Source organism: Marinomonas alcarazii (assembly GCF_003208215.1).
Classification (GTDB): domain Bacteria; phylum Pseudomonadota; class Gammaproteobacteria; order Pseudomonadales; family Marinomonadaceae; genus Marinomonas; species Marinomonas alcarazii.
In genome coordinates, this window is sequence record NZ_QKLW01000001.1 from 576,234 (window position 1) to 633,904 (window position 57,671).

The 57,671-nt window shown below is 46.9% G+C and carries 28 protein-coding genes and 4 tRNA genes (1 of these 32 only partly in view); 24 read left to right on the plus strand and 8 right to left on the minus strand.

The features are described 5' to 3' along the window. Window positions 1-18 precede the first annotated feature (18 nt). The 8 genes from DFP75_RS02610 to DFP75_RS02645 all read left to right on the plus strand — a co-directional run bounded on the left by DFP75_RS02610 (window position 19) and on the right by DFP75_RS02645 (window position 4,190). Window positions 19-95, plus strand: a tRNA-Asp gene (locus DFP75_RS02610). A gap of 54 nt (window positions 96-149) precedes the next feature. Beyond that, window positions 150-225: transfer RNA gene (locus DFP75_RS02615), tRNA-Val, on the plus strand. Window positions 226-280: 55 nt separating this feature from the next. After that, a tRNA-Asp gene (locus tag DFP75_RS02620) sits at window positions 281-357 on the plus strand. 59 nt (window positions 358-416) lie between these two features. Beyond that, window positions 417-492: transfer RNA gene (locus DFP75_RS02625), tRNA-Val, on the plus strand. A 472-nt stretch (window positions 493-964) separates the two neighbouring features. Beyond that, entirely contained in the window at window positions 965-1,156 is a 192-nt protein-coding gene (locus tag DFP75_RS18295) for a hypothetical protein (RefSeq protein ID WP_137169579.1), read from the plus strand. 831 nt (window positions 1,157-1,987) lie between these two features. Next, window positions 1,988-2,122 carry a hypothetical protein gene (locus DFP75_RS18650; protein WP_281270035.1) on the plus strand — a complete coding sequence of 45 codons (135 nt, stop codon included), beginning with the start codon at window positions 1,988-1,990 and terminating at the stop codon, window positions 2,120-2,122. Between the two features lie 193 nt (window positions 2,123-2,315). Continuing rightward, window positions 2,316-2,585: a WYL domain-containing protein gene (locus tag DFP75_RS18815; protein WP_484170952.1), complete on the plus strand. Its 270-nt coding sequence runs from the start codon at window positions 2,316-2,318 to the stop codon at window positions 2,583-2,585. An 807-nt stretch (window positions 2,586-3,392) separates the two neighbouring features. Beyond that, complete coding sequence (locus DFP75_RS02645; protein WP_110571945.1) at window positions 3,393-4,190, plus strand: IucA/IucC family C-terminal-domain containing protein; 798 nt, start codon at window positions 3,393-3,395, stop codon at window positions 4,188-4,190. 686 nt (window positions 4,191-4,876) lie between these two features. Here DFP75_RS02645 and DFP75_RS02650 read toward each other — a convergent pair. Together DFP75_RS02650 and DFP75_RS02655 are read right to left on the minus strand one after the other, a co-directional pair. Continuing rightward, complete coding sequence (locus DFP75_RS02650) at window positions 4,877-6,301, minus strand: diaminobutyrate--2-oxoglutarate transaminase family protein (RefSeq protein ID WP_110571947.1); 1,425 nt, start codon at window positions 6,299-6,301, stop codon at window positions 4,877-4,879. A 27-nt stretch (window positions 6,302-6,328) separates the two neighbouring features. Then, complete coding sequence (locus DFP75_RS02655) at window positions 6,329-6,562, minus strand: MbtH family protein (RefSeq protein WP_110571949.1); 234 nt, start codon at window positions 6,560-6,562, stop codon at window positions 6,329-6,331. Between the two features lie 183 nt (window positions 6,563-6,745). Between DFP75_RS02655 and DFP75_RS02660 the strand changes: the two genes are divergently transcribed. The 15 genes from DFP75_RS02660 (at window position 6,746) to DFP75_RS02730 (ending at window position 48,322) form a co-directional block, all read left to right on the plus strand. Beyond that, entirely contained in the window at window positions 6,746-7,744 is a 999-nt protein-coding gene (locus DFP75_RS02660) for a TauD/TfdA family dioxygenase (RefSeq protein WP_110571951.1), read from the plus strand. Window positions 7,745-7,755: 11 nt separating this feature from the next. Then, entirely contained in the window at window positions 7,756-9,771 is a 2,016-nt protein-coding gene (locus DFP75_RS02665) for an AMP-binding protein (RefSeq protein ID WP_110571953.1), read from the plus strand. After that, window positions 9,771-14,705 carry a non-ribosomal peptide synthetase gene (locus DFP75_RS02670; protein WP_110571955.1) on the plus strand — a complete coding sequence of 1,645 codons (4,935 nt, stop codon included), beginning with the start codon at window positions 9,771-9,773 and terminating at the stop codon, window positions 14,703-14,705. The genes DFP75_RS02665 and DFP75_RS02670 overlap by 1 nt, the downstream gene beginning before the upstream one ends. Window positions 14,706-14,716: 11 nt before the next feature. Beyond that, window positions 14,717-24,382 carry a non-ribosomal peptide synthetase gene (locus DFP75_RS02675; protein ID WP_110571957.1) on the plus strand — a complete coding sequence of 3,222 codons (9,666 nt, stop codon included), beginning with the start codon at window positions 14,717-14,719 and terminating at the stop codon, window positions 24,380-24,382. 9 nt (window positions 24,383-24,391) lie between these two features. After that, window positions 24,392-33,646, plus strand: coding sequence for a non-ribosomal peptide synthetase (locus DFP75_RS02680; RefSeq protein ID WP_110571959.1), 9,255 nt, complete (start codon window positions 24,392-24,394; stop codon window positions 33,644-33,646). Further along, window positions 33,646-37,401, plus strand: coding sequence for a non-ribosomal peptide synthetase (locus DFP75_RS02685; protein ID WP_110571961.1), 3,756 nt, complete (start codon window positions 33,646-33,648; stop codon window positions 37,399-37,401). The genes DFP75_RS02680 and DFP75_RS02685 overlap by 1 nt, the downstream gene beginning before the upstream one ends. A gap of 9 nt (window positions 37,402-37,410) precedes the next feature. Further along, window positions 37,411-39,090 carry a cyclic peptide export ABC transporter gene (locus tag DFP75_RS02690; protein ID WP_110571963.1) on the plus strand — a complete coding sequence of 560 codons (1,680 nt, stop codon included), beginning with the start codon at window positions 37,411-37,413 and terminating at the stop codon, window positions 39,088-39,090. Window positions 39,091-39,214: 124 nt separating this feature from the next. Continuing rightward, the gene (locus tag DFP75_RS02695) at window positions 39,215-41,548 is read left to right on the plus strand and encodes a TonB-dependent siderophore receptor (RefSeq protein ID WP_110571965.1); all 2,334 of its coding nucleotides are present in this window, start codon (window positions 39,215-39,217) and stop codon (window positions 41,546-41,548) included. 99 nt (window positions 41,549-41,647) lie between these two features. Beyond that, complete coding sequence (locus DFP75_RS02700; protein WP_110571967.1) at window positions 41,648-42,469, plus strand: ABC transporter ATP-binding protein; 822 nt, start codon at window positions 41,648-41,650, stop codon at window positions 42,467-42,469. Between the two features lie 2 nt (window positions 42,470-42,471). Further along, window positions 42,472-43,494, plus strand: coding sequence for a FecCD family ABC transporter permease (locus DFP75_RS02705; protein ID WP_110571969.1), 1,023 nt, complete (start codon window positions 42,472-42,474; stop codon window positions 43,492-43,494). Continuing rightward, window positions 43,494-44,546 (plus strand): FecCD family ABC transporter permease, encoded by a 1,053-nt coding sequence (locus DFP75_RS02710; RefSeq protein ID WP_110571971.1) that lies wholly within the window; start codon window positions 43,494-43,496, stop codon window positions 44,544-44,546. Before DFP75_RS02705 ends, DFP75_RS02710 begins: the two co-directional genes overlap by 1 nt. A gap of 50 nt (window positions 44,547-44,596) precedes the next feature. Further along, window positions 44,597-45,526 carry an ABC transporter substrate-binding protein gene (locus tag DFP75_RS02715; protein ID WP_245926933.1) on the plus strand — a complete coding sequence of 310 codons (930 nt, stop codon included), beginning with the start codon at window positions 44,597-44,599 and terminating at the stop codon, window positions 45,524-45,526. Beyond that, window positions 45,526-46,248 (plus strand): 4'-phosphopantetheinyl transferase family protein, encoded by a 723-nt coding sequence (locus DFP75_RS02720; protein ID WP_110571975.1) that lies wholly within the window; start codon window positions 45,526-45,528, stop codon window positions 46,246-46,248. The genes DFP75_RS02715 and DFP75_RS02720 overlap by 1 nt, the downstream gene beginning before the upstream one ends. 225 nt (window positions 46,249-46,473) lie before the next feature. Further along, a complete protein-coding gene (locus tag DFP75_RS18760; RefSeq protein ID WP_110571977.1) occupies window positions 46,474-46,758 on the plus strand; it encodes a 4'-phosphopantetheinyl transferase superfamily protein in 285 nt (94 codons plus the stop codon). A gap of 223 nt (window positions 46,759-46,981) precedes the next feature. Continuing rightward, entirely contained in the window at window positions 46,982-48,322 is a 1,341-nt protein-coding gene (locus tag DFP75_RS02730; protein WP_110571978.1) for an OmpP1/FadL family transporter, read from the plus strand. Window positions 48,323-48,433: 111 nt separating this feature from the next. Here DFP75_RS02730 and DFP75_RS02735 read toward each other — a convergent pair whose 3' ends face one another. The 6 genes from DFP75_RS02735 to DFP75_RS02760 form a co-directional block, all read right to left on the minus strand. After that, window positions 48,434-50,284 (minus strand): GGDEF domain-containing phosphodiesterase, encoded by a 1,851-nt coding sequence (locus DFP75_RS02735; RefSeq protein ID WP_245926935.1) that lies wholly within the window; start codon window positions 50,282-50,284, stop codon window positions 48,434-48,436. A gap of 511 nt (window positions 50,285-50,795) precedes the next feature. Then, window positions 50,796-51,914, minus strand: coding sequence for a DUF1513 domain-containing protein (locus tag DFP75_RS02740; protein ID WP_110571982.1), 1,119 nt, complete (start codon window positions 51,912-51,914; stop codon window positions 50,796-50,798). A 6-nt stretch (window positions 51,915-51,920) separates the two neighbouring features. Next, window positions 51,921-52,985 carry an imelysin family protein gene (locus tag DFP75_RS02745; RefSeq protein WP_110571984.1) on the minus strand — a complete coding sequence of 355 codons (1,065 nt, stop codon included), beginning with the start codon at window positions 52,983-52,985 and terminating at the stop codon, window positions 51,921-51,923. Next, the gene (locus DFP75_RS02750; protein WP_110571986.1) at window positions 52,985-54,364 is read right to left on the minus strand and encodes a di-heme oxidoreductase family protein; all 1,380 of its coding nucleotides are present in this window, start codon (window positions 54,362-54,364) and stop codon (window positions 52,985-52,987) included. Before DFP75_RS02750 ends, DFP75_RS02745 begins: the two co-directional genes overlap by 1 nt. Before the next feature lie 67 nt (window positions 54,365-54,431). Further along, window positions 54,432-55,727, minus strand: coding sequence for an imelysin family protein (locus DFP75_RS02755; RefSeq protein ID WP_110571988.1), 1,296 nt, complete (start codon window positions 55,725-55,727; stop codon window positions 54,432-54,434). Between the two features lie 98 nt (window positions 55,728-55,825). Further along, on the minus strand, window positions 55,826-56,410 hold the full coding sequence (locus tag DFP75_RS02760) for a hypothetical protein (RefSeq protein ID WP_110571990.1): 585 nt from the start codon (window positions 56,408-56,410) through the stop codon (window positions 55,826-55,828). A gap of 394 nt (window positions 56,411-56,804) precedes the next feature. Between DFP75_RS02760 and DFP75_RS02765 the strand changes: the two genes are divergently transcribed. Next, window positions 56,805-57,671, plus strand: partial view of a BaiN/RdsA family NAD(P)/FAD-dependent oxidoreductase gene (locus DFP75_RS02765; RefSeq protein WP_425451215.1) — the 5' portion only. 264 nt of this gene lie beyond the right edge of the window; only the first 867 of its 1,131 coding nucleotides appear in the window; its start codon is at window positions 56,805-56,807; its stop codon lies beyond the right edge, outside the window.

The following is a 57,671-nucleotide window of genomic DNA, read 5'->3' on the forward strand; positions in this document are numbered from 1 at the left end:
AAAGTACTAGATCGTGTTGGAGTGGTAGTTCAGTTGGTTAGAATACCTGCCTGTCACGCAGGGGGTCGCGGGTTCGAGTCCCGTCCATTCCGCCATTACTTATATTAAGTTTGGCAAAGAGTTTGATAATGTAAAAGTTATCTCAAAGCGGGTGTGTAGCTCAGTTGGGAGAGCGTCGCCCTTACAAGGCGAATGTCGGGAGTTCGAACCTCTCCACACCCACCACTAACTAGACAGTGGGCTTTTTACTTAGGTAGAAGCAAAAGTACTAGATCGTGTTGGAGTGGTAGTTCAGTTGGTTAGAATACCTGCCTGTCACGCAGGGGGTCGCGGGTTCGAGTCCCGTCCATTCCGCCATTACTTGCTCAGTCAAGTAATGCAAAATGTTTCTTATAGTTTTATCGCTATGTATGAACGGGTGTGTAGCTCAGTTGGGAGAGCGTCGCCCTTACAAGGCGAATGTCGGGAGTTCGAACCTCTCCACACCCACCATTTGTTAATAATAAATTTCCTCATAATTATCTGATCTTAAAAAGCTTCTACTTTCCTCAAGTCATATAATATTTGTGATCAAAATTTTTCTTGATTTTTGATGTCACTAAAGTGTGACCGACTCGTGTCTTATTTTGCAGTTCGTACCAATAAGTCACACATTCCCTAGTTTCTCTTTTTTAATACCTTGTTTGACTTTATTGGCTTTCTCTTCCTTTCAGTTAATTTAAAGCTTGAATTGCTTTATGCTCTCGCCAGATCTTGTATGAGTAGATTTCTATAAAAAAACGTTGTGACCTGAGTTTATTTCGATCAATGCTCTTAGTGACGCTAAGGTCGGTCTGCGCGTGAAGGTAGGTCATGAGTAAGAGCTAACTGAACGAAACGCTATAAGCGTGTTAGTATTTTATTAACGTGTGATCAAAAGGGGGCGAGTATCTCCAACAAGTCATTGGAGAGTAGCCAAGGTAGATTGAAGACCACTATTGATCTTCAGAATATGGTGGCAGAACTGCTTAATTGCCCATCTTCTATCAATTACGAGTATCAAGAGCTACTAGATGTTATAGGGTCGTATGAAACATATCCTGATCAGCATGACTCTACTGTAAATGGTCAGGTTGAGGTGTTGAAGGTTTATGTTGTTCAAGCTGTCCAAGTCTAAGAATCACTTGAACGAGCTCAGGAGTGGATGCACTCGGAAATTCCTGTTTTAGGTAAGTTTGTGCCAGTCACATTGATGAATAATCAGAGTAGCCGTAAAGATGTTTTGCAGGTGTTACGCACAATGGAGTTTGGAGAGTATGTTTAAAGGTTTTGATAGCAAGAAATATCCTGCTTGTCTTTAAGAAATATCAGCCTTGGCTGAAAGCGCGTTTGACAATAAGGAAAAACTCAAAAATAGCTAAGTACACCGAGCGAGGTATTCAATGACTTGAGCCTATAGGAGTGGGGAGGGGGGAAATCTTGTTCGCGATTCTTTGTGGTGTATTAATGAGGGGGCGCTTAAAGCGATATATAGCGAACAATCAAAGTACTCCCTAGGGTAGAATTCACTACAAATAAAGTAATGGGTGTAGAGATGGATTCTGTCATTCGATATATCAGTATACTGGAGCTTCTACCGATTGCGCCTAAGCCAAGTATCTCAACAAAGACATACTCGAAAAGTTAGAGCGTAAAGGCTTTTCAGTAACTTTTCGTAGCTTGCAACGCGATCTTGTTGCATTAGCTAAAAACTATCCAATCATCTGCAATGACAAAGTTCGTCCGCATAGGTGGTGCTTTTCTGAAGACTATCAGGGAAGTTTTGCTGCATTCTGCAGTGAGTACAATTCTCGTAAACGAATATTTGCTAGGCATAATGCCGACTCCGCTTTTATTTCAGTTATCCCCGCAATTGAATCGTGCAAAGAGCTTTCTTAAATCTCATTCTGACAGACCTTATGTAAATTGATTGGAAAAAGTCAAAATAGTTTCAGATGGTAAGGTGCTAATGCCCGCACAGATTGAGCTAGATATTTGGGCAACAGTGTGCGAAACGATCATGTCAAATAAGGCATTAGATATGACGTACTACAGTCGTTCTAAAGACAAAGTTCATTCAGGCGCTCTTCACTCTCATGAATAATGATTTGAAAAAGTGACACATACGTTCTGGGTCTTGTAACGATTATGATAATGTAAGGCATTATGCTCTGCATCGTTTCAGAAGTGCGAAGTTATCTTCGTCTGACTTCCGCCCTAATCCAAGTTTTTCGCTTCAGTGTTACATAGACGATGGCGAGCCTGGGTTTAAGTATTCTGACGAATCACTCCATCTTGTGGCCTTGATTGACAAAGGACTAGCGAAAAGACTTGAGGAAACAAAATTGAGTGATACCCAGACTATACTGGAAACTGATTCTGAGGAGTGGTTCCTGCTTCGAGCTGTAATTCCTGATGATAGAGATACGCGCGCTTGGTTGCTTAGCCAAGGAGCCAGCTTAATTGTGCGTGAACCTGTATCTCTTAGAGATGAGCTGCTTGAAGAGGTAGCTGCGATTCAGACATTGTCTGTCAGTTTGGATGGACTATTTATCAAAAACAAATAAGAATATTGGTTTTTGTAAAAATTGTTACAATATGTAAATAGGCGGCATTTTATGGTAATTAAGTTTTGCTTATCTACTAAAGCTGTGTAAATTCTAATCAATATCAATTAGTTGCCGCGGGCGTCGGTTTTGATAATGTTTGGAGGGTGAATGGTAGAGACTGTATGCAGGATTAACGTAAAACTGAAAGATGTCACGTTTGATAAAAAGCTCAACGCGATTGTATTTAGTAATATCAGCAGGAGTGGGAACAAATCAGTAGACCTGATAGGTAATCTCGTAACTTTACTTGCGAAAGTTGCTAACAGTAAAGGCTCACCTATAGAAGAGCGTAAGAAGAAAGTTGGCTTCAAGCTTGATGCAAGAAAGACTGCCTTAACTGAGCTCAGGTTTCTTCTCCACCTGTACGAGTAGTGACTCTCTTTCAAGGAGCAACAGATTCTTATGGTGCCTATGGGAATGATACTTATTGGTGCTGTGGACTCATGGACTTAGCAGGCAATCTACCTTGATCAACCCCATCGAATTGAAACTCTAGATTTTCTGATTGAACTTAATCAAAAGCTAGGAGCAACCACTTAATAGTATTATATGATCTTAACTTAGCGTACCGTTATGCACATCAGATGTTTACAATGAAGGGCGGGAGTATATTTCTCTAAAAAAAGCCGGAAAACATTCCTGATTTTGACATGATGAAAGCTTTATTTGGCATGCATTTCCATATTTCTCAAGACCCATTATTTGACACTACTAAGTGCACTCCATTTGGAAAAGTGCGTAATTTGACAACACAGGGAGTAACCAATGGATGCCTATCTAAGTAGCTTTACAGAAGAACAGTGGCAATCTTTGTCGAGCTTTGGACTAACACCATTCATGCAAAGTGAAGTACTTGCCATACCATCGTCAATGTTTCTTGATGATCAGCAGTGCCTTATGATTTTGGAAAAAATTATGCCAGTTATTAAGGCGCCTAATATCAAAGTTACAGTGTCTTTGATTCTTAAACGAGTAGCATTTTTAACGCTTGCCCCAGTGTTGTTCGCCATGTCTCGTTATGATAAAGGATTGAATGTGAAGGAAGGGAATAGTGTGTTTCACTTTGCTCAAGAAGATGATCATTGGCGGTCAAGCGTGGCTTTAAAGAAGTTATCGGTGAGCCAGCCTGATGGTAATCGAGTTGCATGGCGGGAAAAGTTGCTGCATAACGCTTTTGCTGGGCACCTGACACTTCTTGTTGAGCAATTTCATCGCCTGACTCGCACGCCAAAGAATATTCTCTGGGAAAACATTGCAATTCGAGTTTTTAGTATCTATGAAAGCCGTATTTTACTAGGGGTTCCAGAGGAGCGAAAAACTGTTGCTCAGGAAGATTTTTCGTTGTTACTGGATCCGAACACGACTGAATTATTTGGCTTACCTAAAAATCCCATCGCAGATTTTTACTTCGAAATGTCTCAAGTCCCATACATAGAGGAGCCTGTTCGAATACGACAAACTTGCTGTTATTACTATCAAACCACTGATCCAGCAGATTATTGCGGTGCATGCCCATTACCATTGAGATTACTGCGACGTAAAAAAACTCAAGGCTTGCCCTAAAGCGTATTCAGCATAAATGTATAGTGAGGCATGATAGTAGAGTTATCTTGTTATGAAGTTAGCTTTAACTTAAGGAGCTATTAAAAAGCTCATTAGGATACAAACGCGCTCAACTAGAACACCCAATCGCACTCTGTGCGATGATATCCTGATCTTATGTAGTTGCAGAGTTTGTGTAGGAAAAATGCGAGTACGGGTAGCGATTACCTTGTAATGAGAGCTCAAGCTTAAAGTGAACGAGTTCAAGACACATATCGCGCACAGCATTGAAGGTGTTAAGTTTCTTGGGGTGGAAATCGGAAGTTGATATACCTGAATCCGAGTCAAGAAGCTGTATATGTTCAATCAAAAGCTCAAGCCGATGATTTCACGAAATGGCGTCAAACCGTTAAACCAAATGATCAAGTAGCTGACTTCATAATTAGAGTATTGAATCAATGCACCATGATTGATAATGCAAGTGGTGAATTTTGATGAAGAGAAAAAATGGGATGTGTTGTTAAGTGCGTATCCTGAATATAAGTTTACATGAGAGATGTATACGAGGCCTGTATGTACGGTCTTGTTATATGGGGGGAGGCGACAAGGACTCACCCCACATAACACTAATATTTTAATCTATATTGAAATTTTGTAGAGTTGCATCAAGATCTGATCCTTTGGCTACTTGAGCTAGTATAAATGGCTTAATTCGGTGTGCTGCGATTGATGGCCTCTGCAAAAATAGCGATTACGGTATGGACTTCAGCTCTACTGATAATAAGCGGTGGAAGGAAGCGAACAGTCGATCCATATCTTCCTCCTACTTCAGTAATGAGTCCTAGTTTGAGAGCTTCTTTTTGCACTAGTAAAGCTCTCGCTCCATCTAGAGCGTAGTTCCCCATATGGTCTTTTTCTGACATGGGGTTGACGATCTCAACACCTTGCATCAGTCCAATGCCTCGAATTTCTCCAATGATCGGGCTGTTTATCCCTTTAAGACCATTTTGGAGAACATTCCCCATTTCTTTCACGTGATGATGTAATGAGTGTTCTTGAAGCTGTTTCATGACCACTTGACCAGTGGCAAGAGCGAGTTGGTTGCCACGGAAAGTACCAGCATGGGCGCCGGGTTTCCATTGGTCGAAGTCTTCGTGATACACCACGACCGCCAGCGGTAAACCGCCACCAACGGCTTTGGATAGCACCATAATATCTGGCTCTATACCGGAATGCTGAAAGGCAAAGATTTCTCCTGTCCTACCCATGCCTGCTTGAACTTCATCGAGAATCAAAGCGATGCAATGGCGACGAGTGATATCACGTAAGCCTCTTAACCACTCCTGGTTAGCGGGTATTGCTCCTGCCTCACCCTGTACGGCTTCTACAATGATTGCGGCCGGTTTCAGTACACCAGACTCTGGGTCACTGAGCATGGACTCTAATTGTCGAAGGCTGATTTGTACGCCATTTTCTCCGGCACCATAAGGGCAGCGGTGCGCATGAGGGAAGGGCAGGAATTGAACATCCGGCACGGTGGGGCCAATGAGGGATTTTGGCCCTAGGTTGCCCATTAAGCTGAGTGTACCTTGCGTCATACCATGGTAAGCGCCGGAAAAAGACAGCACGGTACGCCGTCCAGTTGCGGTTTTGGCGAGTTTGATCGCCGCTTCAACAGCATCTGCACCGGACGGACTGCAAAATTGAATGCGACTGGTGCGGCGCATAGCTTCGGGAAGCAAAGCAAACAGTTTGTCAATAAAGGCTTCTTTTATTGGTGTGGTGAGGTCTAGCGTTTGCATCGGGATGGCGCTATCAAGGGTCTCTCGGATCGTTTGCTGTATCTCTGGATGGTGGTGCCCTAAAGCCAGTGTTCCCGCTGCCGCCAATGCGTCTATATAGATCTGTTGGCGGCTATCTTCAACAAAAATACCATGGCTTTTGCTGAGAGAAAGGGGAAGGCGTCTAGGATAGCTGCGGGCGTTAGATTCTCGCTTTGCCTGCTGTGTGAGCAAATGGTCTGGTTCTAGAATACGCTCTTTTTGGTGAATAAAGCGGGCTAGCCCCCCTAGCAAATTACTGGAAGTGCGCGCCTCTTCTTGTACAACCGATTCGCAAAATATTGAACTCATATAAGCTCCATTGACGAGTATAAGGTGTTAAACCTGTGCCGTAGTCTGGTGGCCAGTGTCTTGTTCGAGAGCATCTCTTAGGCTTTTAGGGCGCATGTCTTGCCAATGTTCTGATATGTACGCAAGGCAAGAGTCTTTGGTGCCTTCTTGGCCTACTTGTGTCCAGCCGTTAGGGACTTCTTTAAACGTTGGCCAAATAGCGTATTGCTCTTCTTGGTTGATGACGACTCGGAATTGAGTATCTGGGTTGTCAATGCTCATAGTGTCTGCCTTTACATATATTAAGTATTGTTAATGTGAGTGATGATAATTTAAATGAAAATAATTATCACTAGCTTTTAAATTATTTTCTCTTTGTGTATGATCGCTAGCAAATTCTGGTAATTAGGCTTGGTGAAATAGCTAAGCGTTTGGTTTTTAAGATTTTGAGAAAAGGTTTACGCAATGGTGGATAGTGCTACAAGTGTTCGTGCGACGGTGCAATTGGGTCAATTAAGTGTTGCAGATACGGCTTTGCCATTATTGGTTGAGCCTTTAGACACTCGTAACTGGCGTGCAGTGATTGATGATATTCAGGCTGCAATTAAAGACCATTTGGAGCAATGTGGTGGCGTTTTACTACGTGGTTTTGATTTTAATGGTGAAGAAGACTTTCGCGAATTTGCTCAGACGTTTGGTCATGATTTATTGAGCTATGATTACGCATCCACCCCTCGTACTAAGGTTGATTCAGGGGTTTACACTTCCACCGAGTATCCAGCCCATCAAATAATCCCGTTGCATAACGAACAAGCTTATACGCTGAGCTGGCCGATGCGTATTTGGTTTCACTGTGTAACAGCTTCCCCAGAAGGCGGTGAAACGCCTATTGCTGATAGCCGCAAGATCTTTCAGATGCTGGATGAAAATATGCGAGAGAAGTTTGCTGAAAGAGAGCTGTTGTATGTACGTAACTATGGCAACGGCTTGGATCTACCTTGGCAAAAAGCGTTTGGTACAGAGGATGCTCAGCAAGTTGAGTCTTTCTGTCGAGCAAACAGTATTGAATTTGAATGGAAAGGCGACGGTGAGTTGCGTACACGCCAGCGTTGCCAAGCCGTTGCACAGCATCCGCGTACAGGTGAAATGGTGTGGTTTAACCAAGCACATCTATTTCACATCTCAAATCTTCCACAGCAAACTCGCGATACGCTGATTTCCATTGTGGGTGAAGAAAATCTACCTCGTAACGTCTATTACGGTGACGGAACGCCTATTGATGAGCAGGACTTAGACCATGTTCGTTCAGTGCTTGATCAATGCCAAGTGGTGTTTCCTTGGCAGGAAGGGGATGTGTTGATGTTGGATAACATGCTTGCTGCACACGGTCGTAGCGCCTTTTCTGGTAACCGAAAAATTGTTGTTGCCATGGCTGAGCCAATGGTTGGTGGACAATTGGTTTAAGAGGGGGATTTATGAAGCAAACGGTCGAACCAAAGAATTGGATTGGTGTACTGGAGCAACAGGCCAAAGATTATTCGGATAAAGTGGCTTTTGGGTACAGTGCAAAAGGTGCTGAGCTTGATCATCAAATCACCTTCTCAGAGTTGGCGGCGCGAGCGAAATCTCTGGCTGTTGTATTGCGCCAGCATGTTGAACAGGGGGAGCGAGCACTGCTGTTGATGCCGAATGGTATTGACTATGTTGTAGGTTTTTTTGCCTGTGTTTATGCGGGAGTAATTGCTGTGCCAGCGTATCCGCCGCAGCATCGCCGTAGAGACTGGGGACGCTTGGCTTCTATTACTCAGGACTGCCAAGCCTCTTTGGTGTTGTGTAGTAGTGGTCATGAAGAAAAAGTGAATCAATGGCGCGATGCACAAGCACTAACTTGTGCCATTGTGCAGGTTGATTCGGATAAAGGTGATCAGGCTGATGCGTGGCAAAGTCCAGATGTAGATAGCCATGATGTGATGTTTCTGCAATATAGCTCGGGTTCAACCGGTGCGCCAAAAGGCGTGATGCTATCCCATCGTAATCTGCTAGAAAATACTCGTTTGATCAGTGAACGGTTTGATTTTAACGCTGACTGTCAATGTGTCTCTTGGCTACCTATGTACCATGATATGGGGATGGTCGGATATGTGCTAACTCCGATTTTAAAGGGCTCGTTTGTCTGCTTGCTGCCGCCGCCATTGGTGATTCAAAGTCCTTTCGCTTGGTTGCAAACTATTAGCCGCTATCAGGAAGTGATTAGTGGTGGCCCAAACTTTATTTTTGATCATTGTGTTGATCGTATCAATGATGAGCAAAAACAGTCTCTCGATCTTTCAGGCTGGAGAACAATTCCGAACGGCGCCGAGCCGATTTTAGAGCAAACACTGAAGCGCTTTGATTCTGCATTTGCATCAGTAGGGCTGTCAGCAGAGGCAATGAAACCTAGTTACGGTATGGCAGAAGCTTGCTTATTTGTAGCGGCTATGACTACGGAACAAAGCTGGAAGACACTATCCTCCAATACCTCGGGTGAGTGTGTTTGTTCCGGTGAGCTGCATCCAGAAATGCCGATTAAGATTGTTGATCCGGCCTCATTACAAGAAGTCGAGCCGGGTGAGCAAGGTGAAATTCTGTTCAAAGGAAACAGTGTCAGTGCTGGGTATTGGGGCAAGCCAGAGTTAAACCGACAAGTATTTAACCTGACCGTTGCTGGTGAATCCGGCTACTTCCGTTCGGGGGACTTGGGGTTCGTTGCGGATGGTCATTTGTGTATCAATGGGCGCTTAAAAGAAATGCTGATCGTCAATGGCGTGAATCATTTTCCACAGGATATTGAAGCGACAGTACAAGGTATTGATGAAGACCTAACTGCCCATGGTGGCGCAGCGTTTTCATTGCCTGCTGTAGCGGGGCAGCCGGAGCGAGTGGTTCTTGTGCAAGAGTTGTCACGCCATGGTCTGCGGCGCGCGGATTTGGCTGAATTGACAACAGCGATACGCCAAGTGGTGGCTCAAGTCCATGAATTGTCTTTGTCGGCCGTTATTTTGATTTCACCCGCGAGTCTACCCAAGACCACATCAGGGAAAATTCAGCGTTTGAAATGTCGCGATTTATATCAAGACAGTGCGCTCACGATTGTTCATCAATGGCACAAGGCCGTGTCACAAGAAAGCGTTCTTCCTGAGGTCGATATGCCTCTTGAGCCTAGTGCTGAAGATGTTGTTCTGTGGTTGCAGTGGTGGGTGGCACAACGTTTAAGTACTGCCATTGATCAGGTTCCGGCGGATGCGGAGCTGGCAGCATTAGGACTGGATTCTATAGATGCGATGACCTTGATGCATGACCTTGAACAAGCAATGCAGACTAGTATTGCACAAGAGCTTATGTGGTCATCACCAAGTTTAGAGGCGTTTGCTCAGGCGATCACCGCTCAACAACAAACACTAATGAACTCAGCTAAATATGAAGATGAGTCCATGCTAGAGGGAGAAATTTAATGCCCAATTCTCTCATCAAGACTCTTCGCCGTCGTAATATTGTTCTAAGTCTAAATGGCGATAAGCTTGGCTTTAAAGCGCCAGAAGGCGCTATGACCGCAGAACTAAAAGCTCAGTTGCGAGACCAGAAGCCTGCTTTGATTGAGTGTTTGCAAGCGCAGCCAGAGCTATTTAATGCACGTGCGCTAAGCGTAAACGAACGTGCTTTGTGGTTTATGTATCGCATGAATCCTACCAGCATTGCTTACAATATGGCTTATGCGGTGAAGCTCAAGCAAGGGCTGGCGGTAGAATCTGTTGAACAAGCGTTTCAAACCTTGTTGCAAGCTTACCCAATTCTGCGCAGTGCTTATGGTGAAATTGAGGGTGAACCTGTTCAGTGGGTTGGTCAAAGTGCATCCCATCACGTTGCACCTACATCTCATCAAGCTGTACCTACATTGTTTGTTGAACACAGCGAACAGCTTGATAACGATGCCATTCAGAGTTGGTTGGCTCAAAGGGCCGATCAACCGTTCAAGTTAGAAGAAGGTGATGTTTGTCGTGGTTATTTATTAGTTAATCAAAACGGTGGGCAAACAGAACAATACCTTTTACTCACTGCGCATCATATCGCAGCGGACTTTATCTCCTTTGAGAAGATTCGTCATGACCTGCTGGCTTTGCTTAATGGTGAGGACGACACGCTTGATACTCTCGCGTATCAGTATCGTGATTGGGCTGCTGAGCAAGCAATAAGAACTCAGAACAGCGATGCGTCACTATCTTATTGGCTGAATGCTTTGGGGGATGTCCCGCAATTGCAATTGCCTTTGGACTATCAGCCAACAGCCGACACAGGTCAGTCGGGAGAAGAGCTGTCTTTCTATCTCAACTCGGAAACATCGGCGAGCATTCGTGCGTTATGTCGTGATGCAAGTATTACTCCCTATGTTTGGTGGATGAGCGCTTTCCAATGGTTTATGGGGCGGCTGTCTGGGCAAGAAGAGTTTGTGATTGGTACTCCAAGCTCAGGGCGTTTGAAGAAAGATCATACGGAACTTGTTGGGTACTTGGTAAACCCCTTAGCGTTACGTTGTCAGCTGCAAACAGGTGTGCCATTCGCTCAATGGCTGCAACAGGTGAAAGCACAGATAAACCAAGCTATGCAGCATCAGGCATATCCTTTTGCTTCCTTGGTTGAGCAGCTTAATCTGCCTCGTCAAGCTGGGCGTTCACCAGTATTTCAGCACATGTTTACTTTGAACCATGAGCGGCCAGACGCCCTGAAAGATAATCTTGTTGAAGCTGAATTATTAGCAGAACAACGGGGGGCAGCGCATGAGCTAAACCTTGTAGTGGTGGATAATCAGCAGGACTTTATGGGTAAGTGGCGCTACAACGATGCGCTGTTTAAACGTGAAAAAGTGCAAACCGTTGTGGCGATGTTCGAATACTTTATCGAGCAACTGGTAGAAGATCAGAACCTGTCACTGGAGCAAATAGCACTAGCGAAGACGGGGCTGTCGTTATCCGGTGAGCTTGAACAAGTTGTGCCACAAGCGACTGCTTGGCAAGCCTTTCAGAATTATTGCGAAGTCAAACCGGATGCATTAGCGCTGCAATTAGCGGATGAGCGCTTAAATTACCGCCAATTACTGGACCGTGTAGAAGTGTGCGCTGCTCAGCTACAACAACGTGGTGTGGTTGCCAATGATCGTGTGGGCCTGTACATCGAGCGCAGCGTCGAGCAAGTAGTGGTTATGTTGGCATGCTGGCGCTTAGGTGCGGCGTATGTGGCGATGGACCTAGGTTGGCCGACACAGCGTTTAGATTTTATTAAACGGGACGCGCAATTACGTGTCACGGTTGGAGTAGGCGAAGCGCCTGCATGGCTAGAGCAACAAGCGGATTGGTTTGATTTACGCACCAGTGTCGAATCTGACTTAAGTTCATCCGCTTTGCCTGTGGTTGAACAGATGGTAACACCCGCTACACCTGCGTATCTGATTTATACTTCGGGGTCTACCGGGCAGCCTAAAGGCGTCGTGGTTAGCCAAGCTAATTTGGCCCATTACGTTGCAGCGGCGATGCAGCGTTTAGACTTGCCTGAGCAAGCCAGTCTTGCTGCGCTAGCGGGCAGTGGTGCAGACCTTGGTTATACTGCGACGTTTGGTGCTTTGCTATCTGGTCGAGTGTTACAAATCATCCCTGAAGAGCTAGCTCTTGACGCGGACGCTTTAGCCGAACATTTGCAGATTTATCCCGTCGATTGCTTGAAAATTGTACCGTCCCATATGCATGGCTTGCTTAAGGCGACCCAGAGCCATCACGTATTACCACAGCATAGCTTGCTCTGTGGCGGTGAAGCCTTAACCACGGAGCTGGTGCAGCAAGTCAAACAGCGTCAACCCAACGTACGTGTGGTGAACCACTATGGCCCGACCGAAACCACGGTTGGTATTGTTGCTGATGAGGTCAATGCTGAGCAGCCTCATATTGCCTTAGGGCGCCCTCTAGCGGGAGTTAGTGTGCGAGTGGTGGACTATTGCGGGCATGTTGTCGTGCAAGGGTTTCCTGGAGAGCTGCAAGTATCTGGGCCAACCGTGGCGCAAGGGTACTGGCAACAGCAATCTCTTACTAAAGAGCGCTTCCTACAAGAGGAAAAAGTTTGGTATCGCACGGGTGACAAAGTTACTTGGCAAAACGGGCAGCTATTTTTTATTGGCCGCACTGATTTCCAAGTTAAAGTGCGTGGCTTCCGTGTCGAGCTCGGGGAAGTTGAAGCTTGGTTGAATCAGCAAGGCGCCCAAGCGGTCGTTTTGAATGTCCCTGATGAACGTAACAATAATCGTCTAGTTGCCTATTTAGTTACGACTAAAGATGAAGCGCTCGCTTTGCGTGAAGCGATGCAGAGCCAGCTTCCAGATTACATGATTCCAGCTCGCTGGTTAGTGCTTGAGCAATTGCCTCGTTTGGGTAATGGCAAAGTCGACCGTACTGCTTTGGCTCAGTTAAATGTAGAAGATTGCATCTTACAAACTTCTGACCTTGGCTCGGGTGAGGGCCAGCCAGAACCCATGTCGCCTGTCGAAAGTGCTTTGTTGGATGTTTGGCGGATACTTCTAAATAGGCCTGAGCTTGGCATTCATGACAACTTTTTTGCTCATGGCGGAGACTCGATTCTTGGCTTACAGATCATTGCCAAAGCGAAAGAATCGGGGATTAAGCTGACACCTAAAGACATTTTTGAGCAGCAAACCATTGCTGAGCTAGCACTCGTTGCTGAAGTCGAAGGCAGTGAGGTTGAAAAGTGTTTGTTAGCGATTGCGCGGGAAGTATTAGGCAAACCAAGCCTCAGTGCCCGTGATAACTTTTTCCAAGTAGGCGGTGACTCAATACTTAGTTTGCAAATTATTGCTAAGGCAAAAGCGCAAGGTGTTGTGGTGACGCCTAAGCAAGTGTTTGAGCATCAAACCATGGCTGAATTAGCTAATGTTGCTCAAGTGTTAGAGGCGGGTTCCACCACCGAGACGGCAAATCAATCAACCAAGCCTGAATCACGCTTAGAGTATTTCCCTCTAACGCCTATCCAGCATTGGTTTATGCAGCAGCAACAAAGCCAGCCTCAACATTGGAATCAATCGCTGCTTATGCAATGTGCGCAAACGCTTGATATGACAGCGTTACGCCATGCTGTCGCACAGTTAGTGCAGCATCATGACAGCCTGCGCTTAGCGTTTGTCAAAGAGGGCGATACTTGGCAACAGACGTATCAAACTTGGCAAGATGAATGGCTGGATGAGCTGGTTCAGGTATCTGCGCACGAAGTATCCGATACGCAATTGGCTGATTACCAAGGGCAGTTCTCTTTAAGTGAAGCCCCATTGCTACGTTTCGTATGGTTTACACCGTCTCAGCAGTTGCTATGTTGTGCGCACCATTTGATTGTGGATGCGGTGTCATGGCAAATAGTGCTGCAAGATTTGCAAAATCTCTATCAGACCGCGTTAAATCAGATATCCGTACGCTTGCCTGCGACAACGTCTGGCTTGGATGCTTGGCAACAATACCTAGGCGAATGGGCGAATGCACTGCCGCAGCAAGAGATCGACTTTTGGCGTGAGCAACACGAAGCGCAGCAGCCCAAGGCCGATGCAGAAAACCTTTATCGTCATAGCGCCCATTGCCAATTAGAGTTAGATCAAGATACGACTCAGCGTTTACTGACCGAATCTCATCAAGCCTACCGCACGCGTATTCACGAGATTCTGTTAACCGCGCTGGTACAGACTCTGGGGCATGCCAAAGGATTGCAGCATATTGCCGTGGAGCTGGAAGGGCATGGGCGTGAAACGGAGCAAAGTGATCTCGATCTGTCCCGCAGTATTGGCTGGTTTACGAGTCGTTTCCCATTGCGTTTGCCTGTTTTGAGTCAACCAGAGCAAGCTATCCCAGCGGTGAAAGAAGCATACCGCAACATACCAAACAATGGTTTGAGTTATGGCTTGGCACGTTATTTGGCAGATGCTAAAGGGCAGCAGCCATGGCCAGATACATCACTGGTGACCTTCAATTATTTAGGTCAGCAAACCATTGCTATGGGGTCAAATAATGAGGGGGCTTTGTGGCAATTAGCGCAGCCTTTGTGTCCTGCAATGCGTGCTGACGACAACCATCGTACCCATTTACTTGATGTGAATGCATTGGTACTGAATGGATGCCTGGTAGTGGATTTCCATTATCCCACTGAACATCCAGAGTTTGTGGAGGCGCCAGACCTCGTCGAACAGTTTGCCGACAATCTTAGAAACCTAGTAGAGCATTGCTGCTCGCCATCGGCTGGCCGTGCGACGGCATCAGATTTCCCAGAGGCAGGTATTGATGATGCAGCATTCTTAGCTCTACTTAAAGAACTGCAAGCAGCACAACTTGATCTCGTTTCGGATTCTTAATAGGAAAACTCATGTCTAACCAAGTCACTGTATCGCCCTCAACAATGAGAGCGCTCTCTAACAACATCGAAGCAGTCTACCCACTAGCGCCGATGCAACAAGGCCTGCTGTTTCACACATTAATGAATCCAGACAGTGGCATGTACTTGCTGCAATATCGTCACGTGATGGTAATGGAAGACCTTAACCCTGAAGCGTTCCAGCAGGCGTGGCAAAAAGTAGTTGAACGCCACGAACTACTGCGTACAGGGTTTGTCTGGAAGCAGCAAGAGCAACCGTTGCAAGTGGTCTTTAAAGAAGTCAATTTACCCGTTGAATGGCTGGATTGGAGCAATCTGCCAGAGTCTGAACAGCAACAACGTTTAGATGACTTGTTGGCGCAAGAGCGAGCTCAAGGTCTGTCGTTTAGCCAAGCTCCTATTATGCAGGTGCGCATGATTAAGTTGGCTGAGAATACATGGCAGTTTGTGCGCAGCTATCACCATATCCTGATGGATGCGTGGTGTTTCTCCATTATTATGATGGATTTCTTAAATTACTACCGTGCGCTATGTGAAGGGCGTGAATTGACACTGCCTACACCACGTCGTTACCGCGAATTTATTCAATGGTTAGGTCAACAAGCACCGGATGCTCATAAAGATTTTTGGCAACAGCGCTTACAAGGCTTTACGACTCCTACACCATTAGGCGTGCGCCAAGCAGGGCGCTATCCTCTTGACCCTGAAACAGGCTCAGTTAAGGACCAAGTGCAGCATCTGACTATTGCAGAAACGGCCCGTTTACAACAAGCCGCAGCATCGGTAAAAGTCACCCTGAATACTCTCGCGCAAGGCGCTTGGGCGTTGCTGTTATCGCGCTACAGTGGCGAGCAGGATCTACTATTTGGTGTGACCGTGGCGGGGCGTCCGCCTCACTTAACAGGGATGGAATCCGTTGTTGGCTTATTTATTAATACTTTGCCCCTACGTTGGCAAGTAGACGAGACGGTTCCGCCCGAACAATGGTTGCCCGCATTACAAGCAGAGAACTTGGCGTTACGTGAACATGAGACCAGCTCCCTTGCAGATATTCAAAGCTGGAGCGAAGTTGAAAACCAAGACCTGTTCCAAAGCTTGTTTGTGTTTGAAAACGCACCAATGGATGCAGGCCTCAAACAAGAAAATCTTGAATTTATCATTCAAGATGCGACCAACCGGACGCATACCAATTACCCCATTACAGTGGTGATTATTCCGGGTCAGGCTTTGCATCTACAGCTTACCTACCAGACTGCGGATTTTGACTCAGCACACATTGAAAGCATGTTAAGCCATTACCGCACCTTGCTACTGGCACTGGCGGATCAGGTATTAGCGAGTCAGACAGACGTACAGCACTACCGTGCTTTGCCGATGTTGTCCACTGATGAGCAGCAGCAATTGGCTGAGCAAGCACAAGGCCCAGAGCAACCACTTGGTGAAGATTATATCATGCGCTTTGAGCGTATAGCTCTAGTGCAGCCAGATAAAGTGGCGGTCGCGGACACGACCTTGAGTTTGACATACGCAGAGCTTAATCAGCGTGCAAACCAGTTAGCGCACACGTTACGAGCTCAGGGTGTCGTCGCTGATCAAGTAGTGGCCTTGCTGGGGGAGCGGGATTGCGAATTACTGGTTATGATTCTGGCTGTGTTGAAAGCAGGAGGTGCATATTTGCCTCTTGATCCACACCACCCACCGTTACGCCTGGGGCAGGTATTGGCACAAAGTCGCGCCGCGTTGGTATTGTGTCAAACGGCCTTTACAGAATTAGCCATAGATGCCAAAGCAGAGTTGGAAGGCGTGACCGTTTTGCCATTTGCCATGGCAGAGCAAGCCTTAATCAAAGATCTAGAACATCCACATAACGCTAATCTAAACCTAAGTGTGCACCCAGATCAGTTAGCGTATGTCATCTTTACTTCTGGTTCGACCGGGCAGCCTAAAGGGGCGATGGTAACGCGCCAAGGCATGCTCAATAACATGCTAGGTAAGTTTGCCCCGTTAGCACTGAGTTCAAATGATGTGATTGCGCAAACGGCCAGCCAGTGCTTTGACATCTCCGTGTGGCAATTTTTAATCGCTGGAATACTGGGGGCCAGAGTCGAAATCTTGCCAGACTGTATCAGCCAAGACCCAGTACGTCTCGCCACAGAGTTAACAGAGCGCCGTGTGACGATACTGGAGCCTGTGCCTGCTCTTATGCAAGGGCTACTGTTACAACAACATACCTTGGCCGACTTACGTTGGGTGCTTCCTACTGGTGAGGCCTTGCCTCCCGCCTTAGCGCAACAATGGTTCGATGCTTACCCAGACATCCCTATGATGAATGCCTACGGCCCAGCGGAATGTTCTGATGATGTGGCGTTTTATCCGATCAACTATCGCTTAGACGACAGTGTGCACCATGTGCCGATTGGGCGTGCGACGCTTAACAATCGCTTGTATGTGTTAAGCCCTGAGCTAGAGCAGATGCCCATTGGTGCGATAGGTGAAGTCTATGTGGCTGGGACGGGCGTTGGGCGTGGCTACTTAAACGAGCCTGAACGCACCGCGGCGGCATTTATACCGAATCCCTTTTCGACTCAAGGTGAGCGCTTATATCGCTCAGGTGATCTAGCGCGCTGGACTGCCGAAGGTCAACTTGAATATGTCGGACGAGTAGATTACCAAGTTAAAGTTCGCGGTTACCGTATTGAATTAGGGGAAATTGAGGCACGTCTGGCACAGCATTCAAGTGTGCATGAAGTGGTGGTGATCGCCAGCGACGATGCCAAGCGTGGCAAAGTTCTTGTGGCGTATGTGTGTGCCAAAGACCCTAGCTTGGATTTGTCAGAACAGGGCAGTTGGACAACCTTAAAAACCTTTGTCGGTGAAGGCTTGCCAGATTATATGGTGCCGTCTGTCTTTATTGGTTTAGAGCGCTTACCACGTAACCGTAATGGCAAAGTAGACCGTGCTCAGCTGCCTAGCGTAGATTATGATAGCCTGCGTCAAGCGGATTACGTCGCGCCATCGAATGATGTCGAGCAGCATATCGCTAATATCTGGCAGCAAGTGCTTGGCTTAGCTCAAGTTGGTGTGCAAACCAGTTTCTTTGAGCTAGGTGGGCATTCTTTGTTAGCGACCCGAGTGATCGGGCAATTAAGCCGCGAGTTTGATCGCGATATTCCATTGCGTACCATTTTTGAACGGCCTACCGTTGCCCAGCTTGCTCAGTGGTTAGACCAGCAGAGCGTTGCCGCAACACCGCGCTTACCAGATATTACAGCGGTGGATCGTAGTCAGACTTTACCCGTGTCGTATGCGCAACAACGTATGTGGTTCTTACAACAGCTAGAGCCTCATAGTTCAGCCTATAACTTATCTGCGGCATTGCGTTTACAAGGGCAATTCGATTCGCAGCAAGCAGAGCAAGCGCTTAATACCTTGGTGGCACGCCACGAAATCCTGCGTACACGCTTTGTGTTGCAAGGAGAGCTTCCCGTGCAGCATATTGCTAGCGAATGGTCATTGCCTCTGAGCCGTGTGGATTTGAGTCATTTAGCCCCAGAACAACGTGAAGAAGCGTTACAAAGCCATTTAAAAGCCGCAGCGAACACACCATTTGCCTTGGATCAAGCACCGCTCCTACGGGTGACGTTGCTGCACTTGTCAGAGCAAGAAAGCGTTATGGCATTTTGCTGTCATCACATCATTGCAGATGCTTGGTCACTGCGCTTAGTGATTGACGAATTCTGCACCTTATATCAAGGTCAAACACCCGCACCTGTGGCTGCTTTGCAATACGCGGATTATGCTGCTGCGGAGCAGGGCTGGATTCATTCAGGAGCGCTTGAGCTTCAGCTGAACTACTGGCAACAACAGCTTGCAGGAGAGCTTCCGGTACTGGACTTGTGTGCGGATCGTCCAAGACCTGCTAAGCCAACAGGGGCTGGTAAACGCTTTGGTATCATGTTGCCCGAGGCGCTCGGGCAGCGTTTACAGCCGTATTCAAATCAAGCCTTTGCCGTGTTTATGGGGGCGTTCCAATGGCTGCTAGCTCATCGTAGCGGGCAGCAGGAGGTGTTGATCGGTGTGCCATCTGCTAACCGTGACAACCTTGATACTCAATCTATGTTGGGTTGTTTTGTTAATACACTGGTGCATCGTGCCGAGTTAAATCCAGCGGCGACACCTGAACAATGGATGGCAAGCGTTCAGCGCCAATCCCTGGATGCGCAAGCGAATCAAGTCTTGCCGTTTGATTATTTGATTGAGCAGCTAGGTGTACCACGTCAGCTTGGTTACAACCCAGTCTTTCAAACCCTATTTAACTACTTGCCCGAAGCAACTTTGGTTGGCTTCGAATTAGCCGATGTCAGTGCATCTTGGTTGGATAATCGTCCAGATACGGCAATGTGTGACTTTAAATTGGATGTACTGGCGCAGCCTGCCAACGAAGGGGCAGAAGCAGGGCAACAAAGCGCCTATTTGCTGAATTTTGAGTACAGTTGTGATCTTTTTGATGAAGCTACTGTGCGTGCTATGGCGCAGGAATACCTCGCTATTTTCGAATGGATGCTGACCAATCCAGATCGCCCATTTGCACAAATGCAGCTAGTAGAGCCAGCTAATCAGCCGCTATTGACCGCACTACAACCAGCCGCGGCTACCCAGCCATTAGCGCCTGAATCTGATGTATTAGAGCGTTTCGCCCGTCAAGTGGCTGAGCATCCTCATGCCATCGCTGTGCAGGCGGCAGAGCAAGCGCTTAGTTATCAGCAATTGGATCAACTGAGTAATGCTTTGGCAAATACTCTGATGGAGCAAGGGGTTGTTCAGGGAGAGCGCGTGGCTCTGTGCGTCAATCGCACCGTAGCAATGCCGATTAGCATGTTAGCGTGCCTGAAAGCGGGCGTCGTATATGTACCCGTTGAGCCGGATTGGCCCCAAGAACGTGCTAGCTATGTACTAGAACATGCAGGTGTCCACTATTGCCTAACCGAGCCAGCATTGCAAAACTGTGTACAGCAGTGGGATGGCGAGCTTCAATGTCTCAATGTGCCCACGGCTCTAGAGCAATTAACCGACGCGAATACCGTTTCAAATTTAAGCTCTGTGGCCCCCGAGTTAGCGGCGTATATTCTCTATACGTCGGGCTCCACTGGCCTACCAAAAGGCGTGATGATCAGTCGCGCTAATATGAATTATTTAACACAAGACTTAGAGCACAAACTGAGTTTGAGTGTTGGAAAAACCGCACTGGCGCTGACTACTTACTGCTTTGATATTTCGTTTGTTGAGTTGCTGTTCCCGTTGACTCAAGGGGCGTGTGTATTGATGGCAGACAAGCAACAAGCGCGCGATCCGAAAGCCTTAGAGCATTTGTTAGCAGCACATCAAGTGGACTTTATCCAAGCGACCCCTGCTACTTGGAGCCTTTTGCTTAGCCATACTGATTGCCGCTTTGATGGCATGGATGTGATTGCTTGTGGTGAGGCCCTGTTTGCGGAGCAAGCCGAGCGCTTACTCGCACGTGGTGCGCATTTGTTAAATGGCTACGGTCCGACTGAAGTTACTGTATTTGCAGCGTATCAGCCTGTTACCCATAGTAGTCTCGCGCAGCAAGCTCATCCTATTGTGCCAATAGGTCGCAGTGGTGACAGTGTGCGCTTGTATATTCTTGATGGCGCGTTACGTCCAGTTCCGGTAGGTGTACCCGGCGAGTTGTATTTAAGTGGTGGACAAGTGGGTGTGGGCTACTATCGTGCTCCAGAGTTGACCGCTCAAGCATTTCTACCTGATCCATACAGCGACCAGCCTGGCGTGCGTATGTATCGTACTGGGGATTTGGTATGCCTAAACCAACAAGGTGAGTTGGAATACCTCGGTCGCTTGGATTTTCAGGTGAAATTGCGTGGTTTTAGGATCGAATTAGGTGAAATTGAAGCGCAACTTACCCGTGTAGCGGGAGTAGATAATGCCGCGGTGTGTTTGACTGGTAGTGGCGAACAAGCACAGTTGGTTGCCTACTGGAGTGGCACAGACATTGATACAGATGTCTTGCGAGCACATCTTAAAGCGCATCTGCCTGACTATATGGTACCTGCACAATACATCTATATGACGCAGATGCCGCAAAACAGCAATGGCAAAATCGACCGTAAGCAATTGCCTGCCCCAGATAGTCTTATCCATCAAGGTGAGGTCTTTGCGCCAACGACCGAATGGCAAACACGTTTAGTCGAACTATGGGGTGGGTTGCTCTCTCGCGAGACGATCAGCATTAACGATGATTTCTTTGCCGTAGGTGGCCATTCTCTCTTGGCTGCGCGTTTGGTGGCGCGTTTGGGAGAACAGTATCAGGTGAATTTACCGTTAGCAGCGGTATTCGAATATTCAGTACTGGCGGATATGGCGGCCCAGTTAGAACAAGCTCAGCAAGCCATCGTCATGCCTGCGCAAGCGACCCTTGAGCCTGTGCTCATGCACAGTACACAACAGCGTTTATGGTTCTTAGAGCAGTTCAGTGGGGCCGCGAAAGCTTACCAGATCACCTTGGCGGTGCGGTTACCAACACAGCTTGATGAGTCAGCATTAACGCAGGCATTAAGTCAGCTTATGGTACGCCAGCATAGCTTACGGACACGCTTTTTCGAAGCCCAAGGCAACCTGTGGCAACAAGTGCAAGCGGCCATAGAAGTACCTTTAGTTGTGCATCCTGAGTTATTAACGGAAGAGGCATTGGAGCAGCAGCGGCAGCAAGCCATGCAGCAACCATTGCAGCCAGAGCAGGCTCATTGTTGGCAGTTAAATCTATTTTCGCTGACCAATGGGGATACAGTGTTGCAGATAACCATGCACCACTTAATTGCCGATGCATGGTCATTGGAGGTGTTCTTCCGTGAGTTAGAAGCGCTGTATCAACAGGCGCTTAATGCTGATGCTGAGACGCTTATCGGTACGGAGCATGAGGCGCTAGCGCTGCAATTTACTGATTACAGCCAATGGTGGTCTAGCGCAGCAGCTGAGCAACATTTAGCGCCGCAACGTGACTACTGGCTTGAGAAGCTTTCTGGGCCGATTCCAACGCTGGATTTGCCGCTTGATTTACCGCGTCCGAAGCAGCAGAGCCATCATGGCCGTCGTTTGCGTTTCGAGTTAAGTGACGCGCTAGCTGAACAGCTTGCGAGTGTATGTCAGGCGCACAATGTGACAGCTATGGTGCCATTAATGAGCGCATGGCAATGGCTGTTATCACGCTATAGCGGCCAAGAAGAAGTGTGGCTCGGTGTGCCAGTGGCGAATCGTCATCTGCCTCACACCAGCGACATCATTGGCTTCTTTGCATCAACACAGGTTATTCGTGTGCCGCTACAAGCATGCACCAATGTCGCTGAGTTGTGGCAACACACCAAGCAAACTTTAATAGAAGCTCAACAGCATCAGGATCTGCCATTTGAGCAGTTGGTTGAAAGCTTGCAAGTCGAGCGTGACTCAAGTCGTTCACCTCTGTATCAAGCCTTGTTTAACCTGATTCAAGTAACGCAACAGCCTGCGTCTTTTGCTGGAGCGGAATTGACCCGTTTGGATAATGAAGATCAAACGGCGATGGCAGATATTGGTTTGCATATCGAACAACAAGGGGAGCGCTGGTGCGCAGTATTGGAGTACAACACTGATTTATTCTTCAGTACCACAGCACAGCGCTATGTACGCCAGTATCTGCATGTACTCGAAACCATGCTAACGCAACCGCAGCAAATGTTGGCTAACTTGAGTGCGCTCGATGCACAAGACGTTGCTCAGTTGCAGCGTTGGAACCAGACACGAATTGATCTGAATCCAGAGCACAATCTAGTGACTCGTTTTGAACAGCAAGTAGTGCGAACGCCCGACGCCGTAGCGTTACGTCATCATGACAGCCAACTCACATACTCTGAGCTAAATGAACAGGCCAATCTATTGGCGCATCATTTGTTAGCCTATTCGGTTGCGCAAGCGACGCCTTTAGAGCGCATCGCGATCTGTCTAAAGCGCGGGCCAAGCTTAGTGATTGCGTTATTGGCTGCGCAAAAAGCGGGTGTCACCTATATTCCGTTGGACCCTGATCATCCGGCGGAGCGTTTACAGAGTATTTGCCAACATGGGGCGCCACAATTGGTGCTGAGTGACGGTGAATCAGCCAGCATATTCCATAATGAACAAGTACAGGTATGGCATCTGGCAGACACTCTCAACACTCCATGTACATCGAATTGGCGTAGTAACCCTGAACAGTGGACTCATGCACAACAGGCGGCTTATGTGATTTATACCTCTGGCTCAACCGGTACACCTAAAGGGGTGATGGTATCCCGCGCCAACTTAGATGCCTTCTTAGCAGGCATGGATGAAGTGATTACACTGGATGAGTCTGACACTTGGCTAGCCGTGACGACCGCTGCGTTCGATATCAGTGCGCTTGAGCTATACCTGCCGCTATTGCACGGCGCTTGCGTACTGATGGCAGACCGTTACCAAGTGCTTGATGGGGCTGAGCTGATGCCATTGCTGGAGCAATCAACTGTGATGCAGGCCACCCCTGCGGGTTGGCAAATTTTGCTGGCTCATGGGCAAGACAACTGGCCGACCGTGAAAGGCTTGATTGGTGGTGAAGCCGTTAACAGCGAACTGGTCGAAGCGCTATCGCAAAAAGGTGTAGCGCTTACCAACGTCTATGGCCCAACTGAAACCACTATTTGGTCAACCAGTGCGGTGCTTGATGAAACCGCTGAGAGCTCTGTTCATACTGGTATTGCGCCAATCGGTTCTGCTATTCCAAATACCCGTTGCTATGTACTTGATGGTGCATTACGTCCGGTGCCATTAGGTGCAGTGGGTGAGCTATACATCGCAGGGGCTGGGGTAGCGCTTGGTTATCATGATGGTGCAGACCTGACGGCACAAGCCTTTATGCCGGACCCATTCTATGGCGCAGGGCAGCGTATGTATCGCACAGGGGACTTGGTGCGCCGTTTGGAGAATGGCCAGCTACAGTATTTAAGCCGTCGTGATTTCCAAGTCAAAGTGCGTGGTTACCGTATTGAACTTGGGGAAGTCGAAAGTGCATTACGTCAATGCAAAGAGGTACAAGATGCGGTGGTTGCTGCGGATACCCAACAGCGACTATTAGCTTGGGTGGTGCCGAGTGAGGTTAGCGCAACTGAGTCATTTGACAGCACGGCTATTATGGCTCAAATCGCCCAGCTACTTCCTAACTATATGGTGCCTGCAGCTGTGTTGAGTATTGCCCAGTTGCCTCTTAATACCAATGGCAAGGTTGATCGCAAAGCTTTGCTAGCAAGTGTTGAGACGCTGGCATTAACCCGCTCATCCCGTGCTCCAGAAACACAAACTGAACGTACTTTGGCTCAGATATGGCAACAATTGCTCAATCTTGAGGTCGGGGCGGAAGACAGCTTTTTCGCACTTGGAGGGCATTCATTGTTAGCGATGCAGTTAATGAATCAGGTGGAAAGCCAATTTGGTGTACGCCCTGATCTGCAATCCTTGTTTGAAACGCCAACTATCGCAGCGTTAGCCGCTTGGCTTGATGCGCACCAAAGTGAGCAAGATCAGCAATTTGATGACTTGGACTTTATGGATCAGTTGCTTAATGAAATTGAAGGCTAAATTACCGCTATGAAATCATCTAGATATGCAGAGATTGCCAAGCGTTTGGCGGCTTTGCCTGAAGCACAACAAACTTTATTTCGTCAAAAACTGGCAGAGCAGGGGATCGACAGTTGGCAATTGCCCATCGTGCCTGCTAAGGCAGCGGTAACTAAGCCGCTATCGTTTGCACAACAGCGCTTTGTCATGGCCGAATCGCTCAGTGAACAAGCACTATATAATTTATGCTCCATGCTAGAACTAAGTGCCATGCCTGATGTAGCACTTTTGACACAAGCTTTTCAGCAGCTTGTGGCGCGACATGAAATCTTGCGCACATGCTACCAGCAACAGGACAACGGCGACTGGTATGCCAGCCTGATCGAAGACGCTTGGTCTGCGATGGAACAAGAAGCAGTATCCAACGTTACGCCGGAGGTACTGCAATCCTGCTACGAAGAAGAGCTATCACGCTCATTTGACTTAGCAAATGAACACCCATTTCGTGTGCGTTTGCTTCAGTCAGAGCAGGGGGCTTGGTTGTTCTTCACGGTACATCATGTGGCATTTGATGCGTGGTCGACACAAGTCCTTGTAGGAGAGCTAACGCATATTTATGCGGCGTTACAAAATGGCCAAACGGTACAGTTAGCCGCGCCTGCGATTCAGTATTCGGACTATGCTGTGTGGCAACGCAGTTGGCACGATAGTGACGACTGCACACGTCAGCAAACCTATTGGCAACAGCAACTTGCACAGTTGCCGAGCCATTTGTCATTGACGACAGATTATGCGCGTCCGACGTTACGTCAGCGTCATTATAGTGGGGCATTAACCAGCCTAACTTTACCTGCTGATGTCGTGCGGGATTTAAGAGCGCAAATCAGTAACGAAGGCTCGACCTTATTTATCTATTTGCAGACCGTATATGCTTGGATGCTTGCGCGTAACGCAGGGCAAACAGATCTATGCATGGGGTCATCAGTCGCCAATCGTGGTCGTAATGAGCTAAACGACATGGTTGGCCCATTACTTAATACGTTAGTGATGCGTCATCGTTTAGACGCTAACCCAACGTTTGCCCAAGCGCTGCAAAACGCACAGACCATGATGGCGCAAGCGTATGATCATCAGGATGTGCCATTTGAGGCATTGCCTGAACTACTGCAATGGCAGCGTGATCCGAGCTATTCGCCTATTTTTCAGGTGATGTTTGTACACGTTGCCTTGCCTGCGATCCAGAGCATTCGGTTTGGTCAGGCACACGCCAAAGTGCTTACACCTCAACAACATCAGGCTCGCTTTGATTTAACCCTACGAGTGGTAGAGCTAGCTGGAGAAGAGATTCGTTTAGATCTGGAATACAGTACAGAGCTATTTGCTCAAGCCACGGCAGAGTGTTTTCTTGCACAAATGGCGAGCTTGATTGAGCGGACGACTAGCTCCTTAGACGCAACTAAAAATATCACTGTAAATGATTGGCGTTTTCCTTACGACCACAGTTTGTCTACTGGGCCAGCACTGCAAAGTGTGCCCACGCATTTGCCTGAGCAGATTGCTCACTGGGCTAATGAACGCCCACATGCCGCTGCATTACGCACCGCGACAGAAACATTGACGTACGACGAGCTAGGGCGTCAAGTACAGAACCTAAGTGCTTGGTTAGCTGCACAAGGTGTTGTTGAGGGCGATAGAGTCGCGTTGTGCTTACCCCGTAGTATTGAACAAGTGACTCTCATGCTGGCGTGTTGGCATCTGGGAGCCATTGCCGTGATGCTGGATCCTAAACAGCCTGCCGCACGTTTGCAGCAAGTCATTGCCAGTGCGCAAGCTCGCCTAACGCTGGTTACCCCGCACGCACACTTGTCTGAGTTTGAGGTGCCTGAGTTTGAGGCAACCACTTTGGTAATGCCTGATCTGAGCTCTTTGTCTGAAGGTTCTGCTGCTAAGGTGTCATTGACGCCCGATCAAGCGGCGTATCTCTTATTTACCTCCGGCTCGACTGGTACGCCCAAAGGGGTGTTGGTGAGTCATGGCGCAATGGCTCATTACGCGCAAGCGCTATGGGACGTGTTGCCTGCTACAACAGTGCAAACTTGGGCGACGCTAGCGACCACTGCGGCAGATTTAGGTATGACATCGGTTTTGTCAGCATTATATCGCGGTCAGACGCTGGTGCTACCGGATGCAGAACTTGCCTTTGACCCGCTAGGGTTAGCGGAGTTTATGGCACAAGAACCGGTGGATTGTCTCAAGATAGTACCGTCCCATTTACGCGGACTGCTCAGTGTGTCTGAGCCACATCGTGTACTCCCTCGTCAGCAATTGATTCTCGGTGGTGAAGGAATGGACGAGGCGCTGTTAGCACAGCTAAGAGAACTCGCTCCAGAGCTTACTATTGTTAACCATTACGGCCCATCTGAGGCATGTGTTGGGGTGGCTTGCCATGTGTTGGATTCAGAGCAGAGTGACGCCGCGAGTTCACGTCTACCGCTGGGTAAAGCGCTACCGGGCATGACACTAGAGGTACGTGATGAACAAGGGCAAAGGGTGCCTGTAGGTTGTCAAGGCGAGCTGTATATCAGTGGGCCACAACTGGCGCTAAGCTATTGGCAACAGCCTGAGCAAACGGCTCAAGCTTTCCCGCAGGATGCACATGGTCGCTGGTATCGTACAGGTGATAGAGTGCGATTAACCGCAACGGGACTGCTAGAGTTTTTAGGTCGCTGCGATGATCAGATTAAGCACCGGGGCTATCGCTTAGAGCCGGGTGAAGTCGAGCACTGGCTGATGCAGCAAAATGAGCTGAGTCAGGCACGTTTACGTCAACAATACCAAGGTGAGCGCGCACTGTTAGTCGCATATGTGGTTTTGCATAGCGCCAATGATGGATTGGAGCCATTCGCCCCATCACTGGCGGCATTGCAAACACGCATGGCTCATGAATTGCCGAGTTATATGGTGCCGGATTTATGGCAAGTCATGGATCACTTACCTCTTAATGCCAATGGCAAAGTGGATGCTAAACAACTGCCCTGGCCTTTGCTTGATGAACAAGATGGCGTGCAACGTCAAGAGGAGGCATCACTGACGGCCAACGAACAGCGCTTAGCGCTGCTTTGGCAGCAAGTGCTCAAGATAGACCGTGCCACCGCCCAAGATAATTTTTATGACCTCGGTGGTGATTCGATTCTAAGTCTACAGCTGATTGGCTTAGCGGCGCAGCAGGCGCTGCGCATTACGCCTGCTGAAATAGCGCAGCATCCAACCTTAGCGGAGATGGCAAAATGTTTGCCAGAGCCATCCGAAGTTGAGCTGCCAGAGACGACGCAAGCACTCATTCATCTATACAACGAGGTGTTACAGCGCACTGACTTGAATGCAGAATCGGACTTCTATCAAGTGGGTGGTGACTCCATATTAAGCTTGCAATTGATTGCCAAAGCACGTGCCCAAGGTATTCAACTGACGCCTAAGCTATTGACGCAAGCGGCAACACCTAAAGCCTTGAACCAAGCTCTGCATCCAGTGTTAGAGAGCGAAACTAAGGCGGAGAGCGAAGCTAAGTCGGAGAGCGAAGCTCGGGCGCAAGAGAAGCAACAAAACGTGTCGGATAGCTCAAACCATGCGCCGCAAGCCTATCACTCGATTCCAGTTCGTCTGCACCCAGACCAAGCGGTGCCTGTATCTGCTGCGCAACAGCGTTTATGGTTCTTACAGCAGCTCGAACCGGATAGCACGTCTTATCATGTGAGTCAGTGCTTTGAGCTACAGGGAGTGCTTGATCGTGAAGCATTATCTAAAGCTGTTGAGCAACTTAAACAACGCCACGGAATTTTACGTTGTCGTTTTTACGAGCAAGATGGGCAAGTATGGCAGCAGCTTTATCAAACTGAGCGCTCTAACATGAGCTACCATGATGTGGCGGCTCAGACAGAAGCGAATCTATCGCTCAGTGCAAAAAATATTGTGCGTCACGCGCTGCAACAGGTATTTGATTTGGCTCATGGGGAAACCTTTGCGGTGACCTTAATCCGTCTCGCTCCAGAGCGCCATTATTTACTGGTTAACTTGCATCACATTGTCACCGACGGTTGGTCAATGGGGCTTTTGGTACAAGACTTCCTTGCTTTCTACCAAGAGAGTGGGGCATCGAACGAAACGCTTGTGGTGACGTCTCGCCCGGATTATTTGGATTGGGTAGCCTATCAACAGCTACAGCACCATTCATCGCATCAAACTAAGTGCGATGATTACTGGCGCAACAAATTAGAAGGTATGCCGCCAGCAATCGCACTCAGCACTGATCACCCTTATCATGCCCAAGGCGCTCCAGTAGGCAAGGTGCTTGATTACCAATTCACCTCTGCCGTGCTTACCCATATAGAACACAGTGCCCGTACTCTAGGGGTGACCCCGTTTCAGCTTATGTTAGCAGCTTTTCGTTTGCTGTTATGGCGTCACAGCGGGCAAACAGATTTTGCCGTAGGCTTACCTGTAGCGGGCCGTCAGCATCCTGAAAGTCAAAGCATGGTGGGCTTGTTTGTTAATACTCTAGTGAGCCGACACCCAGTGCAGCCAGAGGCGCCATTTGCCACATGGTTAGAAAGCATGGTCGACAGCTTGCAAAAAGACCTTGAGCATCAAGAGATGCCATTAGAGCAGCTCATTGCTAACTTGCAGCCAGAGCGCAATCTGGCTCGCTCACCCTTGTTCCAAGTCTTATTCAACTATCAGTCAGACTTACATGGCTCTCGAACTCTCAATACAGCAGATCTTGAGTGGCAAACGCTTGATTTGGGAGATGTAGAGCGTGCCGCTAAGTTTGAGATCAGTATCAATCTGTTCCGTCAGCCAGAAGGTTTGTCACTGCAATTGGAATACAACGCGAGCGTGTTTGATCAGGTTCGTGCTGAACAATGGCTAACAGATTATGTCGCCTTGATCGAAGCGGTTTGCGGCGATGCCAAGCAGAGCATTGAACAGTATAGACTACCGTCTATGGTGGCTCCTCTGATCCCGCACTCGGAGGCGATTACAGCGCAAGAGGATTTTCTCACGCGTTTTGAACAGCAAGTTCAGCAAACACCTGATGCGACAGCGTTGATTGTTGCTGATCAGAAGATGAGTTATCAGGCCTTAAATGATGCGGCCAATCGCACCGCTCATTGGCTGTTAGCAAGTGGTTTGGTCGAGCATGGGGCTGCCGATGAGCAATGCATTGCTTTTTGCTTGCCGCGCACTCAAGCAATGGTGATTGCGTTGCTGGCGATTCAAAAAGCGGGTGCCGCGTATTTACCGTTGGACCCCAGTCATCCGCTAGAGCGTAGTCGCTACGTATTGGATCATGCGCAGCCCAAATGCGTATGGGTAGCCGATGAAGCAATGCAAACGGCATTGGCGTCTGATTTGGTTCCCACTATGACATGGCATAACGTACAAAGCTTAAGTGCTGTGCAACACTGTGATAATCCGATGGTAGTGCGCCACCCAGCCAGCTTGCAGTACTGTCTGTATACCTCTGGCTCAACTGGAAAACCTAAAGGTGTGGCGGTCGAGCGGCGTCAATTTGCAAACTTCTTAACGGCAATGGAGCGTCAGTTGCCAGCGTTCCAATCATTGCTCGCACTGACGACTGTTACCTTTGATATTGCTGGATTAGAACTGTGCTTGCCACTGGTGAAGGGCGCTACTGTAGTGCTGGGTAATGAAGACGATCGACGCGATAGCGAACGTCTCTCGGCTCTGGTTAAACAACATGGCGTGGATTTAATTCAAGCGACACCATCAGGTTGGCGTTTACTGGCTGAATTGGCCCCAGCAAGCCTTGCCAATATTACCGCGCTGGTGGGGGGCGAAGCGCTAGAGGTTGAGCTGGCTCGACAGTTACAGTCCCGTTGTAAACAGGTGATCAATGTATATGGCCCTACGGAAACGACTGTTTGGTCAACCTACCAAACGCTGCGAGGCAACTTATCCCATGCACTGGTAGCGATTGGTGAACCGTTGCGTAATAACCAATGCTTTGTGTTAGATGAGCGTTTACAACCTGTGCCAAAAGGCGTTATCGGTGAGTTGTATATCGGCGGTGACGCGGTTACCCGTGGTTATTTAAAACAGCCAGCATTAACAGCGGAGCGCTACATTCCTAACCCATTTATGGCCGATGGCTCGCGTTTGTATCGTACGGGAGACCGAGTGAAACAGCTTGCAGAAGGCGGTTTGTACTTTGTTGAACGGGCGGATCATCAAGTTAAGATTCGTGGCTTCCGAGTTGAACTGGGGGAAATTGAAAGCTTGCTAATGTCCCACCCCAGCGTACAGCACGCGGCGGTGGGAGTATGGCGTCAGCATCATGGTGATGTCTTGCACGGATACTGTGTGATGCGTGCGGGTCATGTCTTCGACAGTGCGGATTTGCGCACTTATCTCAGTGCTCAACTACCCGAATACATGGTGCCAAGTAGCTTGCAAGAACTCGCAGCTCTACCGCTCAATGCCAGTGGCAAAGTGGATCGCAAAGCATTGCCAGAGCCGAAACAGAGTGACGTTGCAGAAGTCAGCGAACTGACTACCGTGCAAGAGCGTGTCTTAGCAGACGCTTGGCAAGAAGTGTTAGGCGTTACACAACTGGGTAAAGACAGCCACTTCTTCCACTTAGGTGGTCACTCTCTGAGTGCGGCCCAAGTGCGTGCTCGTTTACGTAGTAAAGGCTGGTCGTTGCCATTGAAAGCCGTGTTCGATGGGCCACAGCTCGCTGCTATGGCCGAGCAGATGGTCAATGACGAGCAGCGTACGATAACGCCTGTGGCCCGCCAGACATGGATGCCTTTGTCCCCAGCTCAGCGACGCATTTGGTTTATGCAACAAATGGATCCCCAAGATGCAGGGTTTAATATGAACTTTGCGGTTCAGATTGATGGTGATCTATCACACAACGCCTTGCAACACGCGCTGGATGCGGTAGTAGCGCGTCATGAAATATTGCGTGTTACCTACCATGACCACCAAGGTACGCCGATGCAGCGTGTCAATGCTGAGTTAAATGTGCCAGTGCAGTACTACGATTTACGTGGGGCTGAGGCCGCTCATGTAACTGAGCAACAAGCTGTGGCGGCTGGGCAGGCATTTGATTTAACGAAAGAAGCACCGCTAAAAGTGTATCTCTACCAAATTGCCGAACACAGCTTTGTGTGCCAAATGGTGCAGCATCATATTGCATCCGATGGTTGGTCTGGTGAGCGTCTTATTCAGGATCTGGCCCATGCTTATCGCATGGCGATCAATACTGATGCGTCGGCTCAAGTTCAGTTGCCTGAGCTGACGGTGCAGTATTTAGATTATGCCGTATACCAACAGTCTGAAGGTGAGCGCCAACGCCAAGAACGCGGTATTGGTTACTGGCAGACACACCTACAAGGTGCACCGAGTCAGTTAGCTTTGCCATTCGATTACCAGCGTGGCTCGGAGCAAGGTCAAGCGGGCGGTGATGCCTACTCGTTCACACTAGAAGCGGGTGTTGCACAAGCATTACAGCAGGTCGCGAAGCAACACGACTGCTCTGTATTTATGGTACTTATGGCGTTGTACACCTGTGTGATTCACAGTGAAAGTCGGGAGCAGGATTTAGTAATCGGTACGGACTCTGCCAACCGAACATTGCCGGAAACGGAGCCGCTTATTGGCTTCTTCGTCAACCTTTTAGCACTGCGTTTTAAACCTCGTGTCACCATGAGTTTCAGTGATTATTTAGCGCACGTAAAACAGGTCTGCTTGGTAGGTTTTGAACATCAAGAAGTGCCATTTGATCAAGTCGTTGAAGCGGTGAAACCGGACCGAATCGCAGGGCAGCATCCATTGATTCAGGCGCTGCTGGTGTTGCAAAACCAGCCGTCGGCACCAGATGAACTGTTATCAAACAGTGCGCTAGGCAATATTCGCTTAACGCCTATACCTGCTGCACAAACCCACTCCAAATTTGATATGGCGTTGTTTGTATCTGAGGCCGAACAGGGGGCCTTAGCACTGCGTTGGGTTTACAGCAAACGCCTATTTGAACAAGCCACTATTGAGCGCATGGCGCAGGCACTGCAACAGCTAGCACAGTGGCTAACGACAGCCAGCCCTGAGCGCCAAGAGACATCGCTTACAGCATTAACTACGTTTATTAAAGGGACAACCTCTATGTCTGATACCCTTATGTCTGATTCCGATACGAAAAAAACACCTAGTAAAATGGGCAAACTCGGCAAACTGAAGAAAAATCGCCAGCGTGAGTCTAACGCTGCGAGCGGCCCAAGAATCAATGTTCGTCCACTGTCCTCAGAGCGCCCATTTCCGTTATTGGTTGAAAGCATGGAACCTGGGCTAGATGCCAATATTTGGGCGCAAAATAATCAAGCGCAGATTTTAACGTGGCTTGAGCACCACGGTGGTATTGTGTTCCGTGGTTTTAACTTACCAGATCCCGTGGTGTTCGAAAGCTTCTGCCAAAGCATGTACCCAGAGCTTTACGGGCAATATGGTGACCTTCCGAAAAAAGAGGGCGGCAAAAAAATCTACCGCTCAACGCCGTACCCTGATGATCAAATGATCATGTATCACAATGAAAGCTCTCACCAGTTTAGTTGGCCGCGCCGCCAATGGTTCTACTGCGAGATACCGTCTGTAGAAGGCGGTGCAACGCCTATCGTAGATTGCCGTGAAATGTATCATCGCTTACCGCAATGGGCGCGTGAAAAACTACTTAATAAAGGGCTGAAATACGTACGTCATTTCAGTGGTTTAGATGTAAGTTGGCAGCATTTCTTTAAAACAGAAGACAAAGCTGAAGTAGAAGCGATCTGCCGCAAGGGTGACATTCAATTTGAATGGTATGACGAAGATAAGCTGTGCATTAGCCAAAATTGTCCAGCGATTATTCGTCATCCTGTGACGGGTGAAATGAGCTTCTTTAACCAAATACAGCTGCATCATTACAGTTTTTTGGAAGAAGAAGTAAAAGCCTATCTACTGAATGCTGGTGGTGAAGATAAATTGCCACGTAACGTTTATTACGGTGATGGCGAACCACTCGAACAAGACTTGGTTGACCTGATTAGCACCCTTTATGAAGCGTGCGCGGTGCGTTTTGATTGGCAAAAAGGTGACGTGGTCATGCTGGATAATATGCTCGCTGCCCATGCCCGAGATCCGTTTAAAGGCGAGCGCAAGATCGCCGTTGCTATGGGCGATATCTACCGTCAAAGCGATCTGCTTGAAGCTGTGCAAAAGGAGGTGATCTGATGTCACAATTTAATCAGTCATTGACTCAAGGGGAAGCTCTCACCTTACAGCAGAAATGTGCATCACAAGCGCCAGTAGCCTACTGGCTCACTTTGCCAAAGCAAGAAGAAGCCAGTGTACGTGGGCGTTTGCAGGCTTTGGTTGATGAGCATGACATTTTGCGCACCGTGTATGGTCAGCAAGTAGGATATACCGAAACGCGTCAACAAGCGCTGCAAGAGAGCGCATTGGACTGGCGCTGCGTGGAAGGCGAAAGCGCAGAGTGCTTGCTGCATGAGGCGCTGGCTGTCTTTACGCAACAGTCAGCCCCGTTATTAGCGTGGTTTTGGCCCAGACCAGATGAAAACCGCTTATTGCTTGTCGCGCCTGCTCAGTCGTTAGACCAAGGCTCGGCCTTGGCGATTCGTCGTTGTTTGTCTGGGCAGAGCGACCTTTTGTTAGATGAGCCGACTCAGTATTTGGATTACGCTGATTGGGTTGCGGATTTGCAAATGGGGGAAGATGCGAGCGCAGGCAGTGCATTTTGGCGTGGTCTAGCATTGGATACATTGCCCGATGCAGCATTGATCGAACAGGTGGGGCAGTCGAATGGGGCACTAGAGTGCCTGAATGTTTCATTAGGAGAAAGTGCTGCTCATGCGCTGCGTAGCTATGGGCAAACCATGGATGTGGCCACTTCTGAAGTAGCGTTAGCGGTATGGGCCGCACTGCTAGGCTTGGTCAACGGCAAGGAAGAGTTTCAACTTAGTTACTTCTACGACTGTCGTACGGATTATGAAGAGTTAGAAGATGCTTTGGGACGCTTTGTAGTGCCGTGTCCAGTACCTTGTTACCAACCGTCTAAAAATACCTTTAGTAAATGGTTTGCGGGGCAACACAGCCTTTGGCAACAGATGCTAGAGCAGCAAGAATACCTAGGCATGAGTCTCGACTTGAGTGCTCACGCTAGGCAAGTAGGCTTTGCTTACCAAAGCTTACTGGAGCCTAATGAAATATCCGCCGCGCAGCCGATAGGGGCTTCTGAATTATTGTTACAGGTGAGCGAAACGCCGCAAACGATTGAGCTGTCTTTACACTACGATAGTGGTCGCTATAGCCAAGCGGCGGTAGCACAACTGCTACAACGTTATGAGCTGCTGTTAGCGCGTGCGTTGGCACATCCCAATGACACGATGGATACGCTGGATGTTTTCTTACTGGGCGAGCTGTCAGGGCTGGTGAATAACGATGCGACGTTTGTTCATACAGATCAGACATTTCTTGATAACTGGCGTATGAGTGTTGACCAATATCCCCAGCATCAAGCGGCTCGTTTCGTTGATGAAGTGTTAACGTATGCGCAAATGGATGCGCTCAGTGATCAAGTGGCGGCAGGCCTGCAACAACGTGGCGCGAGTGCCGGTAAGATCGTTGCCCTGTGTTTACCACGGAGTATGGACTTTTTAGTCACATTGCTCGGTATTATGAAAACAGGGGCGGCGTATTTGCCACTCGACCCAGAGCAACCCGAAAGCCGTCAGAATCTTATTTTAGCGGATGCTCAGCCTGTACTGACCATCGTAGAGACAGTCAATCAAGCGCAACAAATCACGGTTGCAGAGCTAAAAAATACACCAGCGGATTTTACGCCCGTTGCATTAAATCAAGCAACGCTGGCGTATGTGTTATACACCTCAGGCACGTCAGGTACACCAAAAGGCGTACAAGTGCCACATTCAGCATTGAGCCACTATTGCCAAGCGGCGATTCATGCACTGCAATTACCGAAAAATGCTGATTATGCACTCGTATCTTCGCCGATGGCGGACCTTGGCAATACCATGCTATTCCCGAGCTGGATACAGGGCGGGTGTTTGCATTTGTTAGACAAAGCCACATCTACCGACAGTGAGCTTTTCCGTCAGTACGTTGAGCGTTATCCGATAGACTGCCTAAAAATTGTGCCTTCTCATTTTATGGCGCTCAGTGAAGGCCAAGACTTAAGCGCCATTAGTCCACGTCAGTCTTTAATCCTCGGGGGAGAGAACATCTCAGCAGGATTGCTGCGCGCATTAGCGTCTGCTACACCTCTGTGTACGGTGTATAACCACTATGGCCCGACGGAAACAACTGTAGGTGTTATGTGGGGGAAAGTTGACCTTGAACGCGAGAGTGCCCGCTTACAGCACGTATTGGGTAATAACCGTGTGTATCTTCTTGATGATCATCAAGCGTCTGTCATAAACGGTACGGTAGGGGAGCTTTACATCGCTGGCCCTAATTTAAGTGCCGGATACCTCAACCAAGCAGAGCAAACGACTCAGGCTTTTGTGGCAGATCCATTTGCACCAGCACAGACCATGTACCGTTCAGGAGATCTGGCATTTAAGCGTGCTGATGGCAGTCTTGAGATTGTTGGGCGTGCGGATCAGCAGATCAAGATTCGTGGTTTCAGAATGGAGCTAGGCGAGGTTGAGTCAGCGCTTTCGAATTATGCCAGTATTCAGCAGGCGCACGTATTGGCACAGGGTGAAGGTGAACAAAAACGCCTTGTTGCTTTCGTGGTGGCTAACAGTGAGCAACACGAAAACGAACTTAAAGCATGGCTGATGCAATACCTACCTGATTATATGGTGCCCGCGCGTATTCTCAGAGTCGAGCGAATGCCTTTGAATGCCAATGGTAAAGTAGACCGCCATACCTTAATGAATTGGCTTGAAGCGGAGCAAAAGCGCCAGTTTGTTGCCCCTAAAAACGAAATAGAAATAAAAATACTTTCTATTTGGCAAGACGTACTAGGGCGTGAGAACATTAGTACCGAAGATAACTTCTTTGATCTGGGTGGTCATTCATTAGCGGCGATTAAGGTGATTGCGCGTTTGCGTCAGGCATTCGACATTGAGCTGGCGGCGGATATTATGTTCCACAAACAAACCATTACCGCGCTAGCAGAGGTGATGGTTAAGGGTGACGCCAATCAAGCGGATTATCTGGTGACATTTAGTCAAGTGGAAAGCAAACCGACGCTGGTTATGATGCACTCTCTAGGAGGGCACTATCAGTATTATCAACCCTTGATTGATGCACTAAAAGGACAAGTAAACCTTTATGGCTTACTACCAGATGTAGCGCTGCTGGCACATAGTACGTCTGCGGATTTGGACAAGGTCATCGATCATTATGCGGATCAATTAGAAGCGTTACGTGAGCAGCCAATCGTATTAGTGGGCTGGAGTCTAGCGGGGCGTATGATGATGTGGCTTGCGCAAGCGCTGAGTGAGCGTGGTTTTACGGTGCAGAATGTAGCCATCATTGATTTTGATCCGACTCAGGTGCTGAGCAACGTTGATAATGAAAAGCAACAATTGCTAGAGGACTTACAACACTATTGTGCACAGCAAGGCTGGACGATTAGTGAGGAGCAATGGCAGACATGGTCTACTGCTTTACCGAACGATTATGCTCAAGGCTTAGAACACATTCTTGCCAATGAAGCATTTGCATCTAAGTTGGACGAAAGCACGACGCAGGCAGAGTTTCATGATCGCATCATGATGCGCTGGTCATTGAAACGCATGTTTTATGATGCCCCAATCCCTGTGGTGAAGCAGCCACTGTGGGTGTGGCGCAGCAGTGAAAATGCAGCCCCTGTACATGCTTGGCAGCGTTACTCTTCACAGCCAGTACAAGGCTGGAGCATTGATGCAGACCACTTTGGAATCTTAGCAACAACGGAACTGGCTGAGCAGCTATTACAGCAGTGTAGCCAATACTGAGAATACATAATGAACATGATGAAACAGTTATTGTCCCAGTCGGGACGCACCGTTTGTCTCGCGCTTGTCTTGAGTTTATGCAGTGCAGCGGCAGGTATTACGATTGTCGGTGGTGTCAATCAGGCACTAGACTCCGGCGTGACGGATATCGGGCAAACACTGGTCTATTACTTAGGCTTAGTAGGGCTGCTATTTTGTTGTGGTATAGGGTCGCAGGTTCTACTTGTTGGTCTCGGACACAAGCTAGTGTATCGCCTTAGAGCGGATCTTGTTCAGCGTATTCTTAATACACCGCTGGTGAAACAAGAAGCACTTGGCGCCCCTGCTTTATACAATGTGCTGACACGGGATGTCACCATGGTAGCTAACGCTATCAAACAACTGCCAATTTCATTGTACAACGGCTTATTGTTAGCCGTTGGCTTGGTTTACTTGGCGTGGCTATCACCATTGTTATTTGGTTTTTTAGTAATGTTAGTTGGTCTTGCTGTATGGGGCGATATTCTGCTGGCTGGCCGGATAAAAAGCATGATGCAGGAAGTCCGTCGTCTGGATGATGATTTATTCCGTCAGTATGAGGCGGTGGTAGAAGGCCGCAATGAACTGGGGCTAAGCCATCCGCGTCGCCAGTTTCAGTTTCAACAGCGCTTTGAACCGACCGCCCAGCAAGCACGAGATACGGCGATTAAAGCCGAAGTGCTGTGGGCGATTAACCTTAACTGGACGACGTTATTGGTCTTCGTGCTGATTGGTTTAGTGTTTGTTGCGGGAACACTACTAGAAAGCGTTTCTCAAGAAGCGCTGGTTGGTTATGTGCTAGCGATTATGTTTTTGCGTACTCCTATTGCCATGATCTTAGAAGCGATTCCAGCGGTGATTCGTGGCAATGTGGCCTTGTCTGCTATTGAACACTTGGAGCTTAGTCAAAGCTCACAAAGCCTATCTGACAACGCCGTGCCAGTGACTAAGCCTGTCACCTTTCAATCGTTAGAGCTGCGTCATGCAGAGTATCATTACCCAACCCAAGGTGGCGAGTCCGGGTTCCAGTTGGGGCCCATTGACTTCAAGGCTCAAGCGGGTGAGTTGATTTTCTTAATTGGCGGTAACGGCAGCGGCAAATCCACCTTAGCGAAATTACTAACCGGATTGTATCTACCGACAGTCGGTGAGGTAGCGTTGAATGGTCATTTATTAACGCCAGAAAATGCCGAACAGCATCGCTCCTATTTTGGGGCGATATTTCCAAACTTTTTCCTGTTTGACGATGTGTTAGACGAGCAGGGCAATCTCGATAACCCTAGGGTTCAGCATTATCTCAAGCGTTTGGCGATTGATCACAAGGTGTCGGTTGACGGTGGAAGTTTATCAACTAAAGCCTTGTCTCAGGGACAGCGTAAACGTTTGGCGCTGTTACTACTGTATATGGAAGACCGACAAGTGTTGTTGCTTGATGAATGGGCCGCAGACCAAGACCCTCTGTTTCGTGAAGTCTTTTATCGTGAAATTCTGCCGGAGCTAAAACAAGCAGATAAAACAGTCATTGCTATTAGTCACGATGATAAATATTTCGACGCAGCTGACCGTTTATATAAGCTGGATCAGGGGCAAATACGACCTTATGTTGTAGGGCGTGACAGCTTGTTTGAAGAGATGAGTGAGCCGTCAGTACGAATAGCTCAAGATGTATAGGGATTATCATTTTTTCGTAAGTTAAGTAGTGAAAAATAAATCAAATGATATTGATAATGGTTCTTATTAATATTATTATACAGCTATATTAAAAAATGACATGCCTTCTAGGAGCTATTCATAGATGAAGATTACCCCTTTAGCCCAAGCTATACGCAGTGCCTGTACTATGACTTTAATGGTTACCCCAATGCTAGCAACTGCAGAGGATGTAAACAGTTTTCAGTTAGATATGCTATCGGTGTATGGCACAGACTTAAATCGCTATGAATTTGATGAAGCTAATTCGGCAACAGGTTTTAAGGCTGATGTGAATGAATTGCCTCGTTCAGTACAAGTGCTTCCAGAGCAGCTTATTCTTGACCAAAATTCAGACACGCTAGAAGATGTGCTGCAAAACGTTGCAGGTATTACCCGTGCCCACGGCTTCGGTGGTACCGAAAGTCAGGTAAACATTCGTGGTTTTGAGAATAGTCACCTGTTTGTTGATGGTAACCCAGTGAGTAACCGGTTCAATGTGGATGTGGCGACGATTGACCGTGTTGAAGTGATTTTAGGCCCTGCATCAGTGCTTCATGGTCAAGTTAGCCCAGGTGGTTTGATCAACATCATTACCAAAAAGCCAGAGAAAAAGTCAGCGCACAGTGTGCAGCTTGATCTAGATGAGTACGGCGAACAGAAAGTTACTTTGGATAGCACTGGGTCTTTGTCAGATAAGATTCAGTACCGTGTCATCATTGCCCAAGAAGATTCGGACAGTTACCGAGAAGTACGCACCGAAGGTGGCGATCACGCGGCTAATAAAGAAGCGCTAACCATTGCTCCGTCTTTGAGCTACACACCCGATGCAGACAACACTTACACGATTAGCTTCTTGCATGCCAAGCAGAATTTGCCAATTGACCGTGGCGCTGTAGCCGTTGAAAACGGTACAGGTGGTTTGGACATCGCGGATATCCCAGTGGAGCGTCGCTTAGGTAGCCGTTACGATGAGCGTGATAGCACAGAGCAAAAAGTTCAGTTTGATTTTGACCATTACTTCAAAGGTGGTTGGAAGAACCAATTGAAACTTGGTTATTACGAAAAAGAGTTTGATGATTATCAAGCGCGCCCATACCGTGGTCTAAATGACAGCTGGACTCAAGGAACTGGTGCAGTCGATTTTTCAAACCCAGCTAATCTGCTTGAGTTGAGGGGCGCTCAACAAGGTTCGGCTGTTGCAACCAATGGCTTGCTACTTCGCACGGCGGACTCTAACCTAGATGTAACCGAAGACAGTTTGTTCATTTCGGACAGCCTAACAGGGGATTATTACGCCGCTGGTATCAACAACACCTTATATGTTGGCGCAAACGTTCACCAGCGTAATGTGAAACACTCTGATGGCTTTGGTTTAGTCGATGTATCCAATGTATTCGGTGCAGGTGTTTATGCGCCAGCGTTGGATGTGGTAGACATCTACAGCGACAACAACCCAGCCTACTCGAAAGTTTCCCAAACTAAAGTGAGCACCAACGATGCTCAGTACACTGAAATGGGTTTTTCGATTCAGAACTTGTCTTATGTAAACGACAACTTTAATGTGTTAGCGGGTCTACGTTACGACCGCTATGAAATTGACCGTGATGATACTATCTATTATCAACAGGGGTCGGGCGGCACATTTACCCAGCAGGCGGAAGCAAGTCGAGTCAAAATCAAAGGAGATAACGATAACATTAGTGGTCAATTGGGTGCTATGTACCGTTTGAATGATGAAGTGTCGGTTTATGGTTCTTGGTCTGAATCCTTTACACCAAACTATCCTGATGTTACAGCAGGTCAGGTGACTGGCAGCGATAATATGGCGCCAGAAGAAGCGACCCAATATGAGCTTGGCGTTAAGTCTAGCTTTATGGATGACAAACTGCGTTTGACGGCTTCGGTTTATCAACTAGAGCGTAAAAACGTAATGACCTTTGAAAACTTGTTAGCCAAACTAAACGGTGAAGAAGAAACCAAAGGTGTTGAGTTGACAGCAACCATGCAGTTCATGCCCGGCCTGAACGTATTAGCGTCTTATACCCATATGGATGCTGAAATCGTAGATGATAACGACGACAGTGTAGACCGCGAAGGCAACACGCCTTATGGCATTCCTGATCAAAAAGCGCGTATTTGGGGGTCATACGAAGTTCAAGATGGCGCTCTGAAAAGCCTAGGTTTTGGTTTAGGTGCTGAGTACGTTGGCGCTCGTTATGGCAACGATGATAACAGCTTTAAGCTGCCAAGCTACACAGTCTATGATGTGTCAAGTTGGTACTACATCCCAGTTGGGGATGACAAGCAATTGCGGGTTCAGGCAGGTATTAAGAATCTAACGGATGAAACTTACTACCCAGCAAACCTTGGCAATGCCTTCCGCATTAACGTAGGTGATCCGCGAACTTTCTACATGTCGGCTCGTATGGATTTCTAGGGTTTAGAAAGCTAGTTTTCTTTTAGATTAGCGGCTTCCTTAAGGGAGCCGCATTTTTTGTTTATAGATACTCTTCATTTTGGGTATAAGGAAAATGGGATGAGGTTAAGTGTTGAGAATCTAAGTTTTGGTTACCGCAATCAGTCGGTATTGAAGAACATAGATTTAACCTTTCCAGATGCGGGGTTAACTGTATTACTTGGCGGTAATGGCTGTGGTAAAACGACTTTGCTGCATACCTTGGCGGGGTTGCTTACCCCTAAAGAAGGCCGCGTTCTGTTAGAACAAGCGCCATTCTCTTCATTAGGGCGCAAAGCCATTGCGCGTAAGTTGGCATTGCTGCCACAAATGACCTCGGCTCCCGCTGGAGTGACAGTGCGTGAATTGGTAATGCAAGGGCGTTTCCCGTGGCAAACATGGTGGCGACAGTGGTCTAAGGCGGATCAACAAGCCGTTGACAGCGCAATCCAAGCTACAGGTATTGAAGACCTAGTCGAGCGGCCATTAGAGCAGCTTTCGGGCGGTCAGCGCCAACGTTGCTGGGTGGCCATGACTTTAGCGCAAGATACGCCATTATTGCTACTGGATGAACCCACGACTTATTTAGATATTGCCCACCAAGTAGAGTTAATGAACCTCATCGCGCAGCTGTGTGCCCAAGGCAAAAGCGTGATAACCGTCTTGCATGATCTTAACCAAGCTGCTGCGTATGCTGACCATATGATTATGATGAAAGAGGGTAGTATTTACGCCCAAGGTGATGTGGAAAATGTCTTCACTCAAGATAACCTGAAAGTCGTCTTCAATCTGGATGCAGACATTATCCGAGAGCCAAGACGGCAGCAGTTATTATGCGTACCACATACGGATCATGATGGCATTGTTGCGGACAGTCCTATGCCCGTGGCTAAGGTAGGCTAAGCATGAATGACAGTACAAGCGTTTCAGCCTTGCCAAAGTCTGGGGGTGTCAGCCTCAAATTGATGGGGATGTTGGCCGTAGGTCTGCTACTACTAGTGGTTTGCTGGCTGCATCTTGCGTTAGGGGCCAAGTCTATCGATTGGGCCTTGGTTTGGCAGGCTTTGTTTAACTACGATGCTTCCGATAGTGAGCAAATATTAGTACGTGAAATGCGTATGAGTCGTTTGCTTGTTTCGCTCGTTGTGGGCGCTGCGCTGGCGCTGGCGGGGGTACTGATTCAAGCTGTCAGCCGTAACCCTCTAGCCGACCCCGGCATCTTAGGAATCAACAGCGGTGCGGCGTTTTTTGTGGTAGCTGGGTTGTTATTTGTGTCCGGCAGCCGTTCTGTCTCGGTTCCGTTATTGGCGTTTTCTGGTGCCTTATTTGCCGCGCTGTTGGTGGTTATGCTCACGGGGCGCCAGCAAAGTTCGGGGCGCATGATTTTGGCTGGCGCAGCCGTGGCGGCACTCTTTTCAGCTATGACCGCGGTACTGTTACTGGTGGATCAACAAGGCTTAGAAAAGCTACGTAACTGGCTGACAGGCAGCATCAGTGCCTCCGATATTCGCAAGCTAGACTGGGTGTGGCCGTATCTAGTACCCGCTATGGTGGGTTCGTTGCTATTGGCAAAGTCACTTAATGCACATCATTTGGGCGATATGGCAGCGTCTGGCCTTGGTGTAAAAGTAGGGCGGTTAAAGTTACTGTCTTTGTTCGTCATCGTCGTGCTATCTGGTTCGGCGGTCGCCTTGGTTGGGCCAATTGGCTTTGTTGGTCTAGTGGTGCCACATATGGCGCGTTTTGTGATTCGCAATGACTTTCGTTGGCTCATTCCCTATGCCTTGTTGCTGGGGGCGATTGTGATGGTTAGTGCGGATCTCATGGGGCGCTTATTAGTGCGGCCATATGAGATTAATACGGGGATCGTTACCGCCCTGATCGGTGCGCCATTCTTTATTGCTCTGGTTATTTGGAGGGTACGTTGATGCGTCAGTTAACGTTTAATCGCCCGATTATTTGGCAACCATTGCCCGGCATGATACTCAGCACTCGTCTGATGGATATCCTTTGGTTGCTGGTGTTTGCTGCACTGTTAGTGGCATGTGTGGTCTGGGCGGTCAGTACGGGCAGTTATGGTTTAGACATCAACAAGGTAGTGCAGGCTTTGCTAACCCCTGAAGCGGTGCCTGAGCGACAAGTGAATCTGGTATGGGAGCTGCGTTTACCTCGTATCATGGCGGCGGTTTTGTGCGGTGCGGCGTTGTCTGTTGCGGGCGTGATTATGCAAGCGATTACTCGTAATCCACTGGCGTCGCCGGGGTTAACAGGGGTCGAATCGGGCGCCAGCGTGACCTTGTTGGTGTTGTTGATTCTGTTGCCCAATGCCTTGCCACATTATTTATTGCCTTTAGCGGCTTTAATAGGTGGCGGTGCTGTCGCGGCTTTTGTTTACATATTGGCTTCTTTACGGGGCTTTTCACCGTTGCGTTTGATTCTTGTCGGCGTGGGCATCACGGCGCTATTGTCGTCGGTATCGGATTTATTAATTACCTATGGTGATATTGAGCGGGTTGAATCCGCTTTGATCTGGTTAAGCGGCTCTTTGCACCAAGTAACATGGCCCGATATCCAAGTCATGGCATGGTGGTCGATAGCCGGGCTATTGGTTTGGTCAACCTTCCGTACTTTGAATTTATTACGCCTAGGGGACTCGGTGGCGTTGAGCCGAGGGGTTAATCCTAAAGTGATGATTCCTGTTTTATTGCTGTTGGCGGTGGCGTTGACTTCGGCCGCAGTGGCGACGGTGGGTACTTTATCCTTTGTCGGCTTGATGGCGCCGCATATTGCGCGGCGTTTTTGTGGTGACCGCCATGGCGTGTTGATCCCGATGGCGGCTATGGTTGGGGGCTTGATGGTGTTACTGGGTGATACCATCGGGCGCATTCTGTTTGCGCCATTGCAGTTACCGAGTGGGCTGGTGATCGTTATGATTGGCGCCCCTTATTTTGTCTTTTTAATGCGCAAAATGCGCCATTGAGTTTAGGCCCAGTGACATTGGGCGATAAATAAATGCTAAGAGAGGTAAAAGTGAAGTTAATCAAATATCTCACCAGTGTAATCTTGGTGTGTTTAGTAAGCACAGTGGCAAACGCTGCCGAGATGCGTGTCTTTGAAAACCGCTATGGCAAGGTGGAAGTGCCTGTACATCCTCAATGCGTGGTGTCTTTGCATGACTTTAGTCTCACCATTCAACTTATGGAGCTTGGTGTTAAGCCATGCGGTTCTTCGGCGCGTAAGAAACTCTGGCAAGACCCTTACTTTCGCGGTGCCGAGAATCGCTTTGATATGAGTAATGTACAATATATCGGTAGTCATAAAGCACCGGATGAAGAGGCCATTGCAGCGTTGCGCCCAGATTTGATCATCGGCATGCAAAGTCAAATTGGCTTACAAGAAAAGCTTTCACATATTGCGCCGGTGGTCATTTTGCCAACCGATGAATTAAGCATCAAAGAATGGGCTGCCCAGCTTGCTGATTTGGTGAATCAAAAAGGCCGTTACCAAGACCAGCTTAAAGAATACAATGGGGTTGTTAGTGAGTTTAAGCGGATTATCCCACATCCGGAAAAGATCACGGTGACCACGCTGGAAATGTATGAAGACAGTATTTATCTAATCGCTCGTGGCGGACTTGGCGAAGTCATCAAAGACTTTGGTTTGAGCCGTCCTACTGTCTATAATGAGGCCAAAGAAGGTTTGGAATATAGCTTAGAGCGTATGAGTGATTTCGACGCCGACTATATTATAGACACTTATGAGCCGTTATATAATAGCCGAGAAGCGACCCAGTCAATACGTGACTCCAAGCAATGGCAAGATCTATTTGCCGTGAAACACCACCAGTTTCTCTATTTCAACCGCAGCCGCTACGGTGAATCTATGGGGGGGCTGATTGGTAATGCGTACTTGCTGAACTCACATATTGCCGAGCGTGATCGTACATTAATGGAAGAATAATGAGCCGCTTTGACTCAGCTATAGACATGGAAAACGGATTTATTTCACAGCAAGGATGTCTTACGGCGCCCTTAAAAGCATCTTGTTCAAGTATCTATTGGTGTCGGTTTGATGTCTCTCGCTATGAAGCAGACCAAGCGGCTATGCTCGATATTGCAGTCCCCAGCTCCCTAAATCGTGCTGCACCTAAACGCCTTGCTGAGTTTGTTGCAGGGCGTAACTGTGCCAGACAAGCGCTCTATGAATATGGCGCAAGAGCATTGCCCAGCATCGGCGATCAACGTCAACCGATTTGGCCTAACGAGCTTTGGGGCAGCATTAGCCACAGCGACGGCATTGCCTTAGCTGTGGTGTCCCCAGACCTAAGCATTGGCCTTGATATCGAATGCATCGTGTCAGAAAAAACAGTGCAAGACACCAGCCACCTAATTCTTACCTTAACTGAGCGCAATCGCTTTCAAGGGCTTCTTACCCCTGAACTCTATACCTTAATTTTTTCCGTAAAAGAAAGCTTCTACAAAGCCGCCTTTCCCTATGTACAACGCTTCTTCGACTTTTCTGCTATAGATGTCATTGATATTCAGTCAGAACAACAGCAATTGACCTACCGAATTAACCAACGCCTAACCGACGACCTCACCACAGACGTGACTGGGCAAGCGTACTTCTCCCGCCCATTCCCAGGACATATCATGACTTTTTTGGCGTTAAAAACCGTCTAGTAAATTTAACAAAAAAAATTGATAGCTTTACTAAGCGGTTTTTCAATTTAAAGCTCAAGATTTAGAGTTTAAAATTACACTAAGAAAGTGCATATGTTGATAAATAATAAAATGTCATTGGATGAAATGATTTTTGTGAACCGGGCGAAACGCCTCATCCAAATACTTTGATGAAGTTTACATAACCACCAATTTTTATCAGCTGATGTAAGAAACATTTCACATATGAAGCGATTTAATCGTAGGTTGACGTGCGAGCTGTTCACAGCCATCTTCTCCTTCAAAGAAAGTCTCAACAAAGCCGCTTATCTGCTCGTTAACCGGTTCTCCGACTTTTCTGCAGTAGATGTATTAGATATTGACTGGTTAAAAGGCACACTTATCTATCGAATAAATGAGGATTTATGTTGGGGCCTGACCACTGGCACACAGGGCTCTGCGTCTTTCCTTACCCCATTCCTAAATACAATCTTAACCATAGTTCGCTTAGGCAAAGTGAATGCCCACTAATTGAATAAATCATCACATATTATTACTGACCTGACCTGACCCTAACTACTCCACGTAGATCTTTGTGACCGCTATTTATTATGTGATGAAATAATTTACAAATATTGTATTGCGTAAGACATACTTGCTGGTAATATCAGCTTATGTGCTTCTATACTTGAGGCGTATAATTGGTTCATGATGAACAATGAAATTCCAATAAAAATAACAATGGAGCTTAATTATGACTATCCCTTCAAAATTCTTGTTTCGTGCAAGTTTGGTTGCTGCTTCTGTTGCTGCAGCGTCATCAGCTTATTCGGCAGGTTTTGCTTTAAATGATCACAGTGCTACAGCTTCGGGTAAAGCCTTAGGAGGGGTGGCAGCTTCAAATGAAGACATCTCTTCCAGCTTCTGGAACCCCGCTTTACTGACCAATGCAAAATCAACAACTGTCTATGTGTCTGGCGCTTATGTGATGCCGACAATGGATGTGACACTGAATTCAGCCAAGGATGCTACACCAGCTTTAGCTGGGGGGGCTAAAGATTTATCAGCTGATGGCGCTACAAACGATTCCGTTGATAACACCTTGGTGCCTGCTTTTTACTTTGCTAAGCCGATTAATGAAAGAACAGTTGCTGGTGTTTCCTTGAATGTGCCATTTGGTTTATCAGGGGATTATGGGCAAGATTGGGCTGGACGTTTTCATGCGACAGAAACAGCGATTCAGGATATTGCTCTGAGTTTTTCTCTAGCGCATCGTGTTAATGACTGGGCATCTGTTGGCGCGAGTGTTCAGATTCATAAGGCGGAAGTTGTTCTTGAGTCTGCTGTTGGTACTTCTACTGCTGCGGCGGGTGGAGAAGGTATTGGTCGGATTGAAGCGGATGATACCAGTTATGGTTACAGTCTTGGTGTAGCGTTAGAGCCAAGAAAGGGGACTCGCATTGGTTTGGGATATCGTAGCGAGGTAAGCTTTGATTTTAAAGGCGATGTTAAATACCAAAATGTTGCTGGTGTAAATCAAGGGCTTACTACTGCTGGAGCGGGATACCAATTAATTAACGCTAATGTTACTGACTCAATTGATTTTCCATCAGTGCTTACACTTGGTGTTGAACAGGATTTGACGCCTAAGTTGGTTTTAGGTCTTAGCGCCATACGCACCGGCTGGGGTTCAATGGATGGCATTAATATTGACTTTGATAGTAAGCAACCAAATTCAGTGCTTACTTTTGGGTTTGAAGACCAGTGGATGTATTCTGCAGGTTTAACTTACGCCTATTCAGATAAGCTGACCTTGCGTACTGGTGTTGCCATGGATGATTCTCCTGTGACGGATGAATACCGCTCTGCACGTACGCCAGATGGTGATCGTAAGTGGATTTCTTTTGGTGCTACCTATGACTTTAATGAGATGACGTCTGCGACTTTTGCCTTTACTCATGTGATGATAGACGATGTATCTGTTGATCGTGATTTCACTGCGACAGGCGAGGAAGATGCTTCTCGTGGTACTTTAGATGCAGATTACAAATCGTCTGCCAATGTTATTTCTGTCGCGATGAATATGGCGTTCTAATCTATCCCTTTCAGGTTTAGCGCTTAAAAAAGCCAGAGTTCAATTTTGAACTCTGGCTTTTTAGTGTCTGGGAACTGGTATTTTGGGGTGCTACTTCTTATTGGCAGGAACTTAATAAACCATTCGTAGTTCTTTGGCTTTGGCGTTGTCTTGTGCCGTCCAATCAGACAGAGGAGAAGGCTTAGCAAAATAGTAGCCTTGTAGTGTGTTACAACCTAGAGCAGCCAATAATGTGGCTTGTTCTTTTGTTTCTATGCCTTCCGCAATGACTTTCATGCCAAGAGACTCGGCAAGCTTTATCGTTGATTTAACAATGTCTACATGGCGTTGATCGCCAGGTAAAGGTGTGACAAAGCGGCGGTCAATCTTGAGTATGTTAGCTGGGATATCTACAAGTTGGCCTAGAGAGGCTTGTCCTGTTCCAAAGTCATCAATGGCGATGGAGTAGCCATATTGAGATAAGCTTCTTAAGCGTTTATGGATTAGGGGGTGTGTCATTACCGAGCTGGTTTCGGTTATCTCTAGTTCCATCATATCCGCCAACCATGGATTGTCTGACACCAAAGTCATAAGTAGGGCGAAGAAGGTATCATTCATTAATTCTTGGCCAGCTAGATTGAAAGCAATGGGTGTATAAATGTGCTCCTTGTGCCATTCCGATAAAGTAGCGACAAGCTCACGAACGAGGTTTTCGGCCAATAAAGGCAATAGGCCAAGTTTCTCGGCAATTTTTATAAAGGTGGTAGGAGGAATGAATTTCCCATTATTTTGCCAGCGGGCTAAGGCTTCAAATGAACATATTTGCCCATTTGGAGAAACTTGTGGCTGAAGCCAAATCTTGATGTCTTTATTCTTGATGGCAGCGCTGAGCTTCAAACCTAGCTTATGCTCTTCAATGAGTTTGTTTTCAAGGCTGTGATTGTAGTAGGAAAGTCGCTCTGTGCTGTTTGAATATTCTAGTGCCATCTCACAGTGTTCTAATAGCTCTTCTGCGTTTTTCCCATCGGTGTGGTAATAAGCGATACCGACTTGATAGTCCATGTTCAGGCGGCTGCCATTGATCATGATTTGATTAGGCAAAACAGAACGGATAAGTGTCGATAGGTTTTTTTGAATTAGGTAGGCTTGTCCAAGCGGTACAAAGCAAGCGAATTTGACGCCACGTAATCGACCTATAATTGCTTGGTCTGAAAGCTTATTTTGAAGTGTCTTAGCGAAGTTTAGAATAACTTTGTTTGCGTTGTCTTTGCCATATTGTTTATTAAGTAGCTTGAACTGGCTGATTCTAATGATAAACATAGCACCGGTTAGGTGCTTATCTTGCTCTGCAATTCGTTGGTTTATCTGACGGCAAAAATGTCTATGGTTTGGCAGCAAGGTCAGCAAGTCAAAATGCGCTAATCGACTATTGGTCTGTTGAGTGTTTTCGAGTTCTTGCTGGATAGCATACAGCTGCGTATTGTTCTGTAGGTGAAGTGCGTAATGTCCATGTTGCGTCAATGTGACGCGACGCATTTCTATATGCACGGCACTGTCTTGTTTTAATGTGCACTCTACAAGATTAGATTTCCAAAATGCGTTCTTACTATCGGATACCGGTGTTAGCCAATCTATTATGCTAGAGTCTACAAAGTCATGTTGCTTTGGCCCTGTTAGTAATTCACGAGCTAGTTGATTGGCTTTTAATATTTTTCCTTTCTGATCACATAGTAGAGTCGGTGTCCCTGTATTTTCAAAAAACTCTTCATACATAGCGTAATTATCGTTGAGTTTTTTGTTCAGTAGTCTCATGTGGGAAACATTGTTTTCAAGCATCTGGATGATTCTTGAAACAGCAAGTGGTAGGCCAATATTGAGTGTCACAAAAGTAAGCAGCTGGAAGTAAAAAGACGTAGCATCAACTTGCTCAATGTCATTGCTTTTTATTGCTACTAAGCAAAAAGGCAAGAGGTTAAAAGCCATAGCTGCTAGCGACGCTTTAAAGCTGAATAGAAGCCTGGTAATAAGCGGTAACGAGTATAAAGAGACCAGTGCGTATTTTTCAGCATAGGACTCATTACTAAAGTTTAAGAGTAAAATGCTCGTGGTGAGCAGAACCAAAAGAAATAAAACCGCAGTGACTTTTGTGTACTTGTTACTTAGTAGAAGCAACCCAACCAGCAGGCCAAGATAGAGTGTATTTAATCCGATTAACGCAATATCACTATGTGTGAATAAAAAGTGTAAGTCTGAGATGGCAAAGATGCAGATGGTAAGCGCTAATAAAATTCTGAGTGCGCTTTGCTGGAAGGTCTTTTTGCCTCTTCCAAAAGAAGCGTCAGAGTCGGCTAAAAAATAAGTTTTAAGAAAATCAATAAACATTAATCAACTTCATAATGCAAAAGAATATAAGCCACAGTTATTTATGGCTTACGTAAGACAGTACCTAAAAAGTGCTAATTTGACTATGTTAGTTTTGCATTTAAATGAAAATTTACGCGGTAATTGGGTGTAAATGATTGTCCCAATGTAAATCTGTATGATTTTCGATCGATGTGGTTGTGCTTTGTACAGGGTTGCTTTTCAGTATCGATCCGGCTCCACTGGATAACATAAATTCATGCGGGTTGTTGGTGGCTGAAACACCACAAACATCACGGCAATTATCAATACCTAAAAACGTTTTTGAATGGACATGCCAGTAGGCCACTAAGCCGCCCCTTGGGGTGCTTACCGCCAATACCTCCCCCGATGAATCGAAACAAACACTTCCGCAATATTGCTTAAAGCGTATTCTTACTTCTTCTGGAATAGGCAAGTAGTCAAGATTTGATTGCTCAAGCCGGGATAGGGCGACAAGAGGGACTTGATCCCAGATGTCACCTTGATATTGAAAGCCCAGTGCCACCGTACCTTGCTGATTCACATCCAGATGGCGGATGCTTAACTGATGCAAGTCAGCGCTATTTTCGGATTGATTTAATACTTTTCCATTATCTAAATTTAAATAAGTGACATTGGGTTTCATAGTATCCAGATTCAATATTTTTCTGTCTTCATCTGGATGAGTCATGAGGCCGCCGTTGGCAATGACCAAAACATTATCGCCCCAAAGAACGGATTCATGGGGGCCAATACCCTCACTGTTAAATGATTGAATAATGTCACCGCTTGGCCACTGGCGAATGAATATCTTGCCTTGTCCTGATGGGTAATGGTTCTCTTGAGTGATAAGACGTTTGCCATCTTTGCTGAAAAGGGCATGCCCATAAAAATGATGCTCTTTGCTAGGCTCGATACGAGTAATTCTTTGGCCGGTTGAAACATCAAAGAACTCTATAAAGAATCCTGGCCTGCGGGCAACAATTCCAACAATACTTTGATTAGGGTGAACAACAGGAGCGTGTGCTCTATCTGTGAGTGGCGTATTCCATATAAGGCTCCCTTGTTCGTCAAACAAACCAAAGAAGTGCTCTTGCTTACCCAGAGAATATGCAGAGGCATACAGCTTTTTCCCTGGGTTCTGCTGGGTTAATGCGGCCCATGAGGGGGTAGTTATGACAACACCGCTCAAAGCGCTACCCATTGCAAGGAAAGATCGTCTTGAAAGCATCTTAAATTAGTCTCCGTCTCTGCTATTAAAGCCAATTTGGAAACCAAGTTGAGTGACTATGCTCGTTAGGTATGACTGGCTGTTAGAGATTGATTGGACTAAAGGTTTTGCGAGCGCAATGCGTTTTTCTTGTGAGTAGTTGGCATCAGAGTGAAAGAAATCACTAGGTAGCTGAAGTGCTAGCTTAAGGTTTTGCGTAAGCTGTACTTCAAACTTTTCAGCAAGCACTGGATCTTTCTGTTTGGCCATGTCGAACAGCGATGGAGAACCTGCGTGATAAATTTCACGATACGATTTAAGGTTTTGCTGAATTGCTTTCAAAGGCAGGTCGCTTCTGTAGAACTCGGCCAATTTCAAATTTTCACGGCCATTATAGCCAATGGGGGTTTCAAGTTTCGCGTCTTTTACGGCCGACATATGCTCTACCCACTGCTGCAAAAATTGTTCTAAAGCGATTTTTTCATGATCAAATCCCATGCCTTCTTCATCAAACACCCAATCCTGAGCTTTGCCATTTTGCCACTGAGTGGCAACGGCGTCGGCGCTTTCCAAGTGATGCATTGTGACCTTTTTAAGCAATTGGCAATGCTTAGCAGAATGAATAGGTTCGAAGTCTGGATGATAAAGTAGGCTTTCAATGGCGGTCAGACCGCGTACTGCAATACTGGCTTTTGTCCAAAACTTAGGGGCGTCCATAACGTCTGGATTACCTTGAGCAAGTGTTCTAAGTTGGCGTTGAGTGACCCCTTTTTTATCAGGCCAGTATTCAAAGGCGTAATAGCGCATGAAGTAAGTAACGGGACCAAAGTTTAGCCACTGAACTTGCTGCCAATCTAAGGCGTTCTGCTGAAAAGCGTCTTGTGCGCTTTGTAGAGTCTCTTGTGATGGTGAGCCACAAAGCGTCGTGGTGCTTTGTTGTAGTATTTTGGAGGAATCGGAATATGCGCTGTAACCTTGTTTTACAATCTTATCAACAATGCCATTTAGAGGGCCTTCCCATTGGCCTGCTGAAGCTAGCAAAGGGGATGTGGCACTAATCACCAGCGCAATTAGTTTTGGAAAGTGTTTCATTAAAGCGACTCCAAAAAGTAGATGAGTTTTTTTCGATGTTCTTGGTTTAGGCTCTTATAATATTCTTGGCTCTGTTTTGCTTCTCCGCCATGCCAGAGAATGGCTTCTTCAATGTTTCTTGCTCTGCCATCGTGTAAAAAACTCACGCGACCAGAAACCTTATCAGATAACCCCATTCCCCATAAAGGTGCTGTTCGCCATTCAGTGGTACTGGCAGAAAAGCTTGGGAAGCCACTCGCCAGTGCTGGCCCCATATCGTGCAGCAACATATCGGTAAAAGGATAGAATGTGCGATTATTTAAGACAGAAAATTCTGAGTTGTCGCCGGTTTTCATTTTCGGTGTATGGCAGCTAGCGCAACCACCATCATCAAAATAACGCTTTCCTTCTAAAAACGATTTTTTCGTTAAATTGCGCATAGCGGGAGGAGCAGACAGAGAGACAAATAAATCGACTAATCTAGCTTGTTGTTTGTCGACTTCTAAATTGTCTAAGTGGGGACTGTTTCCTGTTGGGCTGGCTAGGCACTCTGTTTGAAATGCAGTGCAGTCTCCGTGTGGGGACGGATTTAATGGCGTGGATAACCCCAAGTCATTGTTAAAGGCAGATTGATTTTGTGCACTAACCGAGTGTACAGATGCTTTATAGCCAAAACGCCCTAAAAGAATGTTGTCGCCATTTTTTATCCAACTGACGCGACCACTTATCCCGTCATTGTTGCTATCGTCTGGGTCTGCCAGGGCAATAATGTCTTTCGCTGGAATATTCTCTAGTAAGCCCATTCCTATTAACGCTGGTGAAGTCAGCATGGTGAAGCGAGTGCTGTCTTCAAAATCGCCATAATTAAGAATGCGCCAGTGAAGATTTGGGGCTCTTAGTTCGACTTCTGTACCATCGTCCAATATTTCAATGTGTGTGTCATAAGTAAGGTAGTAATCACCTTCTGGCTGAATACCTGGCGAGCTATGCCCTTGAAATTGATGCCCGTAACGTTTGTCCCCAATATGAGGATAAATATTTTGGGGTGGTTTATAGGAAGTTGGGTAAGATTTACCTAGGCGTATTAAAAAAGATGGCACAGACACGCCACTAACATTTTCTTCAGGGGCATGACCTCGGCCATTATTGATATGGCAATTGTTACAAGAGCGAGTATTAAATAATGGGCCTAAACCATCACTGGCCGTTGTTGATGAAGGTGAGGGCACCCAGAGTTTTTGAAAGACGTTCTTACCTATAGAGAAGTTTAGCTTGTCTTCAACTTCAATGCCGACAAAAGGTTTGGAATAACTGTCGGCAATGGCAGGGTTCTGGAAACAAAAAAAGCTGGCGTAAACGCCAGCTATAAGAAAAAACACTTTTCTAAAATACGCTGTCATAAATAGACAAATACCATTAACTGACTAGATGACAAAGCCTTCCTTGGCTTTTATTGTAAACAAATATTTATTCAAACACAGCGCTAGGGTTATCTAGGCTATCGGAACCTTCAAGTGCAATGCCTTGTAGGTCTAACTGGTGAATCACCGCTTCGGTGGTGCGTGTTTCATCAACCAATGAATCAACGAAATCTTGCACTAGCTGATTTCCTTTTGTGTTATTCATTGCGATCAGAACATCAAAGGTCTGGCCTGTTTTAGCCGCATCGACCATTGCTTGCGCAGCCGCTTCTGTGTCATTTAGCTTTTGCTTCATCTCTGCATCGAGCTGAGGATTTTGCTTAGAGACTAGATTAGAAAGAGATGCGCCTTTTACCCAACTACCATCGACACGTTTGTACTCACCCAAATAGGCATTCTTAATACCTTTGGCATCGTAATAATGTGACCAATGTGTATTGTCAGAAAAGCAGTCATGCTCTTCTTCAGGATCGTGAAGCATTAGGCCAAGTTTGGTACGTTCACCACCTAATTCGCCATACGCCAAGCTTCCCATGCCTGTTAGGATAGTGGACAGGCCTTGTTCAGGCGTTTTTTCTAATAAAGCAGCACGTGCAGCGCCACCTTGTTTCCAGTTGTTGGCCATTTCTTCTAGGTCAGAAATTAGCAAGTCAGTCACAGCAACTAAATAGTCACGGCGGCGATCACAATTACCATTGCTGCAGTTTTTCAAATCATAATCGGTTGCAGGGCGTTCACCAGCTCCAGGATTAGTGCCATTTAGATCTTGGCCCCATAAAAGAAACTCAATGGCGTGGTAACCACTGGCAACGTTTGCCTCGATGCCATCCGCTTCTTGAAGGCTATTGGCAATAAGTTCAGGTGTAATGTGAGTCGTATCGACTTTCTTGCCACCGATATTCAGGCTTTTCGATGCGATAACATTAGCTGTGTAAAGTGGGTTTAAATCGGATTCTGTGCCGTAACTATCGGCTGCAACATAATCGATAAGACCTTCATCTAATGGCCAAGCATTCACTTTGCCTTCCCAATCGTCAACGATGGCATTACCAAAACGGTAGACTTCACTTTGCTGGTAAGGAACGCGAGAAGCAATCCAAGCGTTTCGAGCCGCTTTTAAATTGGCTTCAGTTGGCTTTGCTAAGAAAGTATCAATAGAGGAGCGTAGCGCTTTTGCTGTCGTTAATGAGTCTGCATATACAGCTTCTGCAATGTCGGCATAATGAACAACAACGGAATCTGCAGTAATAGCGCTAGACTCTTGTTTCACTGTGGCTGGACCACATGCTGTAAGCATCGCACCTGTAACGCATATTGCGATGGGGGTTAACAATCGTTTCATGTTTGAGGCTCCAAATTTATTTGTTCTTGCATAATATTGGAGATAAAAACGATTATCAATAACTTTCTTGCATATTGTTTGCGTTTTTGGTGCGGGCGTTATCGTCCGCACTGATATTGAAATGTATTTCCGGCTGTATTGTGAAGATCGTATTCACACGCTTTGTCCCGTAGTAAATCTTGACCTTCCCAAGACACACTCATACTAACAGGTGATTTATGTTTATAGCTTGGAATAAAGCGATAGGCAGCAACCACATCAATACTACTATCTGGGCCTAGCTGAATGGATTGGCCAATCAATCGTTGGCGAGTCTCTGCGTTATACAAGGTGTAATCAGTCGTGTATTCCTGGTCGCCATTTTCATGAGAAAAATTAAGCCAAATTTTACGGTATGTTTGAGGCTCTGATGTCGGATTATTGAAGCGTAATTTCGTATAAATAATTTGTGAGCGAGAAAGGCTTGTCTGTGCATTCTGGCTTACTTTCACATAAGAAGAGTTGGCTTTCTGCCAAGGCATGTTCGTACCAAAGGAAGCATCAACAATCTGGATTGTTTCTTTTGCAAAGTGTGCTTCTGCAAATTGAATAAGGTCCTTAGCTGGTGCGTACAAAGCCAAGGCAATAACACTTAGAAGTGCCACTTTATGAATAGTATGAGTAGGGCTTAATAGCTTGATCATATCCACATCCTTAAAATATCTTTACTGTTTATTTATACAGTACTGTATATTCAAACAGTAAATTTGTATAGCGTCTTTTTCAAAAAAAGTTTGCAATTCTCAAAAAAAATTCTTGTTTTTGATCTAAATGATATTTTTTAAATATTTAAAAAATAATGTTTGATTTTATTTACTTAATTGAATTTAAAGGGAATTTTAATGATTCCCACAGCCTTCTTAACGGATTCTGTGGACAAGATCTGGGTGTTTGCTTTTTGCTGTTATTTGGTACAAAAGTAACCCGATTCGATGGCAATAAATGAGCTAGACACTATAATGCAGCCACAAATAAGCGAAGAGGTTGGTTGTGGATAACGTTGATGTGATCGTAATTGGTGCAGGTGCATCTGGTTTAATGTGTGCGGCTACGGCGGCTTACCGTGGTAAAAAAGTAGTGGTATTGGATCACGCAAATAAAGCAGGTAAAAAAATTCTCATGTCTGGTGGAGGTCGTTGTAACTTCACGAACATGGATGCAGCCCCGAAACACTTCTTGTCTGATAATCCGCATTTTTGTATCTCTGCATTACGTCGATTCTCATCGCAAGACTTTGTAGATCTAGTCGATCGTCATGGTTTGGATTATGTTGAAAAGGCACCAGGGCAATTGTTTTGTGAGCACTCTGCAAAAGACTTGCTTGATATTCTGCTGACAGAGCTTGAATGGTCGGGAGCAGAACTTAAGTTAAATACGAAAATTCATAATATCGACTTTCAAGATGGTCAGACACTGGTCAAAACCAGCCAAGGTCACTTTGTTTGCGAGTCCCTTGTGGTTGCCACAGGAGGATTATCCATTCCCACCATGGGGGCAACAGGGTTTGGCTACGAAATAGCCAAGCAGGTTGGTCATGATATTTTAGCGACCCGCGCTAGCTTGGTCCCCATTACGATACAACCAGACCGTAAGGCACAACTTGCAGAGCTGTCTGGTATTGCTTGTGATATTTCTGCTACAGCAGATGGCGTGACATTCCAAGAACCAATGCTCTTTACTCATCGCGGTGTAAGTGGCCCGTCTATTTTGCAAATCACCAATTTTTGGCAGCCAGGCGAAGAGCTTAATATCAATATTGCACCGACGTTATCAATAGATAATTTACTTGAACTGCGCCAAAACTCACCGAAGAAAAGTTACGAAGGGTTCTTATCCAATATTCTGCCTAAGCGATTAGTTGAATTGATCAAAATAGAATTCCCATGGTTAACCGAACGTAGCGCG

What these genes read in the sequence shown, in the direction of transcription:
- DFP75_RS02710 (WP_110571971.1), top strand. Translation starts at nt 43,494, where the DNA reads ATGCGTCAGTTAACGTTTAATCGCCCGATTATTTGGCAACCATTGCCC.
- DFP75_RS02720 (WP_110571975.1), top strand. Translation starts at nt 45,526, where the DNA reads ATGAGCCGCTTTGACTCAGCTATAGACATGGAAAACGGATTTATTTCA.
- DFP75_RS02700 (WP_110571967.1), top strand. Translation starts at nt 41,648, where the DNA reads ATGAGGTTAAGTGTTGAGAATCTAAGTTTTGGTTACCGCAATCAGTCG.
- DFP75_RS02695 (WP_110571965.1), top strand. Translation starts at nt 39,215, where the DNA reads ATGAAGATTACCCCTTTAGCCCAAGCTATACGCAGTGCCTGTACTATG.
- DFP75_RS18760 (WP_110571977.1), top strand. Translation starts at nt 46,474, where the DNA reads ATGAAGCGATTTAATCGTAGGTTGACGTGCGAGCTGTTCACAGCCATC.
- DFP75_RS02670 (WP_110571955.1), top strand. Translation starts at nt 9,771, where the DNA reads ATGCCCAATTCTCTCATCAAGACTCTTCGCCGTCGTAATATTGTTCTA.
- DFP75_RS02655 (WP_110571949.1), bottom strand. Translation starts at nt 6,562, where the DNA reads ATGAGCATTGACAACCCAGATACTCAATTCCGAGTCGTCATCAACCAA.
- DFP75_RS02705 (WP_110571969.1), top strand. Translation starts at nt 42,472, where the DNA reads ATGAATGACAGTACAAGCGTTTCAGCCTTGCCAAAGTCTGGGGGTGTC.
- DFP75_RS18650 (WP_281270035.1), top strand. Translation starts at nt 1,988, where the DNA reads ATGCCCGCACAGATTGAGCTAGATATTTGGGCAACAGTGTGCGAAACG.
- DFP75_RS02650 (WP_110571947.1), bottom strand. Translation starts at nt 6,301, where the DNA reads ATGAGTTCAATATTTTGCGAATCGGTTGTACAAGAAGAGGCGCGCACT.
- DFP75_RS02745 (WP_110571984.1), bottom strand. Translation starts at nt 52,985, where the DNA reads ATGAAACACTTTCCAAAACTAATTGCGCTGGTGATTAGTGCCACATCC.
- DFP75_RS02645 (WP_110571945.1), top strand. Translation starts at nt 3,393, where the DNA reads ATGGATGCCTATCTAAGTAGCTTTACAGAAGAACAGTGGCAATCTTTG.
- DFP75_RS02730 (WP_110571978.1), top strand. Translation starts at nt 46,982, where the DNA reads ATGACTATCCCTTCAAAATTCTTGTTTCGTGCAAGTTTGGTTGCTGCT.
- DFP75_RS02690 (WP_110571963.1), top strand. Translation starts at nt 37,411, where the DNA reads ATGAACATGATGAAACAGTTATTGTCCCAGTCGGGACGCACCGTTTGT.
- DFP75_RS02735 (WP_245926935.1), bottom strand. Translation starts at nt 50,284, where the DNA reads ATGGCTTTTAACCTCTTGCCTTTTTGCTTAGTAGCAATAAAAAGCAAT.
- DFP75_RS02675 (WP_110571957.1), top strand. Translation starts at nt 14,717, where the DNA reads ATGTCTAACCAAGTCACTGTATCGCCCTCAACAATGAGAGCGCTCTCT.
- DFP75_RS02740 (WP_110571982.1), bottom strand. Translation starts at nt 51,914, where the DNA reads ATGCTTTCAAGACGATCTTTCCTTGCAATGGGTAGCGCTTTGAGCGGT.
- DFP75_RS02755 (WP_110571988.1), bottom strand. Translation starts at nt 55,727, where the DNA reads ATGAAACGATTGTTAACCCCCATCGCAATATGCGTTACAGGTGCGATG.
- DFP75_RS02685 (WP_110571961.1), top strand. Translation starts at nt 33,646, where the DNA reads ATGTCACAATTTAATCAGTCATTGACTCAAGGGGAAGCTCTCACCTTA.
- DFP75_RS02680 (WP_110571959.1), top strand. Translation starts at nt 24,392, where the DNA reads ATGAAATCATCTAGATATGCAGAGATTGCCAAGCGTTTGGCGGCTTTG.
- DFP75_RS02750 (WP_110571986.1), bottom strand. Translation starts at nt 54,364, where the DNA reads ATGACAGCGTATTTTAGAAAAGTGTTTTTTCTTATAGCTGGCGTTTAC.
- DFP75_RS02660 (WP_110571951.1), top strand. Translation starts at nt 6,746, where the DNA reads ATGGTGGATAGTGCTACAAGTGTTCGTGCGACGGTGCAATTGGGTCAA.
- DFP75_RS02665 (WP_110571953.1), top strand. Translation starts at nt 7,756, where the DNA reads ATGAAGCAAACGGTCGAACCAAAGAATTGGATTGGTGTACTGGAGCAA.
- DFP75_RS02760 (WP_110571990.1), bottom strand. Translation starts at nt 56,410, where the DNA reads ATGATCAAGCTATTAAGCCCTACTCATACTATTCATAAAGTGGCACTT.